Origin of the sequence: Streptomyces nodosus, assembly GCF_008704995.1 — a bacterium.
Lineage (GTDB): Bacteria > Actinomycetota > Actinomycetes > Streptomycetales > Streptomycetaceae > Streptomyces > Streptomyces nodosus.
This window is the reverse complement of the sequence record NZ_CP023747.1, coordinates 7,444,659-7,500,452: the sequence shown is the minus strand read 5'-3', so window position 1 is coordinate 7,500,452 and position 55,794 is coordinate 7,444,659. Positions and strand designations below refer to the sequence as shown.

General features: G+C 70.4%; 57 protein-coding genes and 1 pseudogene (1 of these 58 cut by a window edge). 31 read left to right on the top strand and 27 right to left on the bottom strand.

What is annotated here, in order from left to right:
• Positions 1-240 precede the first annotated feature (240 nt).
• Together CP978_RS33440 and CP978_RS33435 are read left to right on the top strand one after the other, a co-directional pair.
• Positions 241-1,461, top strand: coding sequence for a sensor histidine kinase (locus CP978_RS33440; protein WP_376697998.1), 1,221 nt, complete (start codon positions 241-243; stop codon positions 1,459-1,461).
• Complete coding sequence (locus CP978_RS33435) at positions 1,449-2,108, top strand: response regulator (RefSeq protein WP_043447291.1); 660 nt, start codon at positions 1,449-1,451, stop codon at positions 2,106-2,108. Before CP978_RS33440 ends, CP978_RS33435 begins: the two co-directional genes overlap by 13 nt.
• 371 nt (positions 2,109-2,479) lie before the next feature.
• On the opposite strand, the gene CP978_RS35125 is transcribed toward CP978_RS33435, so the two are convergent.
• Complete coding sequence (locus tag CP978_RS35125) at positions 2,480-3,382, bottom strand: SCO2400 family protein (protein WP_043447288.1); 903 nt, start codon at positions 3,380-3,382, stop codon at positions 2,480-2,482.
• A gap of 315 nt (positions 3,383-3,697) precedes the next feature.
• Here CP978_RS35125 and CP978_RS33420 point away from each other — a divergent pair, with 315 nt between their 5' ends.
• Positions 3,698-4,579, top strand: coding sequence for an alpha/beta fold hydrolase (locus CP978_RS33420; RefSeq protein WP_043447284.1), 882 nt, complete (start codon positions 3,698-3,700; stop codon positions 4,577-4,579).
• 39 nt (positions 4,580-4,618) lie between these two features.
• Here CP978_RS33420 and CP978_RS33415 read toward each other — a convergent pair whose 3' ends face one another.
• The 4 genes from CP978_RS33415 to CP978_RS33400 form a co-directional block, all read right to left on the bottom strand.
• The gene (locus CP978_RS33415; protein WP_043447281.1) at positions 4,619-5,158 is read right to left on the bottom strand and encodes a hypothetical protein; all 540 of its coding nucleotides are present in this window, start codon (positions 5,156-5,158) and stop codon (positions 4,619-4,621) included.
• A gap of 204 nt (positions 5,159-5,362) precedes the next feature.
• The gene (locus CP978_RS33410; protein WP_043447279.1) at positions 5,363-6,376 is read right to left on the bottom strand and encodes a questin oxidase family protein; all 1,014 of its coding nucleotides are present in this window, start codon (positions 6,374-6,376) and stop codon (positions 5,363-5,365) included.
• Positions 6,377-6,482: 106 nt separating this feature from the next.
• Complete coding sequence (locus CP978_RS33405; RefSeq protein ID WP_043447276.1) at positions 6,483-6,932, bottom strand: 2-thiouracil desulfurase family protein; 450 nt, start codon at positions 6,930-6,932, stop codon at positions 6,483-6,485.
• Positions 6,933-6,962: 30 nt separating this feature from the next.
• The gene (locus CP978_RS33400) at positions 6,963-7,946 is read right to left on the bottom strand and encodes an AraC family transcriptional regulator (RefSeq protein WP_043450213.1); all 984 of its coding nucleotides are present in this window, start codon (positions 7,944-7,946) and stop codon (positions 6,963-6,965) included.
• A 136-nt stretch (positions 7,947-8,082) separates the two neighbouring features.
• On the opposite strand from CP978_RS33400, the gene CP978_RS33395 reads away from it, so the two are divergent.
• Positions 8,083-8,880 carry an SDR family oxidoreductase gene (locus CP978_RS33395; protein ID WP_043447274.1) on the top strand — a complete coding sequence of 266 codons (798 nt, stop codon included), beginning with the start codon at positions 8,083-8,085 and terminating at the stop codon, positions 8,878-8,880.
• Positions 8,881-8,934: 54 nt separating this feature from the next.
• Positions 8,935-9,267: a nuclear transport factor 2 family protein gene (locus tag CP978_RS33390; RefSeq protein WP_043447272.1), complete on the top strand. Its 333-nt coding sequence runs from the start codon at positions 8,935-8,937 to the stop codon at positions 9,265-9,267.
• 52 nt (positions 9,268-9,319) lie between these two features.
• Here the strand turns inward: CP978_RS33390 and CP978_RS33385 are convergent, their stop codons facing one another.
• Positions 9,320-10,393, bottom strand: a complete 1,074-nt coding sequence (locus tag CP978_RS33385) for an alkene reductase (protein ID WP_043447269.1) — start codon at positions 10,391-10,393, stop codon at positions 9,320-9,322.
• A 115-nt stretch (positions 10,394-10,508) separates the two neighbouring features.
• Here CP978_RS33385 and CP978_RS33380 point away from each other — a divergent pair, with 115 nt between their 5' ends.
• Positions 10,509-10,898 carry a MerR family transcriptional regulator gene (locus CP978_RS33380; protein WP_043447267.1) on the top strand — a complete coding sequence of 130 codons (390 nt, stop codon included), beginning with the start codon at positions 10,509-10,511 and terminating at the stop codon, positions 10,896-10,898.
• A gap of 3 nt (positions 10,899-10,901) precedes the next feature.
• Here the strand turns inward: CP978_RS33380 and CP978_RS33375 are convergent, their stop codons facing one another.
• Together CP978_RS33375 and CP978_RS33370 are read right to left on the bottom strand one after the other, a co-directional pair.
• Positions 10,902-11,411: a GNAT family N-acetyltransferase gene (locus CP978_RS33375; protein WP_043447262.1), complete on the bottom strand. Its 510-nt coding sequence runs from the start codon at positions 11,409-11,411 to the stop codon at positions 10,902-10,904.
• 87 nt (positions 11,412-11,498) lie between these two features.
• Entirely contained in the window at positions 11,499-12,116 is a 618-nt protein-coding gene (locus tag CP978_RS33370; RefSeq protein WP_052454452.1) for an ArsR/SmtB family transcription factor, read from the bottom strand.
• Between the two features lie 101 nt (positions 12,117-12,217).
• Between CP978_RS33370 and def the strand changes: the two genes are divergently transcribed.
• Positions 12,218-12,877, top strand: a complete 660-nt coding sequence (gene def / locus CP978_RS33365) for a peptide deformylase (RefSeq protein WP_052454451.1) — start codon at positions 12,218-12,220, stop codon at positions 12,875-12,877.
• A 79-nt stretch (positions 12,878-12,956) separates the two neighbouring features.
• Here def and CP978_RS33360 read toward each other — a convergent pair whose 3' ends face one another.
• On the bottom strand, positions 12,957-13,559 hold the full coding sequence (locus tag CP978_RS33360) for a TetR/AcrR family transcriptional regulator (RefSeq protein ID WP_043447261.1): 603 nt from the start codon (positions 13,557-13,559) through the stop codon (positions 12,957-12,959).
• Between the two features lie 97 nt (positions 13,560-13,656).
• Between CP978_RS33360 and CP978_RS33355 the strand changes: the two genes are divergently transcribed.
• The 6 genes from CP978_RS33355 to CP978_RS33330 all read left to right on the top strand — a co-directional run bounded on the left by CP978_RS33355 (position 13,657) and on the right by CP978_RS33330 (position 20,578).
• Positions 13,657-14,547 carry an NAD(P)H-binding protein gene (locus tag CP978_RS33355; RefSeq protein WP_174498706.1) on the top strand — a complete coding sequence of 297 codons (891 nt, stop codon included), beginning with the start codon at positions 13,657-13,659 and terminating at the stop codon, positions 14,545-14,547.
• Between the two features lie 318 nt (positions 14,548-14,865).
• Complete coding sequence (locus tag CP978_RS33350; protein ID WP_043450204.1) at positions 14,866-16,032, top strand: cellulose-binding domain-containing protein; 1,167 nt, start codon at positions 14,866-14,868, stop codon at positions 16,030-16,032.
• 206 nt (positions 16,033-16,238) lie between these two features.
• On the top strand, positions 16,239-16,625 hold the full coding sequence (locus tag CP978_RS33345; RefSeq protein ID WP_144401527.1) for a hypothetical protein: 387 nt from the start codon (positions 16,239-16,241) through the stop codon (positions 16,623-16,625).
• Positions 16,626-16,959: 334 nt separating this feature from the next.
• Positions 16,960-17,712, top strand: a complete 753-nt coding sequence (locus CP978_RS33340) for a DsbA family protein (RefSeq protein ID WP_052454450.1) — start codon at positions 16,960-16,962, stop codon at positions 17,710-17,712.
• On the top strand, positions 17,709-18,629 hold the full coding sequence (locus CP978_RS33335) for a cytochrome c biogenesis CcdA family protein (protein ID WP_052454449.1): 921 nt from the start codon (positions 17,709-17,711) through the stop codon (positions 18,627-18,629). Before CP978_RS33340 ends, CP978_RS33335 begins: the two co-directional genes overlap by 4 nt.
• Positions 18,630-19,297: 668 nt before the next feature.
• Positions 19,298-20,578 (top strand): MFS transporter, encoded by a 1,281-nt coding sequence (locus CP978_RS33330; RefSeq protein ID WP_043447250.1) that lies wholly within the window; start codon positions 19,298-19,300, stop codon positions 20,576-20,578.
• Between the two features lie 106 nt (positions 20,579-20,684).
• On the opposite strand, the gene CP978_RS35330 is transcribed toward CP978_RS33330, so the two are convergent.
• A complete protein-coding gene (locus CP978_RS35330; protein ID WP_052454448.1) occupies positions 20,685-22,295 on the bottom strand; it encodes a hypothetical protein in 1,611 nt (536 codons plus the stop codon).
• Positions 22,296-22,489: 194 nt separating this feature from the next.
• On the opposite strand from CP978_RS35330, the gene CP978_RS33320 reads away from it, so the two are divergent.
• Together CP978_RS33320 and CP978_RS33315 are read left to right on the top strand one after the other, a co-directional pair.
• A complete protein-coding gene (locus CP978_RS33320) occupies positions 22,490-24,661 on the top strand; it encodes a TerD family protein (protein ID WP_150478358.1) in 2,172 nt (723 codons plus the stop codon).
• A gap of 236 nt (positions 24,662-24,897) precedes the next feature.
• Positions 24,898-26,766 carry a hypothetical protein gene (locus CP978_RS33315; RefSeq protein ID WP_150478357.1) on the top strand — a complete coding sequence of 623 codons (1,869 nt, stop codon included), beginning with the start codon at positions 24,898-24,900 and terminating at the stop codon, positions 26,764-26,766.
• 16 nt (positions 26,767-26,782) lie between these two features.
• Here the strand turns inward: CP978_RS33315 and CP978_RS33310 are convergent, their stop codons facing one another.
• The 3 genes from CP978_RS33310 to CP978_RS33300 form a co-directional block, all read right to left on the bottom strand.
• On the bottom strand, positions 26,783-27,976 hold the full coding sequence (locus CP978_RS33310) for an NAD(P)/FAD-dependent oxidoreductase (RefSeq protein ID WP_043447245.1): 1,194 nt from the start codon (positions 27,974-27,976) through the stop codon (positions 26,783-26,785).
• A gap of 92 nt (positions 27,977-28,068) precedes the next feature.
• Complete coding sequence (sigJ, locus tag CP978_RS33305; RefSeq protein ID WP_043447242.1) at positions 28,069-29,013, bottom strand: RNA polymerase sigma factor SigJ; 945 nt, start codon at positions 29,011-29,013, stop codon at positions 28,069-28,071.
• Between the two features lie 116 nt (positions 29,014-29,129).
• Positions 29,130-30,068: a GlxA family transcriptional regulator gene (locus CP978_RS33300; protein WP_043447240.1), complete on the bottom strand. Its 939-nt coding sequence runs from the start codon at positions 30,066-30,068 to the stop codon at positions 29,130-29,132.
• A 234-nt stretch (positions 30,069-30,302) separates the two neighbouring features.
• Between CP978_RS33300 and CP978_RS33295 the strand changes: the two genes are divergently transcribed.
• The 8 genes from CP978_RS33295 (at position 30,303) to CP978_RS33260 (ending at position 36,169) form a co-directional block, all read left to right on the top strand.
• On the top strand, positions 30,303-30,992 hold the full coding sequence (locus tag CP978_RS33295; protein ID WP_043447237.1) for a DJ-1/PfpI family protein: 690 nt from the start codon (positions 30,303-30,305) through the stop codon (positions 30,990-30,992).
• A gap of 59 nt (positions 30,993-31,051) precedes the next feature.
• Positions 31,052-31,372, top strand: a complete 321-nt coding sequence (locus CP978_RS33290; RefSeq protein WP_043450194.1) for a hypothetical protein — start codon at positions 31,052-31,054, stop codon at positions 31,370-31,372.
• Between the two features lie 2 nt (positions 31,373-31,374).
• Positions 31,375-31,842: a membrane protein gene (locus CP978_RS33285; RefSeq protein ID WP_043447234.1), complete on the top strand. Its 468-nt coding sequence runs from the start codon at positions 31,375-31,377 to the stop codon at positions 31,840-31,842.
• A 2-nt stretch (positions 31,843-31,844) separates the two neighbouring features.
• A complete protein-coding gene (locus tag CP978_RS33280) occupies positions 31,845-32,102 on the top strand; it encodes a hypothetical protein (RefSeq protein WP_043447232.1) in 258 nt (85 codons plus the stop codon).
• A gap of 188 nt (positions 32,103-32,290) precedes the next feature.
• Positions 32,291-33,328, top strand: coding sequence for an iron-siderophore ABC transporter substrate-binding protein (locus CP978_RS33275; RefSeq protein WP_052454447.1), 1,038 nt, complete (start codon positions 32,291-32,293; stop codon positions 33,326-33,328).
• Positions 33,325-34,326 carry a FecCD family ABC transporter permease gene (locus tag CP978_RS33270; protein WP_227745581.1) on the top strand — a complete coding sequence of 334 codons (1,002 nt, stop codon included), beginning with the start codon at positions 33,325-33,327 and terminating at the stop codon, positions 34,324-34,326. Before CP978_RS33275 ends, CP978_RS33270 begins: the two co-directional genes overlap by 4 nt.
• Complete coding sequence (locus CP978_RS33265; RefSeq protein ID WP_043447226.1) at positions 34,323-35,357, top strand: FecCD family ABC transporter permease; 1,035 nt, start codon at positions 34,323-34,325, stop codon at positions 35,355-35,357. The genes CP978_RS33270 and CP978_RS33265 overlap by 4 nt, the downstream gene beginning before the upstream one ends.
• Positions 35,354-36,169 carry an ABC transporter ATP-binding protein gene (locus CP978_RS33260; RefSeq protein WP_043447224.1) on the top strand — a complete coding sequence of 272 codons (816 nt, stop codon included), beginning with the start codon at positions 35,354-35,356 and terminating at the stop codon, positions 36,167-36,169. The genes CP978_RS33265 and CP978_RS33260 overlap by 4 nt, the downstream gene beginning before the upstream one ends.
• Positions 36,170-36,176: 7 nt before the next feature.
• On the opposite strand, the gene CP978_RS33255 is transcribed toward CP978_RS33260, so the two are convergent.
• From CP978_RS33255 to CP978_RS33245, 3 genes are all read right to left on the bottom strand, one after another.
• Complete coding sequence (locus CP978_RS33255) at positions 36,177-36,689, bottom strand: GbsR/MarR family transcriptional regulator (RefSeq protein WP_174498705.1); 513 nt, start codon at positions 36,687-36,689, stop codon at positions 36,177-36,179.
• Between the two features lie 118 nt (positions 36,690-36,807).
• Entirely contained in the window at positions 36,808-37,140 is a 333-nt protein-coding gene (locus CP978_RS33250; RefSeq protein ID WP_043447222.1) for a hypothetical protein, read from the bottom strand.
• The gene (locus CP978_RS33245; protein WP_311775059.1) at positions 37,137-37,664 is read right to left on the bottom strand and encodes a DUF6232 family protein; all 528 of its coding nucleotides are present in this window, start codon (positions 37,662-37,664) and stop codon (positions 37,137-37,139) included. The genes CP978_RS33250 and CP978_RS33245 overlap by 4 nt, the downstream gene beginning before the upstream one ends.
• Positions 37,665-38,104: 440 nt before the next feature.
• Between CP978_RS33245 and CP978_RS33235 the strand changes: the two genes are divergently transcribed.
• Positions 38,105-39,055 carry a lactate/malate family dehydrogenase gene (locus CP978_RS33235; RefSeq protein WP_043447220.1) on the top strand — a complete coding sequence of 317 codons (951 nt, stop codon included), beginning with the start codon at positions 38,105-38,107 and terminating at the stop codon, positions 39,053-39,055.
• Positions 39,056-39,123: 68 nt separating this feature from the next.
• On the opposite strand, the gene CP978_RS33230 is transcribed toward CP978_RS33235, so the two are convergent.
• From CP978_RS33230 to CP978_RS33200, 7 genes are all read right to left on the bottom strand, one after another.
• Positions 39,124-40,668, bottom strand: a complete 1,545-nt coding sequence (locus CP978_RS33230; RefSeq protein WP_043447217.1) for a sensor histidine kinase — start codon at positions 40,666-40,668, stop codon at positions 39,124-39,126.
• Entirely contained in the window at positions 40,665-41,417 is a 753-nt protein-coding gene (locus CP978_RS33225) for a response regulator transcription factor (RefSeq protein ID WP_052454446.1), read from the bottom strand. Before CP978_RS33225 ends, CP978_RS33230 begins: the two co-directional genes overlap by 4 nt.
• A gap of 46 nt (positions 41,418-41,463) precedes the next feature.
• Positions 41,464-43,038, bottom strand: a complete 1,575-nt coding sequence (locus tag CP978_RS33220; protein ID WP_150478356.1) for a CotH kinase family protein — start codon at positions 43,036-43,038, stop codon at positions 41,464-41,466.
• Positions 43,038-43,721 carry a DUF4956 domain-containing protein gene (locus tag CP978_RS33215; protein WP_043447214.1) on the bottom strand — a complete coding sequence of 228 codons (684 nt, stop codon included), beginning with the start codon at positions 43,719-43,721 and terminating at the stop codon, positions 43,038-43,040. The genes CP978_RS33220 and CP978_RS33215 overlap by 1 nt, the downstream gene beginning before the upstream one ends.
• Positions 43,718-44,557, bottom strand: a complete 840-nt coding sequence (locus CP978_RS33210) for a polyphosphate polymerase domain-containing protein (RefSeq protein WP_043450180.1) — start codon at positions 44,555-44,557, stop codon at positions 43,718-43,720. Before CP978_RS33210 ends, CP978_RS33215 begins: the two co-directional genes overlap by 4 nt.
• A 450-nt stretch (positions 44,558-45,007) precedes the next feature.
• Complete coding sequence (locus CP978_RS35325) at positions 45,008-45,985, bottom strand: hypothetical protein (protein ID WP_144401525.1); 978 nt, start codon at positions 45,983-45,985, stop codon at positions 45,008-45,010.
• Positions 45,986-46,229: 244 nt separating this feature from the next.
• A complete protein-coding gene (locus CP978_RS33200; protein ID WP_043447211.1) occupies positions 46,230-46,610 on the bottom strand; it encodes a hypothetical protein in 381 nt (126 codons plus the stop codon).
• A 379-nt stretch (positions 46,611-46,989) separates the two neighbouring features.
• Between CP978_RS33200 and CP978_RS33195 the strand changes: the two genes are divergently transcribed.
• From CP978_RS33195 to CP978_RS33180, 3 genes are all read left to right on the top strand, one after another.
• Positions 46,990-47,700 carry a hypothetical protein gene (locus tag CP978_RS33195; protein ID WP_043447209.1) on the top strand — a complete coding sequence of 237 codons (711 nt, stop codon included), beginning with the start codon at positions 46,990-46,992 and terminating at the stop codon, positions 47,698-47,700.
• Positions 47,701-47,771: 71 nt separating this feature from the next.
• A complete protein-coding gene (locus CP978_RS33190; protein WP_043447207.1) occupies positions 47,772-48,680 on the top strand; it encodes an aminoglycoside phosphotransferase family protein in 909 nt (302 codons plus the stop codon).
• Positions 48,681-48,981: 301 nt separating this feature from the next.
• The gene (locus CP978_RS33180) at positions 48,982-49,785 is read left to right on the top strand and encodes a maleylpyruvate isomerase family mycothiol-dependent enzyme (protein ID WP_107070488.1); all 804 of its coding nucleotides are present in this window, start codon (positions 48,982-48,984) and stop codon (positions 49,783-49,785) included.
• Positions 49,786-49,857: 72 nt separating this feature from the next.
• Here CP978_RS33180 and CP978_RS33175 read toward each other — a convergent pair whose 3' ends face one another.
• The gene (locus CP978_RS33175; protein ID WP_227745579.1) at positions 49,858-50,298 is read right to left on the bottom strand and encodes a RidA family protein; all 441 of its coding nucleotides are present in this window, start codon (positions 50,296-50,298) and stop codon (positions 49,858-49,860) included.
• Between CP978_RS33175 and CP978_RS36500 the strand changes: the two are divergent.
• Positions 50,297-50,638: pseudogene (locus CP978_RS36500) on the top strand (LysR substrate-binding domain-containing protein); the annotation flags it as partial. The gene CP978_RS33175 and the pseudogene CP978_RS36500 sit on opposite strands and share 2 nt — an antisense overlap.
• Before the next feature lie 132 nt (positions 50,639-50,770).
• Here CP978_RS36500 and CP978_RS33165 read toward each other — a convergent pair.
• Positions 50,771-51,151: an antibiotic biosynthesis monooxygenase family protein gene (locus CP978_RS33165; protein ID WP_043447203.1), complete on the bottom strand. Its 381-nt coding sequence runs from the start codon at positions 51,149-51,151 to the stop codon at positions 50,771-50,773.
• Between the two features lie 108 nt (positions 51,152-51,259).
• Between CP978_RS33165 and CP978_RS33160 the strand changes: the two genes are divergently transcribed.
• Both CP978_RS33160 and CP978_RS33155 read left to right on the top strand, forming a co-directional pair.
• Positions 51,260-51,946 (top strand): alpha/beta fold hydrolase, encoded by a 687-nt coding sequence (locus CP978_RS33160; protein WP_043447201.1) that lies wholly within the window; start codon positions 51,260-51,262, stop codon positions 51,944-51,946.
• A gap of 306 nt (positions 51,947-52,252) precedes the next feature.
• Positions 52,253-53,446, top strand: a complete 1,194-nt coding sequence (locus tag CP978_RS33155; RefSeq protein ID WP_376697985.1) for a macrolide family glycosyltransferase — start codon at positions 52,253-52,255, stop codon at positions 53,444-53,446.
• 117 nt (positions 53,447-53,563) lie between these two features.
• On the opposite strand, the gene CP978_RS33150 is transcribed toward CP978_RS33155, so the two are convergent.
• Both CP978_RS33150 and CP978_RS33145 read right to left on the bottom strand, forming a co-directional pair.
• Complete coding sequence (locus tag CP978_RS33150) at positions 53,564-54,082, bottom strand: DUF1203 domain-containing protein (protein ID WP_043447197.1); 519 nt, start codon at positions 54,080-54,082, stop codon at positions 53,564-53,566.
• A gap of 42 nt (positions 54,083-54,124) precedes the next feature.
• Positions 54,125-54,511, bottom strand: a complete 387-nt coding sequence (locus CP978_RS33145) for a hypothetical protein (RefSeq protein ID WP_043447194.1) — start codon at positions 54,509-54,511, stop codon at positions 54,125-54,127.
• A gap of 248 nt (positions 54,512-54,759) precedes the next feature.
• Here CP978_RS33145 and CP978_RS33140 point away from each other — a divergent pair, with 248 nt between their 5' ends.
• Positions 54,760-55,794: the 5' portion of an FUSC family protein gene (locus CP978_RS33140; RefSeq protein WP_158508377.1), read on the top strand. The gene runs 150 nt beyond the window's last position; the window shows 1,035 of its 1,185 coding nt (coding positions 1-1,035); it begins with the start codon at positions 54,760-54,762; its stop codon lies off the right edge, out of view.

Below are 55,794 nucleotides of genomic sequence, written 5' to 3'. Positions count from 1 at the left end.
ACACGCTCAATTCGCCGCCCGGCCCGGTCTGTTGTCGTGGACGCTACGGGCCGGGCCCCTCCCGGCCCATCCCGCCAGCGGCCCGGTTTGAGGTACAGCAGGCTGTATCTCCGGTCCTCCCTCCTCCCGGTACGGTGACGAACGGCGGTGCGGCGTAGGGTCGGGTCGTTCGGCGAAGGGAAGCGTGTGGCGATTCAGGAGAACACCGCATCCGACGAGCGGCGCAGCAGCCGCCGGGACATCGTGGTGCGAGCCGTTTCCACCGCGCTGAGCTCCCTCGAACAGCTCCTCGGCGGATTCGGTACGGCGCTGCTCGCCCTGTTCGTGCTGGCCTGGCTGCTCGTCACCGCGGCCACCTGCCTGATCGGCGTGGGGTTCCTCATGGCCCCCGCCGCCCTGCGCACCCTGCACTCCCTGGCCCGGCGCGAGCGCGGCCGCCTCGGACGCCGGGGCCCCGAGATCGTGGCGCCCGATCCGCCACCGGTCACGCTGCGGGAGGCCCTGACCGACACCACGACCCACCGCGAACTGCGCTGGCTGGTCCAGCACGTCACGCTCGGCCTGTTTCTGGGGCTCGCCGGTGTGCTGCTGCCGATCGTGGCGCTCAGGGACATCACCTTCCCGTTGTGGTGGCAGGTCGGACCCGGAAGCCCGACCCTCACGTCGGTGGGGATCGGTACCGCGTACTCCTGGCCGGACACCTTCGCCGCGAGCCTGCTGGGCGTGGGCTGGGTCTCCCTCCTCCTGGGCCTCACGCCCGGCATGGCACGGCTCCAGGCACGGCCGGGACGGCGGTTCCTGGCAGCCGGCCCGGACGCGGACCTCTCCCTGCGCGTCGCCGAGCTCACCGCCACGCGTGCGGCAGCCCTGGACGCGCACGCCACCGAACTGCGCCGGATCGAGCGCTCCCTGCACGACGGCACGCAGAACCGGCTGGTCTCGGTCACCGTCCTGCTCGGCGCGGCACGGCGCATGGTGGCGCGGGACCCGGCCGGCGCGGAGGAACTGCTCGAACGTGCCCAGTCGGCCGCCGAACAGGCGCTGGCGGAGTTGCGTACCGTCGCGCGCGGCATCCTGCCCCCCGTGCTGGCCGACCGCGGGCTGGCCGGCGCGCTCTTCGGGCTCGCCGCGAACTGCGCGGTGCCCTGCCGTACGGACGTCGACGTGCCCGAGCGATGCGCCGCGTCCGTCGAGGCGACGGCCTACTTCGTGGTGGCGGAGGCCCTGACCAACATCGCCAAGCACAGCGGCGCCGCGCAGGCCTCCGTCACCGTCCGCAGCCGTGGCCGGCGGCTGTTCCTGCGCATCGAGGACGACGGCCGGGGCGGCGCGGACGAGAACGGCGGCTCCGGGCTCGCCGGCATCCGCCGCCGTGTCGCGGCCCACGACGGAACACTGGGTGTGGCCAGTCCGCCGGGCGGGCCGACGACCATCGAGGTGGAGCTTCCATGCGGATTGTGATTGCCGAGGACGACCCGCTGCTGCGGGAGGGTCTGGCGCTGCTGCTGCGCGCCGAGGCCCTCGACGTGGTGGCCACCGCGGACACCGCGGACAAGGTGCTGGAGGCGATCGACGAGCACGAGCCCGATGTGGCCATCCTCGATGTACGCATGCCGCCGACGCACACCGACGAGGGCGTCAGGGCCGCGGTGGAGGCCCGGCGCCGCCGGCCCGGCCTGGCCGTCCTCGTCCTGTCCGCGTACGTCGAGCAGACCTTCGCCACGGAACTGCTCACCGGCGGTGTGAGCGGCCTGGGATACCTGCTCAAGGAGCGGGTGGGGCGGGTGGAGCAGTTCCTCGACGCACTGCACAGGGTGGCGTCCGGGGGCACCGCCATCGATCCCGAGGTCGTCGCCCAGCTCTTCACCCGCTCCCGCCAGGACACCCGGCTGGAGCGGCTCAGCCCGCGCGAGCGCGAGGTGCTCGCGCTGATGGCCGAGGGACTGGGCAACAGCGCCATCGCCGGACGGCTCTTCGTCACGGACGGCGCGGTCCACAAGCACATCCGCAGCATCTTCGCCAAGCTCGACCTGTCTCCCGCCGACCAGGTGGACCGGCGCGTCGCAGCCGTCCTGCACTACCTGGAGAACGCGCGCAGCCGCGCCTGAACCAGCAGCGTTCTACCGGCTGTTGGAGAGGTCCGGTACAGCCTGCTGCATCCGGGGCCGGGGTGTGCACGGCAATGATCCCGAGCGCCGTGGCTGGTGAGATCGAGACATCCCACCAGCCACCGTCGAAGGGACACCGCGGTGAGTTCGCAAGCCCCTCTCGGCACCGGCACCCACCAGGCCGGCACCGCCCCGCGGGACCACGACACACCTCCTGACCGGGCCACCCCGGCGAACCGCACCGCGCAGGCGGCCCCACCGACCGGACGGCACCGAGGCGGCCGCGCCGGGCGGCGCTCAAGTGGGGCGGCCCGCTCCCCGAGCTGACCCAGCAGGACACCACGCGGGCCTTCCGGTCCGGTTCGACCTGGTCAGCCGAGGCACAGCACGAGCAGGCAGACCTTCGACGGCGAGGTCGTCGCCGGTGCGGGGGGCGTCTGTGAGGTCCCGTGGTCCGTGCCGCCTGCGGCCGGATCGGAGGCGGACGGCTTGGAGGTGGCCGGGGTGCTGCGGTCGGGAGCCGAGTCCGTTCCGTCGGACGACGGGGGGACGGTCTGCTGCTGCGGCACCGTCACCGCCGTCGGCCCGGTGACCGTCGCCGACCCCGGCGCCGCCGTCGGCGCCGTCGTTGTCGTACGGGCAGGGCTGACGGAGTGCGGATGAGCGCTCGACGGCGTGGAGCGGGGCAGGGGATCGGCGGGACGATGCTGCGGGAGACCGGTCGCGGGCGACCGAGTGGCGGAACCCGACGAGGACCGGGGGGAGTCGGACGGTGTCCATGACTGCTGAGGCTGCTGAGGCTGCTCAGGCACCTCTGCTTCCGTGCCGCCCATGCTCGCGATGTCCGGTGCCGGTGCGGCCTGGGCCCGGTCGGCGGAGTGCCGGTCCAGCGCCGCGAAGGTCATACCGCCGCCGACAAGGGCGACGGCTGTGGCGACCACGGCCCGGCGCTGGCTCTTCTTCCAGCGTGCCCGCTGGCGACGCCGGGCCGCCCGCCCGTCCGGCGCGCCGTTGAAGCCGTCGGACTGCGGGGGCTGCGGGGACTCGTCCGTCCCGCCGTCGAAGGCCGCCTCGTCGGGAAGACGCCCTTCCTGCTCCCGGTCCGGAACAGAAAGGTCCCACGCCACCACCGCGGCCTTCACCGTCGTCGTGGCCGCGGCCGGGACGATGCGGTTGTCGACGGTGACCGGAGCGATGTCGGGGGCGTAGGCGCCGCACCCGGGACACACCAGGGCACCGTTGAGGTGCCGATGACACGAGGAGCAATAGTCCATCTGCGGTCTTCCTGAGTTGACGTGCCGCCGCCCTGGCCGGGCCGCGGACTGGTCACGTTCGCACGTGGAATCGAGCGGCCAGCCACGCTAACGAGGCTTTCGAAAGACTGTGCGCAGGCCGTGTGACACTCCTGCGCGGATTCTCCGGGGGCTTCGCGTGTGCCGCGTACGGCTCCGGACGCCTCCGGCAGCGCCGGACCCCGCCCCGAGGAGAACCGTCCGGCGGGTCATGGGCGGAACCAGCGGGAAAGGCGCAGGTCACGCGCCGGTATCAAACGGGATGCGAGCCACGGTCGGCCATGGCAGGCTCCCGGTATGCCGATCGTCGACGTGTCTCCCGAAGTGTCCCTCGCATACGAGAGCTTCGGCGACCCTGAGGACCCCCCTGTCCTGCTCGTGATGGGTTTCGGCGCGCAGCTGCTCGCCTGGCACGAGGACTTCTGCCGGGCGCTGGCAGACCGCGGCCGTTATGTGATCCGGTACGACAACCGCGACTGCGGGCTGTCCACCACGTTCGACGATCACCCGGTGGACATGGGCGCGTTCATTGCCGCCGTGAGCTCGGGCGACCTTCCCGCCGCCCTCGCGATGGTTCCCTACCGGCTTCTCGACATGGCCGACGACGGACTCGGTCTGCTCACTGCCCTCGGCATCGAACGCGCCCATGTGGTCGGCGCCTCGATGGGCGGAATGATCGCCCAGACGATGGCCCTCTCCTCCCCGGAGCGGGTGCTGACCTTGACCTCGATGATGTCCTCGACCGGCGAGAGCGAATACGGCCGGCCCAGCCCGGAGGCCCAGGCCGTGCTGTTCGGTCCGAGGCCCGGGGACCGCGAGGGGTATGTCGCGGCGGCGGAGAAGGAGCTGGTGTGGGCCTCCAAGCGCTACGGCGACGCCGCGGTGCTGCGCGAGCTGGCCGCCGACAGCTACGACCGCGCCTACCACCCCGCGGGGATCGGCCGGCAGCTCGGCGCGATGATCCTCAGCGGTTCACGCGCGGACGCGCTCCGCGAACTCCGGGTGCCGACACTGGTGATCCACGGCCTGGACGACACGCTGATCGACCCCACCGGCGGGAAGCGCACCGCGGACCTGGTTCCCGGTGCCGAGCTCCTGCTGATCCCCGACATGGGCCACGACCGCCCGCGCGAACTCTGGCCCAAGCTCATCGATGCCCTGGTGGCCCACACCGGTTGAGCAGGTGCGCCCACCAGCGCACCTGCCGGACGGTACCGCTCAGCCGGTGACCTTCACGGTCCACTCACACTCGCTGATGATCTGCAGCTGATGAGTACCCGCCGTGTGCTGCTGTGTGCTGCCCTTGCCGGACTTGTCCAACTCGTTGACGAGCTTGTCCTCCTTGTCGAAGACAATGAAATTGCCCTTACCGCCGACGGCAGCCATGGCCTTGGTGCAGTCGAACGTGTAGGACAGCGTCCACTCGTCCCCCGCCTTGAACGCGCTCGCGTTCTTGGTACCGGAACCCGAGAGGGTGAGCAGCGTGGACGGCTCGGCCTGGTGCGTGGCGGCGGGCTCCGTCTCCGAAGACGCCTCCGCCGACGGCGAAGCCGGTGCCGACGGCGTGCTCGCAGTCGAGTCGGCCTTGTCGCTCTTGTCGCTCTTGTCGTCACCGCCACAGCCGGAGACAGCGGCGGCGATCAGGACCGCAGCGAGCAACCCCCCGAAGCCCCGCCCGAAACGGCCGCCTTCCTTCTTCCCGGCCGACTGCCGGCCCGTCTCCAGGCCATCCTTCAGACAAGGGTTGGACACCCTCATCCCCCCTCTTCATCTGCGACTGCGAAACCTTCTGGCCCCGCATGATCCCCACCGTGGCCGCACATCCCGCTGGACAGGAAAGCCCGGCACAGGCAGGCTACACCGGGCAAGATCATCAACGATGGTGATCCACCGCCGCGGTCGCGGCGCTCGCGGACAGGTGGGCAGCGGGTCCTCTCTTTTTCCCCCAGGCTCTCCCCCCGTTCAGCTCCTCAATGGTTCGCTCAGCTCGATGGAGCGCAGGGCCGCTGCCAGTGCCGGGGGGTCGCCGACGTCGAGGGCCGTGTCCGTCAGCTTGATGACGTGTTCGTCGCCGTGTGCCAGGGCCCGTTCGAAGACCTCTTCCTGGGTGAAGGTACCCGGTGGGGTGTAGGCGACCGGGACGTCGGAGGCGTACATCGCGGTCACCGCCGCGGAAGCGGTCCAGGCAGCCCGCAGACTCGGTGCCCACAGGGCATACGGGAGCGCGGGCAGGACACGGAGTACGGCGTTGGGGGCCGTGGCCGCATGGACCAGCATGGTCGCGTTGCCGTGGCCGTGGGTCGCGTACCGGTGCGTGGCCGCGCGCACCAGTTCGGTGAGGCGGTGTTGCACCTCGTGCGGGTCGGTGGCCGCGGGCGCCCACACCGGCAGGCCCGTGACGCGGCCGAGCCGGGCGGGAAAGCCGCCGTCCTGCGGGGCGACCGGCGTCACCGCGTCCAGGGCGGCGGCCGCGTCGTCGGCGCCGGGCAGCAGGGCCAGGTCCCCGACGGGGTGGTGGCGGGCGGCCCAGTAGCCGAGGCCGTGGGCGAGCTCGGTCAGTCGTGGTTCGGTGCCGTCGTCGGCCAGGAGGGCACGCACGGCATGGCCCACCCGGATCACCGGGTGGGTCGCGGCGCCGTACATGCCGGGCAGGAGCCGGGGCCACCACTCGATGAGCACGTCGTGCCAGGGGCGCTCGGCGATCTCGCGGCCGAAGTAGTCGATCCAGTCCGCGACGCGCTGTGCATCGCCCAGTGCGAAGCGCCAGTTGGCGGCCGTGACCGCTGCTACACCGGCCGGGAACTCCTCGAGCCTGCTCGCATATGTGTCGAGCCAGCGGTGCACCGAACCGGCCTGACCGTGTGCGGCGAGGGCCTCCACGGCCATCGGGGCGTGATTGCTGAGCCACCCCAGCCGCTCCGGCCCTGAACTGTGGACTCGCTGAAGTGCCTCGTCGAGAATTCCCGTCGTATCCATGACGAGGACCGTAGGCGAGCCGCCACAGCCGCGTAACGGGCTGAAGGCGTAGGACCGGGCTTAGGTCCTGACAAGCCGTACGCTCGAGCGCCCGGGCGGAGCGGCTTCACACTCCGGGTGCGGGTCGCACCGCGATCCCGTTGCGCTCGAGCAGTGCCGCCGTCACCCCGTCTCCCGGCACCAGCTCACCGGTGAACGACCCGTCGTACACCGCACCGCGTCCGCAGGAGGGACTGCGCGGCATCAGCAGGGCCTCGGTGCAGCCTCCGTTCCGTGCCGCCGCGAGTGCGCGTCGTGCCCCCGCCACGAACTCCGCCGTCACATCGCACCCGGTGTCATCGACGACCTGCGCCGTGCCGTCCAGCACATCGTGCCCGTCGCCGCCCACCAGCTCAGCGGGCCGCCGCGGTGTCACGAGCCCGCCCGCAACCTCCGGGCAGAAGGAGACGACCTCGCGGCCGGCCACCTCCCGCTCGGTCTCCGACGACGCCTTGTGCCGCCCGTCGAACCGGCACGGCACCCCGCGCAGGCACGCGCTGACCAGGATTGCTTCCACACCGCCAGGCTAGAGCGTCTCGTTCCTGACTCACACCGGACCGCTGGTTCCGACACCGCTCCCCGATCCGGTGGCACTCATGCTGTGGCCTTCGCTCGGACGGGCGTTCCGCCGACGGTAGGCGCCGGGACTGACGCCGAACTCGCGCTTGAAGGCACGGTTGAAGGCGAACTCGGAGCGGTATCCGACTCGTTCGGCCACGCTGTGGAGCGGCGCGTCGCCGCCCCGGAGGACCCGTGCGGCCGTGGTCATCCGCCACCAGGTCAGATACGTCATCGGTGGGCGCCCGACGAGTTCGGTGAAGCGCCGGGAGAACGCGGCCCGGGACAGGCCGGCCCGCCGGCTCAGCCGCTCGACGGTCCAGGGCGTCGCGGGCTCGGCGTGCATGTGCTGGAGCGCGGAACCGACGGCCGGGTCGGCGAGCGCCGCGGCCCAGCCGCCGGAGCTGCGCGGGGCGTGGTTCTCGTACCAGGTCCGCAGGATGTAGAGCAGCATGGCGTCCAGCAGCGCGGGAATCGCCGCGTCGGTGCCGGGTCTGCGCTGATCGAGCTCGTCCCCGAGCAGGTCGACGACGGCGTTGAGCGCGGCACTCCGGCCCACCTTCCGCGGAAGATGGATGACGGCGGGGAGCTCGGCGAGCAACGGGTGGGCGCTGGCCCGGTCCAGCTGGTACGAGCCGCACATCAGCACGGTGAGCTCGTCGGCGATACCGGCGGGTTCGGGCGAGGGCATCCAGGAGTCGCCCATCTCCCGTGCCACATCGACGAGTTCGCTGTCGGTCGAGTCGGCCAGAGCGATCTCCTGGCCGTGCGGAACCAGCACGACATCTCCCGCACCCAGCGGTACCGGATCGCTGCCCTCGGACAGCAGCCAGCAGCGCCCCTGCAGGACGACATGGAAGCCGGTCCCGGGGGCGGCCGGGAACCGCAGCCCCCAAGGCGCCTTCCGTCGGGTCCGCGCCGCATGCGGCCGCCCGGTACGGATGGCGGCGATCGCATCGCTGACCACATCCACGATCCGATCGTACAGAGTCTCTTCCTCGTGAAGACGGACGGACAAATTTCTGGCTCTCTCAGTCATAGGTCGTCCACCACGATCTTCATAGGCTGCAGAGAGGCAAGACCCGGTCCGACCAGCACGGAGGAAACCCATGTCAGCCGACACCGCCGATCGACACGGCACCGATGAACTCAGCGGCCGGCGTGCCCTGGTCACCGGAGGCACCCGCGGAATCGGCAGGGCGATCGTCGACCGGCTCACCCGCGCCGGCGCGACGGTGGCCTACAGCGCCCGCACCGCCCCGCAGTCCGGTCACGCGACCGAGCTGTTCGTCCAGGCCGACATCGGCACCACAGCGGGCGTCGAGACGGTCAGCCAACATGTCCACGACCGGCTCGGCGGCGTCGACATCCTCGTCCACACCGTGGGCGCGGACGGCGATCAGCATGTGCCGCTCCTCCATCAGACCGACGACATCTGGCAGTTGGTGATGGACGTCAACGTCTTCGCCGCCGCCAGACTCGACCGGGCCCTGGTTCCCGGCATGGTCGAGCGCGGCACCGGCAGCGTCGTCCATGTCTCGTCGCTCTCCCGCTCCATGCCGAACCCGAACCGGGTGCCCTACGGAGCCGCCAAGGCGGCGCTGAGCCACTACAGCAAAGGACTGGCCGCCGAGGTGGCGCCCTTGGGGGTGCGGGTCAACAGCGTCACCCCCGGGTTCACGGAGAGCTCCTGGGGCCGCTCGTTCGTCCGGGCGCTCGCCGACCGTGCGGGCACCGGCTACGACGAGGCACGCACACAGCTGATGGCCGACATCGGGATCCCGCTGGGCCGGCCGGTCCGACCGGAGGAGGTCGCCGAGCTGGTCGTCTTCCTGGTGTCCGACCGTGCCTCGGCGATCGTGGGCGCCGAGCATGTCGTCGACGGCGGCAGCAAGCCCACGGTCTGACTCCCGACACGACACATACATATACGCACGCACTCACGCACAGGAGAACCCTCTATGACAACCATCGCGACCGCTCCCCCGGTCATCGGGCGCTACTTCGCGCTCGCCCCCTCACGGGACACCGAGGAGTACTTCGCCCTGTTCGCGGCCGATGCCCTGGTCGAGGACGAAGGCAGGGAGTACCGGGGCATCGACTCCATTCGAGCCTGGCGCACCGCGGTCCCGCTCGTCGCATACACGATCACCGGCATCGAACCGGCCGGCGAAGGGGTGGTCGTGACCTGCACGGTCACGGGGGATTTCCCCGGCAGTCCCTTCGCCGGCCTGAAGTTCCACTTCGAACAGTTCGATGCGAACCAGGTGAAGGTGCTGCGGATCCGGACCTGACCGAACGGACCGCCCCCCGGTGCCACAGGGACGGTGCAGCGGACCGTGGGGATCAGGCCGTGTACTGATAGGCCGGGTAGGTCAGGTAGCCGGCGTCACCGCCCTGGTAGTAGGTGGCCTCGTCGACCGGGGCGAGCGGAAGCCCGGTGCGCAGTCGCTCGACCAGGTCCGGGTTGGCGATGAACGCGCGGCCGAAGCTGATGAGGTCCGCCCCCAGCCCGAGCCAGTGGTCGGCCTCGGTGCGACCCGTCTGCTTGGGGCCCATCGGGGACACCGGGTTCATGATGAGGGTGCCCGGCCACACCCGGCGCAGACCGATCAGCGCCGCTTCGTCGGTGGTGGCTTCGAGGTGGACATAGGCCGGCTCCAGGCGGGCCAGCTCGGTCAGCAGCGCGGTGTAGAGCTCGGGGATGTCGCGCTCCTCCACTCCCCAGAACGTCCCTCCCGGGGAGAGCCGGATACCGGTCCTGGCCGCGCCGACGGCCTCGACGGTCGCGGACACCGCCTCGACCGCGAACCGGATCCGACCGGTCAGCGAGCCTCCGTAGCGGTCCGTGCGAAGGTTGGCGTTCGACGAGAGGAACTGTGAGATCAGGTAGCCGTTGGCGCCGTGCAGTTCGACCCCGTCGAAGCCGGCGTCGACGGCGCGGCGGGCGGCCCGGGCGTAGGACAGGGCGTGCTCGGCCGCTTCGGCGGTGTCCAGGGCGCGCGGGGTCGGTGCGGGCCGGGGGCCGGTCGGGGTGAACACTTCACCGACCGCGGGGACGGCCGAGGGTCCGACCGGCCGCATCCCGGTGGTGTCGGGGTGCGACACCCTTCCGCCGTGCATGAGCTGCGCGAAGATCCGGCCGCCGTTGGTGTGCACGGCATCGGTCACCGGGCGCCACGCGGTGACCTGCTCATCGGTGTGCAGTCCCGGGGTGCCCGGGTTGGACTGCCCGACCAGGCTCGGCTGCACCCCCTCGGTCACGATCAGCCCGGCCGTCGCCCGTTGGGCGTAGTACGTCGCCATGGACGGTGTCGCCAGGCCGCCGGCAGCGGCCCTGACCCGCGTCATCGGGGCCATCACCACCCGGTTGGGCACCGTCAGTTCCCCGAGCCGGTAGTTGTCGAAAAGTGACGTCACATCAGCACCTCATCGCACTTCGCGGTGCCCGGATCTCGGGCCCCGCGGTTACGCTAGAACCTCACATGGATGTCAGGGGCAAGGTCTGTGGTGCAGGTCACAGGCAGGAGGCGATGTGCGTATCGGGGAGCTCGCGTCACGGACCGGCGTCAGCGTCAGGTCCCTGCGCTACTACGAGGAGCAGGGGCTGCTCACCAGCAGGCGCAGCGCCAGCGGGCAGCGGCACTACACCGAGGCGGAGGTGGAACGGGTCGCGTTCATCCAGCAGCTGTACGCGGCGGGCCTGTCCAGCCGCACCATCACTGAGCTCCTGCCCTGCGTCGACAGTCCCAGCGAGGAGAATTCCGACGCCGCGCTGAAGCGGATGGCGCAGGAGCGGGACCGGCTCTCCGAGCACATCACCGAACTCGTCCGCACCAGGGACGCACTGGACGCACTGATGGCCGCGAACCGCGCACACCACGACAGCCTGCACAGGCGCACCTCGACGGTTTCCCAGCCGTGACGCTCAACCGTGAGTCACCGCAGGCGCATCGAACGAGATCCAGACATCAGGCGGCTCGTCGGGCCGACCTGGCACCGGTCTGCGTTCCTCTGTCCATGCGTCGCGGGCGATCTCCGTGGCGACACGACGCCAGAAGCGCACCGCGGCGATGTCGGCATCCTGAAACGCGACTTCCCATGAGCCCGGGTGCCTGGCCACGATCTCCTGTACGGCGCCCAGCCCGATCCCTGCCCGCCGCGCACCGCGCACCACGAAAAAGCTGTTCAGCACACGGGCCGGCGCGGTCAAACTGCGGACGAACGCGAACCCGGCAGGGCTGTCACCACTGATGAGCAGGTACGGCGCCCAGTCGGGCTCGGAGAAGGCCATATGGAGCCGGTCGCTGCGGAAGGTCCCGTCAGCATCGGGCAGCAGCCCCTGGAACTCCGACATGTCATGGCGGAACATCAGCCATAGGCACTCCACCACGGGACGGTCGGCGACACCTGCAAGGCGAACGGACACATCTGGCACGAGACTCCTTGTGCAGAGGCGGTCGACATGACACCGACGCCGCGCTTGCGCAGGCCGGACACGAGGACGGTCGGTTCCTGATCCTGTTCACGAATCGGCCGATTCCTCAACACCGCCTGACGTGGGCCGCGATGGCATCCCTTGTTCGGCGAGGAGCGGGAACAGCCGGGTGACTGCGGCTACGGCCACGGTGTTCGGTGGGCGTACGGCGGGGTGGTCCTCCCGGCTGCGGTAGCCGGCGAACAGGCGACGGACGGAGGTGGCGAGTTCGGCCGCCTCGGACGGGGTGAGGTGGAGCACGGTGCTGAAGGACTCGTCCTGTTGCCACTCCGGCGGAGCCTGGTCCCGGTGAGTCAGCCAGTGCTGGTAGCTCTCGTTCTCCAGCCCGCGGGTGAGGACGGTGAATCCTTCCGGCTCCTCTGCCTCGACGTGCTGGGGGGTATCCCATCGCAGCCGCCACGGTCGGGCCCGGCCGCTTTGGTGAGGTACTTCTTCGATGAGGCCGTACCGCGCGAGTTGGCGCAGATGGAACGAACACAGGCCGGAACTGTGTCCGAGGCGGGCGGCGGCCTCGGTGGAGGTGAGGGTGCCGACTTCGGCCAGCAGGTCGAGCAGGGCAACACGCACCGGGTGTTCGGGCAGGAGTCGGCGGGCCCGGTCCTGCAGAGCCTCCGCGGCTTCGGCTCGATGGCTTCCATCACTCATTTTGCAAAGTTTGCTACTTTGCAAAGCCCTTGGCAAACCAACAAGCCCTTTGCCACCCGGATTCGGTGGCCGAGGCGCCGTAGAGAAGGGGTTGACGGATCATGACTGTCGGGTTCGGTGACACGGTGCGGGATCGCCGGGTGCGCGTGCAGGGCAAGCCCGTCGAGTCCTATCCACGGCTCGCGCCAGAGGTGGAACGCGGCGCGGTCCGCAGGATCACCGTGGTCGGGGAGGAGATCCTGCGCCGTCGCTGCCAGGAGGTAACTGCGTTCGGCACAGTGGAGTTGGCAAAGCTGATCGACGACATGTTCGCGACCAACCAGGTGGCGGAGGGTGCCGGGCTCGCCGCCAACCAGGTGAATGTGGATCTGCAGTTGTTCGTGTGGGACATCACGGACGAGTGGGGTGTGCGTCATGTCGGACATATCGCCAACCCGGTTCTCGAGGAAGTACCCGCCGACGACCGCCGCTTGGTGGAGGAGCCCGAAGGGTGCCTGTCCGTTCCCGGCCCCTACCGCGCGGTGCCCCGCCTCGACCGTGCCGTCGTCCGGGGCCGCGACAAGGACGGCGAGCCTCTGGTGATCGAGGGCAGGGGGTACTTCGCCCGGTGCCTGCAGCACGAAACCGATCACCTGCACGGCCATCTGTATCTGGACCGGCTCGCCCATAAGGAACGGAAGGCCGCTCTCCGGGAGATGCGGAATTCCCAGGACAAGGTGTTCGCCCGGCGGGCCTCGGCGGCGAAGCGGCTCGGGAAGTGAGCGGCGTTCCAGCGCAGGTCCAGTTCCTCCAGGGAGGGCATGTCGACGACCCGGTCCGGTGACTGCGCGAGGCGGTCCGTTATCGCAGTTGGGCGAAGGCATGGTCGGCGTCGGTGACAGCCTCGGGGTGCACATCGTGGGCGGTCCGCCCGTCGGCGATCTTCTGCCAGTTGGTGCGGGCGAGCACCCGCTGGACCGCGAGCACCTGGGCCGCTTTCAGCCGTGCCCGAATGTCCGGGCCCGGGTCGAGGGCTTCTGCCAGCGCCCGCTCGTCCTCGAGCATGTACTGCGTGAGCCGTCCCGTCAGGCTGGGCGTGGTGAACACCAGGCGGTGGAACTCCACCACTGCGGGATGGTCGCAGAGGCCGGTGACGGGCTCGTACCGATCGAGGCCGGCCCGAAAGTGCCGGTGCAGTGCCGCCACGGGCGAGACGCCGGGCCCGCGGTCACACACGACGCGCGCGGCCTCACCGTGATGGTCTGCGAATCGGTGCAGCACCAGGTCCTCTTTGGTGGGGAAGTACCGAAAGAGGGTCGGTTTGGAGACCTCGGCCGCCGCAGCGATGTCGCTGACCGAGACCTGGTCGAACCCATGCGCCAGAAACAGTGAGATCGCCGCGTCGGCGATGGCGTCATGGGTCCGCGCCTTCTTGCGGGCACGCAGCCCCGTCGGCTCGATCACCTGAACAGCATAACATTATTAACCAGGTTGCTTTTTTAACCGAGTAACGATTTGATGCGGAGGCCAATCGGACGGACCGGACACCGTGGAGGTACTCATGACACGAACCCATATGCCGCCGGTGCTCGTCACCGGCGCCACCGGCCGGATCGGGCGCGGAGTCATCGACCAACTCGTCGGCGCGGGCGTACCGGTCCGCGCCCTCACGCGCCGCGCCGAAGCGGCGGCGACACTGCCGGCCGGCGTCGAAGTCGTCACCGGTGACCTCACCGTGCCCGCATCTCTCGACGAGGCATTGCGAGGCACCAGCGCCGTCTTCCTCCTCTGGACCGTGCCGCCGGCGACCGCCGCCGCGGTCGTCGACCGTCTGGCGGCCCATACTCGGCGCGTCGTCTTCCTCTCGTCACCGCACCGGACTCCGCACCCCTTCTTCCAGCAGCCGAATCCCATGGCGGTGCTCCACGCCGAGATCGAGCGACTCATCGCAGCCACGGGACTCGAGTCGACGATCGTCCGGCCGGGAATGTTCGCATCGAACGCGTCGGTCTGGTGGGCCCCTGCCATCCGCGCCGGCGATGTCGTCCGGTGGCCCTACGGCGCCGCCGAGACCGCCCCCGTCGACGACCGTGACATCGCAGCCGTCGCGGCACGGACCCTGTACCAGGACGGGCATGCCGGCCGTGACTACGTCCTCACCGGCCCCGAGTCACTGAGGCAGGCGGCGCAGGTGGACATCATCGGGAACGTCCTGGGACGCCCGATCAGGTTCAAGGAACTGTCGCCGGACGAGTTCCGCAGCGAGACGGAGGGAAAGGCACCGCGCCCGGCCGTCGACATGCTGCTCACCGCATGGGGCGCAACGATGGGAAGGCCCGCATTCATCACCTCGGCGGTGTCCGACATCCTCGGAGTACCACCGAGATCATTCCCCCGGTGGGTCGCGGACCATGCCGGGGCGTTCGAGCGGGATCCCATCACATCGACCTGATGTCGCCCGATTCGCTGTCGTTCCGATCTTGAGGGTTGCCGGTCGGGCAGGAGTCTCGATCGGGTCACTGCGGCAGCTGCCACGCACGAGAGCAGAGCCTCTTGGTGACTCACCGCGTGTCTACGCCAACGAGCCGTCCAGGAGGCCCTGTTGCCGTGGGTCGGGTGCATGCGCCGAGCCAGGGCGCCTTGACCTTCCCAGGCATTGACAGCGTGCGGCCCGAGTCGCTGTCATAAATGGGAGCGCTCCCACCACACTTCCACCGCCCCATCACTCTTCCGCACCTCTCCCTCGGAGGCATACGTGCGCATCCCCCACATGCGATTACTGCGCCGGTCCTGGACGGCGGCTCTCGCGGCTGCCGGGGCTGTCGCCCTGTTGGTGTCCGGGTTCGCCGCGGCACCCAGCAGCGCCGCGGCGACCGGCTGCCGGGTCGACTACACCGTGAACGAGTGGACCGGCGGCTACACCGCCCAGATCAAGGTCACCAACCTCGGCCCGGCGCTCAACGGCTGGCGTCTGACCTGGACCCACGCCGACGGCCAGCGAGTGACATCGGCATGGAACGCCAGCGTCACCCAGACCGGCGCCTCCGTCGTCGCCGTCAACACGGACTGGAACGGCTCGCTGGCCACCAATACTTCCGCCGAGTTCGGCGTCCAGGGCACCTGGAGCTCGACCGACCCGACCCCGGCCGACTTCGCTCTCAACGGTGTGACCTGTGGCGGAACCGGCACCACCCCGCCGACGGATCCCCCCACGCCCACCGACCCGCCTCCCACGACACCGCCCTCCGCCGACTGCGGCAGCGCCGTGGTCTGTTCGGGCTTCGAGGACCAGACCGGCACCACACCGTCCGGCGCCTGGCAGTTCACCGCGCCCGACTGCCAGGGCACCGGAACCGCCACCGTCGACACCTCGGTCGCACACAGCGGCGGCAAGTCGCTGCGGATCGACGGCAAGGCCGGTTACTGCAACCACGCCTTCGTCGCCTCCACGGCGAATCTGTCGTCGGTCGGACCGGTGATGTATGTGCGCCTGTGGGTGCGGCACACCACGGCACTCCCCGCGGCCCATGTCGCCTTCGTCTCCATGCCCGACAGTTCCCAGAGCGGCCGGGCGCTGCGCGTGGGCGGCCAGAACGGCGCCCTGCAGTGGAACCGGGAGACCGACGACGCCACCCTGCCCGCGCAGAGCCCCGCGGGAGTGGCGCAGAGCAGGCCGCTGCCGACCGGAAGCTGGCAGTGCCTGCGCTTCGCGATCGACACCACGGCGCCCAAGCTCGACACCTGGCTCGGTGACACACAGATCCCGGGCCTGCACGCGGACGGTGTCCCCACCCAGGACATCGACCAGCAGTGGCTTGCCCGCACCACCCCGCCCCGGCCCACCGCCCTGCGCCTGGGCTGGGAGAGCTACGGGACGGGCGACGACACCCTCTGGTTCGACGACGTGGCCGTCGGCTCCTCGCCCATCGGCTGCTGACCGACTGCTCACCGGTACGGCCGGCGCGTCGGGCGGGACTCCCTCGCCCGACGCGCCGTCAGCGGTGACCACGTTCGTGATCGCATGCGGGGCATCCGGCCGGCATGCTTCCGTCGGGTGGGCTTCAACGCGCCCGGCCCGGGCTTCGATGCGCCCGGGAACACCTGGTCTACGGTGGTCGGGACCGAGGGAACGGAGGGACGGCGATGCCATGCAAGCGGCACGGTGCCATGGGCGCCGCCCTCGCGCTGCTGGTCCTGCTGTCCGCGCTGTTCTGTACCAGGTCTTCCGCTCCGCCCCTGTTCGAGGCGACGCACTCTCCGACGGCGTCCGAGCCGCGCCTGGCACCGTGTCACACCACGCTGGACGGCTCCGGTCACGGCGAGCCGGTCGGTGCGGCGAAGGCGCCCTGTCTGAAGAAGGTGCAGCCCGAGCGACAGCACCCGCGGTTCGGTGCGCTGCCCGCCCCTGCGGCGCCCGCGGAGGCCGCTGACCAGGCATCGGCGCGGGGATCCGCGTACCGGGATGCCCGGCGCCATGGGCCGGAACCGTCTCCTCCGGACCTGACCGAACTCTCCGTACGACGGGTGTAGACCGGCGCGCCGTGTCCGCGCGTTCCTGTCGCCCTGTACCACCGGAGAGCCGTTGGTGTCCGCCTCCCGCGTCCGGCATATGACGTGAGCCGCCCTGCGCCGGGGCCCCCGATCGTCTTCTGTCCTCTCCCACCCGGTGCCGCCCGTGCGGTGCGGCTGGCCCGATGCCGACCCGCGCCGCCGCGCCGAGGGCCGTGATGCTCGCCCCGGTACCGCCGCCGGCCGAGGCTGTGCCGCGGCGCCCGTCCGCCGAGGCGGCCTGCCGCCTGTGGCCCGTCGTCCGATCACTGTCGTTCTCCCCACCCTCGTTCGCCCACTTCACCTCGGAGGTGCCATGCCTTCCTCCCTTCGTGCCCACCGCCGCCGCCTGCTCTGGATCGCCATGGGCGGCGGTGCGGTGGCCGTCCTCGCCGCGGTGGCCGCCCTCGGCGCCGGTTCCGGTTCCCGGGACTCCGTCTCCCGGGAGCGGCCGACGGCCACCGCACCGCCGCCCGTCAGCGAAGCCACCCCGGACGCGCAGGAGAAGTCGCTGCTCGCTCTGGCCCGCAGGAAGGTCAAGGACCCGTTGGCTCTGGGCCGTGCCGACGCGCCGGTCGTACTCATCGCCTACGAGGACTTCCAGTGCGCCTTCTGCGGCAAGTTCGCGCGGGAGACCGAGCCGGAACTCGTCCGCACCTATGTGGACAAGGGAGTGCTGCGCATCGAGTGGCGTAACTTCCCCGTGTTCGGCGCCGAATCGGAGCAGGCCGCCCGCGCCGCCTGGGCCGCCGGACAGCAGGGACGCTTCTGGCAGTTCCACGATGTGGCATACGCCGAGGAACGCCCGCGCAACCAGGGCAGCTTCTCCTCCGCCCGGCTTCGAGAGATGGCCCGCAAGGCGGGAGTCGCCGATCTCGACCGGTTCGAGACCGACATGAAGTCCGGGGCCGCCGACGCCGCGCTGGGCAAGGACCAGGAGGAGGGGTACGCGCTGGGGGTGTCCAGCACGCCCGCCTTTCTCGTCAACGCCACGCCCGTCCTCGGTGCCCAGCCGCTGAGCACGTTCAGCGCCGCCGTCGACAAGGCCGCCGCGGAGGCCCGGCGATGAGCGGTATCACGGTCGCGACCGCCTTTCTCGGCGGGCTGCTGGCGCTGTTCAGTCCCTGTAGTGCGCTGCTGCTGCCGGCGTTCTTCGCCTACTCCTTCACCAGCCGCACCCGGCTGTCGCTCAGTACCGCCGTCTTCTACGCGGGGCTGTGCACCACACTGGTCCCGCTCGGCGTGGCCGGCTCCTTCGCCAGCCGCCTCTTCTACGGGCACCGCGATCTGCTCGTCACGCTCGGCGGCTGGACGATGATCGGGCTGGGACTGGTGCAGATCCTCGGCCTCGGCTTCGGCTCCCGTCTCCTGCAGCAGGCGGCCGGCAAGCGCAGGACCGGGTCCGCGGTGTCCGTGTTCGCCCTGGGCGCCGTATACGGGTTGGCGGGCTTCTGCGCGGGTCCCGTGCTCGGCGGCATCCTCACCGTGGCGGCGCTCGACGGCAGCCCGGTGCACGGCGGTCTCCTGCTGGCCGTCTACGCGCTCGGTATGGCCGTGCCGATGTTCGTCCTGGCGCTGCTGTGGGACCGTTACGACCTCGGCCGTCGGCGCTGGCTGAGGGGACGCGCCCTGGGTCTGGGGCCGCTGACCGTGCACAGCACCTCATTCGCCGGAGGAAGCCTCTTCATCCTGCTGGGGGTCGTGTTCCTGCTCTTCGACGGCACCTCGGCGTTGCCCTCCTTCCTGGACATCGACACCGAGGCCGCCTGGGAGGGCGCCGCCGCACGGCTCGGTGACGCCGTGTCCGACCGGCTTCTCCTACTGGTGCTGGCCCTGGCCGGCGCCGGCACGGCCCTGGCCGCCACACTCCGGCTCCGCCGACTCCCGAACCCAATGCAGGGAGAGGACACCGATCCCTCCGCCGAGCCCCGTTCACCGTCCGGACCGCCGGGTGAGGCGGCCCATGACCACACCTCTCGGCGGTAGTTGGGGGGACGGCCCGACGGACGACGCCAGCCGCGTCTCTCGCGATGCGGCCGACGGTCGCCAAGTGCGGCCCATGTCCAGTGTCCGGCCGTCGCGTGTTCGCTCTCCGACGGCACCCGAGGCGCGTCGCGCCACTCGTCTCCGAGAAGGGTCTCGCCCTTCACATCCGGGCCCGGACACACCAGCCCCAGGTGCCGGTTCCGCACACCCCCCGCACAGCCTTCACACATTCCCGCCCTCCACCGCACCGCCAACACAGGCCCGCCCACGGTGACATGAGGGCCGCAGGTCAGCGGCCCGGAGCGGGAGGTTACGGTGGGGTCAGCCCGGCACACCGAGCCTCCAGCTTGCATACAAGTCGCGCTTAATGATCTTGTAGGATGAGCCGCCATCCGGGCCTGGAACGCGCTGATCACAGTGCCCCCCTCGGTGGGTCACGCCGTCCGCGGTCCGGGGAGGTGTGCGGGCGGCACCAAGGCAGAGGCAAGCTTGCTCACCCCCACACGGCGAGCCCGCCCCGGTTCATCTCGCAGTGTTTCGAACGGAGTTCACGTGCAGCGTCATGTCGCGCCCATTGCCTGGGCACCTGCAGCGTTCTCCTCCGCGTGAGGGCGGGCAACGCTTTTGCCTTCCATCCGTGACCCGCCCAGTGAAAGGCCCCCCACGTCGTGACCGTCTCTTTACCTGAGGCCCAGCCAGCCGGCAGGCATGCGGCCCCACCTCCGGGCAGCCTGCTCCGGCGCGTCTACGCACCACGCGCCTGCGACGCGCTCGCCTACTCCATGTCGACCTATGCCATGCCGCTCGTCGTGCTGGCCACCACCGGGTCCGCGTCCCTGACGGGCCTGGCCTTCGCCCTGGAATGGATGCCGCGGGTGGCCGCGTTCAGCTTCGCGGGCGCCCTGGTGGACCGCAGCGGGGCAGCGATCGTGTGCTTCCTCGCCTCACTGGCCCGGGCCCTGCTGGTGGCGGGCGCCGGTGTGGCGCTCGTCATGGTGCCGCCGGGCACGACCGAGACCGTCATCGTCATGGCACTGGCGGCCGTGACCGGGGCCCTGACCCAGTTCAGCTTCATCGCCAACGAGGCGGTGGGCGCCATCGCCAGCCGCCAGAGCCAAGGGCAGTCCCACAAGGTGCAGTCGGTGCTGATCGGCATCGATCAGACGGCCACCCTCATAGGCCCCGCGCTGGGCGGTGTCCTGCTGCTCACCGGCCCGACGCGCATGCTCGCCCTCCTGAGCGTGCTGTCCTTCCTGTCCGCCGCACTCGCCCTGCAGACCCCGCCCACTCCCCTGCGCGCCGCACCCCGTGACGGAACACCGTCGGGCGGTGGCATGCGGCAGGGATGGCAGACCCTGCGCTCCCTGCCGTCGCTCCGCCGGCTCGTGACCGGACTGGCCTGTTCCAACCTCGCGCTCGGCCTGCTGCAATCGGCCAGCCCCATCTTCATCGAGGAACACTTCGGCTACTCCCCGGTCGCCGTCGGTGCCCTGTGGTCCATCACCGCTGCGGCCACGCTCATCGCCGTCGCCTGCTGCCGGTTCGCCCTCAACCGGATCGGTCTGTGGGGGGTGGGTGTCATCAGCGCGACCATCGCGTCAGCTGCCTGCCTCGCCGTGCCCGAGGCTCCCTCCTATGCGGGGTACGTGGCCCTCGTGGCCCTGTTCATGGCCGCCGACGGAGGGCTCACCGTCGTCCTGCGCACCTTGCGCTCCCAGCTGATCCCGCCTGCGGCCTTCGGTACGACCCTGTCCCTGACCATCCTGCTTCTGCTGCTGCCCTTTCCCGTCGCGGGCGTGATCCTCGCCCTCACCCCCGTGCCCTTGCTGGCCGATGTCATCCGGATCTGCGCCCTGTTGCAGGCGGTGACCCTGCTGGTGACCTTCGTACGACTGCGCAAGGACCCGGCCCTCCGAACCGGGACATCACCGGCCCAGCACGACGCCTGACCCGGCCGTCCGGCCGCCGAAGCGCCCGTGCGACGACGAACACGGCGGCCCCCACGGGTCCTCGGCGGCACAGTCGCCTGAAGCGCTGCTCGTCACCGGTCCGGACTCAAGCGCCTGACCGGCGTGTGAGTCCGAGGTGGAAGCGCAGCCGGCGGACCAGGTCCGGGCCGAGGGCGTCCTCGGCCTCGCACAGGTGCTGGGCGAGCGCGTCGGCGGTACGGTCCTGCGGCATCGAGTAGGCGGTGGCGGCTTCATGTGTGAGCCAGCTCTTGATGTCGCTGAGGGCGCGGTTACGCATCGGGGGCGACGGGTCGGCGACGAGTTCGAGATCGATGAGCAGTCGGGTCCAGGTGTCCCGTTGGTGCAGCAACCGATAGGCGGCCGTGCGGATGTGCTGAGGGTTGCCCACGGTGAGGAGTTCCCGGAGGCGTGGCAGGTCGAGGCGGGACGCCCAAGGGCGCAGCGCCCTGGTGATCTGCCGGGTGACCGCGCCGGACGGGTCGGTGAGCATGGGGAAGAGGGCGTCCGGGTCGGCTGCGCCCAGGCGGTGCAGTGCGCGCACCGCCTCCGCTCGTCCACGGATCTGCGGGTGATCGAGCCAAGGGGCGATGAGGCCGGCGTCCTCGGCGGTCCCGGTCTCACCGAGGCCGGCGATGGCTCCTGGCCGGGGGCGGGACGTCATGACAAGGCGCCGGTAGTGCTCCAGCGGGTCGGCCCCGGCGCGGCGCAGCACGGCCTGAGCGACCTCCCGCACGGTCGGGTTGCGGTCGGTGAGCGCGGAGACGGCGGGGGTGACGTCGCCCTCTCGGGCCAGTACGTGTACGGCCTCGGCGCGGACCATCGCGGTGCCGCTGGACAGCAGGGGACGGACGAGGTCGACGGTCCCGGCCACGGTCGCGGTCCTCACCGCGGCTTCGGCGCATCGGATCCGGATGAGCAGGTCACTGTCGTGTTCGGCGGCGTGGAGCATCTGCGTCAGGTCGAGCCGTCCTGCGGCGAGCGCGGTCAGGTGTGCGGCGCGACGGGTGCGCCGGTCCGAGGCGGCGAGGGCAGCGGTCAGCAACTCGACCGGGCCTTCACTGAAGGCTGTTTCGACGCGGTCGGCCAGCCAGCGGCCCTGACGCCGTTCCCTCAGGGCCAGGGCGATCGCCGCCGCCGCGACCGGCACACCGGGGGGCTCGGTGAGGCGGGGCTCGAGCGCCGCGCGGGCGCGGTCACGGATCCGCGGCACCCAGTCCGAGGCGCGCAGCGTCAAGGCAGACACGGCCAGCGTGTCGTGGACTTCGGCCAGCTGCGCGACGGCGGCCTCCCGTACCCGGCCGTTGGGGTGGAAGGCGGCGACGGTGAGCCCCAGAGGAGAGCTCTCGCCTCTCGACAGTCGCTGCACCGCGGCCTCCGACCAGCGCGGCGCCCCCCACCAGTAACGGCGGGTCGCCTCGTCGAGTCTGAGCCACACACGGGGGCTTGCCTGCAGCAGAAGCTGTCCGGTTCCAGCGATCAGCTGGGGGTCGCCGTCCCGGTCGACGGCGAGGAGCAGACCGGCGAGTCCATCGACGTCACCGCCGTGTCCGGTCTCGGCCGCGGTCATCGCGTCGCGGAGTTGCTGCGTGGTCGGTCGAGGGGGCAGATGGTCGTCGGGCAGATGCGCCGGGACGCCGAGAACGTCGGCTCGGACACCGAGTCGTCGCAGCAGCTTCCGGCCGAGGTCGCGGGGCACGAGTTGCCTTCCGGTTCAGCGGGCCGACCGCTCGTGCGGCCGAAGTCCGAGGATCTTGCCGACTCATGGAGTGCGCAAGCGATTTCGGAGTGGCGGCGGGGTCCTGCACGCTGTGCGCTCCGCGGTCGGAAGGCGCGGCGTCTTCGGGCGAAACTCGCATGCACCGGTGCGCGCGTCTCTGGGACCATCCAGGCATGCTTCAGAGTCTGGAATCGCTGGTCATCCGGCACACCCGCCGGCTGCCTTCCCCGACGGGACCCGCCGGGGAGGGCGATGTCGCGGCGCGGCAGTTCGACGCCGCGCTGATGTCCGTGGGCTTCAAGCTCTCGGCGGATCTGTTGGAGCGTCTGTCGGGGCTGTGCGAGGGCGCGGTCGTCGACATCGCCGTGCGCACCTTGGCCACGGTCCGTGAGATGGTCGGCGACCATGTCCGGCACAACGTCTACTTCATCGACTTCCCGTCGAACGTGCCCAAGACCTTCGACTTCTGGATGTCGTGCATCGCCGGCGCCCTCGACGACGACGCGTCCCGCGCCGGTACCCTCGACCAGCTCCGTACCGGTGTGGTGGACCTGCTGACGCTGCCGTCGTACGGCAACTACCGGCACACCTACGCCGAGATGCTCGCCCACCACGACGGACTGATCGCCGCGGCGGGCGACCGCATGACGGTGCTGCACCTGGGCGAGGGCCTGATGTCCGAACTGTCGGCCCTGTATCGCGCCCTGGCCGGCAGCAGCACGCCGCTGGGCGAGGACGGCCTCGGCGACCTCAGGGTTCTCGCCAGGATCTGTGTGCACGATCCTCAGCCGGAGGCGATCACCGTCCGGGAGAACCGGGCGATCGTCAACGAGGCCCGGGTGAAGGCCGATGTGCCACCGCTGCTGGACACCGTCACCGATGTACTGCGTCTGGCCTGTGCGCTGTCGGGCGGAGATGTGTCGCTCAGGGCGCCGACGCGGTTCCGGGCGATGTCCCGCCGGGTCCGCCGCGTACTGCTCGGGGGTCTCGACGCCGTCGTGGCCGCGGCCCCGGCCAAGCTGGCCGATGTCCCTCCGTACCGCGAGGTGTGGAAGCGCCTCGGCGAACGCCTCCATCCGCATGAATATCCGCAATGGCCCCACGCCGCCGAGGTGTTCGCGGTCGCACGGGGCGAGAAGCGGGCTCGGTCCTTCGACAGCCGGGTCGAGGCACTGCTCGGCGCCGACGACGTCTTCGGCGCGACACAGTTGCTGAGGACCGCTCCCGGCAAGCTGTTGCGCTCCCTGGACCATCTGCTGCGCACGGCGTCCACCGACGGCGAGCGGGAGGCGGTCGTCGTCGCGGTCGAGGAGGCCGTCACCGAGGTCTCCGGGCGGGTCCTGCTGTCGGTCCGCGAACACTTCCACAACCGGGGTGAGGACCCGGGTGAGCGACGGGTCTTTGTCAACCGTCTCGGCCGTGCGTGGATCGGCTCCGACGACCGTCCGCCCGTTCCGTCCGCCGAGCGCAAGCGGCTCGTCGCCGCGCTCGACGGCGAGATACGCCGCCGACTCCCGGCCGTGGACCGGTTGTTGATCGATCCGGACGTCCTCGATGTCGCGCTCCCGCTCAGCGGCAAGGCGACCGCGTCGGGCCTCGGTGTGCTGCCGCGTGGTTCGGTGTCCCCGGTCGAGGGCGACCTGCTGCGCTTCTTCGTGTACTGGAAGCAGACCCGCCACCGCACCGACTACGATCTGTCGGCCCTGGTGCTGGACGCCGACTACCGGACCGTCTCCTGGTTGTCGTACACATCGCTCGCCGAGGTCGAGGGCGAGCACTCCGGTGACATCACGGACGCGCCCGAGGGTGCCTCGGAGTTCATCAATCTGCGCCTGGGCGCCGTGCGCGGGACGTTCGTCGTGCCGATGGTCAACATCTATGCCGGGGAGGGTTTCGAGGACGTCGCGGAGTCGTTCTTCGGGTTCATGCTGCGCGACGCCGAGCAGCGGGGCCGGCCGTTCGAACCCCACACCGTGCGCATGAAGTCGGAGCTGCGCGGTCCGGGCAGGGTCGCGCTGCCCCTGGTGTTCCTGCGCGGGAGCGACGGCCGGTGGCAGGCCAAGTGGCTGCATCTGTACCTCAGGGGCACTCCGACGGCCAACCGCGTCGAGGAGAACCAGGTGTCGGTGGCGCGACTGGTGCGCGGCGTCGTCGAACGCGAGCAGCTCACGGTGCGCCATCTCACCGAGATGATGGCCGACGGCGCCACCGGCCCGACGCTGTGGGACGGCACGACGGTGCCGGAGGAGCCCGTGACCTTCATCGGCCTGGAACGCCCCGACGGCCTGCATCCGGAGTCCCGCGTCCTCACCCCTGAAAATCTGCGCGACCTGATCCCGGACTGACTGCTACCGTTGGCCGTGGCGAGGCCATGAACGGGGCTTCCTTCTACAGATCACCATTCTGAGATTAGTTCCGTCGCTCTCCTCGCCCTCGACTTCATCCCGAAACGGCCCCCCGGGCGAGCCGCCGCTCGCCCGGGGGGCCGTTTGGTCTCGACTCCGGGAACGCCCTCTCGCAGCCGCGTTGTCAGTGGTGCCCCATACGGTCGGCCCACTTGATCAGTCGAGGAAGGCGGACCATGAAATCTCCGGCCGAGCTGGACCACGTCCCGTGGCATGCCCTGACCCATGCCTACGGCCCGGCCGAGGACGTACCGGAGCTGATCAGGGCGCTCTACGAGGACGACGAGGCGACGGCCGACGAGGCGATCTACGAGCTGTTCGGCAACATCCATCACCAGGGCACGGTCTACCGGGCTTCGGCACCCGCCGTCCCCTTCCTCGCGCACGCAGTCCGGCACGCCCCGGGCAAGCGCGAGGCGCTGCTGATGCTGCTCGCCACCCTTGCCGACCACGACCCGGACGACGTCGACTCGCCCCACTGGCCCGGCAGTCCGGTCGCCGCGATCTGTGCCGAGCTCTGCCGGGTGCTCCCGGAGCTGCTGCCCTGCCTCGGCGACACCGAACGGGGGGTGCGCCGGGCGGCACTCCGGGTGGTCGCGGCCGTGGCCGAGCAACTCCCGGCCGAGCTGCGGTCCTCGGTCGTGGCGCAGCTCGACAGGCTGTACGTCACCGATCCCGTCCCGGCGGTGCGGGCGGACTCCGTGGTCGTGCTCGACCGGTTCGGCCGGGAGACGGCGGCACTCGACAGCCCGCTGCCCGAGGTCAGACTGGCCGGGGCCCTGCTCGTCGCCGAGCGGTCCGGGCTTCCCTACCCGGCTGAGCTGGTGGAGGTCATCGCCGAGGACGGTGCCGAACCCGACCCTGGGGACGACGGCTACCCGTGGTCGGGCGCCACCACCCAGGAAGAGCAGCTCACCCGCCTGCTCACTCGGGATCCGGACGCCGGCCTCGCCGTGGCCGCCCGCTGGATCGCGGCCGGAGACCTCGGCTCGCGCGGTTCCTGGCTGGCCGAAGAGATCGCCGAGACCTGGCGCGACCGGGAGCCCGAGGTCCTGGATCTGCTGCTGTCCGCACTGCCCCATCAGAAGGACGACCGCACCCTCGCCGCCCGCCTCCGTGCCGTCGGCCACTGGCTCGAACACGTGCCCGAGCCGGGCGCCGGCCTCCGGGACGCGCTGCACCGGTACGCAACCGGCGACGAGAAGACCGCCGAGCCGGCGCTCCTCGCCCTGGTGACCTCCCGCGACCCCCGCGCCCTGGAGCTGGTGCTGCGCCGCCCCGACGCACGGCTGCTCGAAGCGGCGGCGCGGCACTTCCCCGAGGCGGCCGGCCGGCTGATACCGGTGATCCGCCGTGAACTGGCGGCGGGCGCCACCGGGAACACCGGGATCGCCCTCGTCCAGGCGCTGGAACGGTTCGGTGCCGACGCCCGCCGGGCCCAGCCCGAACTGGTCGACTGCCTCAGGACCGGCCGTGCGGCCGTCGTCGCCGCCCGCCTGCTCGGGCTGAGCGGCACACCGACGCCGGAGACGACCGAACTGCTGCACAGCGCCGCCCGGAGCAGCGACGACTCGCTGAGTGCCGCGGCGGCCGTGGCCCACTACCGGCTGACCGGTGATGCCGGTGCGGCGCTGCGCACCTTCGAGCGGCTGCTCTCGGCCCGGGGGCAGACCCACGGGTACCTGAGCGGCCTGAAGCCGCTGGGCACCGCCGCGGCTCCACTGCTGCCGCTCTTCGAGCCGCTGCTGGAGGCCCGTCACGAGTGGAGCCGGATGGCGGCGGCCGAGGCCCACCACTGGGTCACCGGCTCCCCGGACCGCGCCGTCCCCGTCCTTGTCGAGCTGGTCGGCCCCACCCCGGTCGGCCTGCGTGCCCTCGAGGCCCTCGCCGCCACCGGCCAGGTCCCGGAGGAGCTTCGCCCCACCCTGCGCGCCTTCTCCTTCTCCCCGCTCCGCCTGCTCGTGGACTCGCCCTTCTCCGGGCCAGGCCATCAGGACGAAGAACTCCGTTCCCTGGCCCGGAAGTTGCTCGCTGCGAAGCAGTGACATGGGGCCCGGCGCTCTAGACGGTCGCGCTCACCCGGGCGCGTTCCCGGACGACGCGGCGTCGACGGGCCGGCATCCCCAGCATGGGGTGGGCGACTCCCCAGGCGGCGCCCTTGCAGATCAGCTCCTTGTAGACGGCGGCGAGCCGTCCGGTCAGGGCGGCACCGACCGCGCGGTCGTCGGCGGTGACGTACTGGATCAGGCCTTCCCTGCGGCCCAGCGAGATGCACTGGTTGAAGTAGCGCAGCGGCACGTTCGGGAGCTTCCCGCCGGTCAGGCGGGCCACGATGGAATCGGCGGCCTGCCACGCGGTGGGGATGCCCGAGGCGCACGACATCCGCAGCGGCTTGTCTCCGGGGCCCCGCACCAGGGCGGCGTCGCCGATGACGTAGACGTCCGGGTGTGAGAGCGAGCGCATGGTGGCGTCGACCACGATCTGGCCGGTGCCGGTGACCTCCAGGGTGGTGGCCTTCGCGATCGGGTGGACCTGGAAGCCGGTGGTCCACACGGTGACCGCGGCCGGGACGACCGTGCCGTCGGCGGTGGCGATGTGGTCGGCCTCGACGGCGGTGACGACGGAGTGCTGGTGCACGGTGATGCCTAGCCCGTCGAAGACCTTCCGCAGATGCCGGCGGCCTCGGGGCGAGAGCCAGTCGCCGAAGCCGCCGCGGGCGACGAGGGCGACGTCGAGGTCCGGTCGGGCCTCGGCGATCTCGGTGGCGGTCTCCAGACCGGTGAGGCCGCCGCCGACGACCACCACGGGCTGTCCGCCGTCCAGGCCGGCCAGGCGCTCGCGCAGCCGGAGCGCTCCGGGGCGGCCGGCGATCTCATGGGCGTGTTCGGCGGTGCCGGGGACGCCCTGGCTGTTCCAGCCGCTGCCCAGGGCGTACACCAGGGTGTCGTAGGCCAGTTCCTCGGTGCCGTTGGTGCCGTTGGTGTCGAGGACGGCGACGGTCTTGCGGTCGGTGTCGACGCCGGTGACCTTCGCCAGCTTCAGTTCGACACCGGTGCCGGCGAACATCGCGCTGAAGGGCCGGAGTTCGAGATTCTGGCCGACCGCCAGCTGGTGCATCCGGACCCGCTCGACGAAATCGGGTTCGGCGTTGACGAGGGTGATGGCGACGTCCTCACGGCGCAGCCGCCCGGCCAGGCGCCCGGCGGTGATGGCCCCGGTGTATCCGGCTCCGAGGACGATGATGCGGTGCTTCATGCTGCTGCTCCTGTCTCGCGCGGGTTCGCCACTTGAACCGGGCGGCCCGCGGTTTCCTGACAGCAGCGCGGTGTGAAGCACCTCACATCGGGTCAGAAGGCGTGGAGCAGCGGTTCCCCGTGAGCGGTGGCCGCCCACCGCTCGGTCGCGCGTCGGAGCTTGTCGGGGTTGACCTGGTGACGGAACACGGCGATGCCCTCGGCGGTGACCTCCAGGCAGGTGATGCCGACGACCCGGCCCTCGACGACGGCCACCAGGGCGGCGTCCCCGTTGACCGTCATGACGTGGATCCCGGGCGATCCGCCCACCAGGGCACGCTTGGCCTTGCCGGGTTTGAACAGGCCCCGCATGAACTTCGCGACCGCCAGGGCGCCCTCGAACACCTTGGCCCGGGCCGGGACCTTCCCGCCGCCGTCGCCGATGGAGGTCACGTCCTGGGTGAGCAGCCGCACCAGCGGCTCGGTCCGGCCACTGGCGGCGGCCTCGAGGAACTCCTCGGCGATCCGCCGGGCGGCGGCCCGGTCGACCTCGGTGCGGACCCGGCCGTCCGCGAGGTGCTTCTTGGCGCGGTGGAAGATCTGCTGGCCGGCGGCCTCGCTGATGTCGAGGATCTCGGCGATCTCTCGGTACGGATGACCGAAGGCCTCCCGCAGCACATACACCGCACGCTCGTTGGGAGTGAGGCGCTCCATGAGGGTGAGGACCGCGTACGAGACCGATTCGCGCTGCTCCGCGGTGTCGGCCGGGCCGAGCATGGGGTCGCCGTCGAACAGCGGCTCGGGGAGCCACTGGCCCACATAGGTCTCGCGTCGCGCTCGGGCCGAGGAGAGCTGGTTGAGGCAGAGATTGGTGAGGACCTTCGTCAGCCAGGCCTCGGGGACCTCGATGCGGTCGACGTCGGCGGCCTGCCAGCGCAGAAAGGTCTCCTGCGCGGCGTCCTCGGCCTCGCTCGAGGAGCCGAGGAGGCGGTAGGCGATGGCTTCCAGGCGGGGCCTGGAAGCCTCGAACCGGGCCACGTCGTTCGCGGTCAGGGGCATGGGCCTGATCCTAGTGCCGCGGCAGGCACCGTGGGGGGGCCGGGACAGGTTCGAGACCGGCTCTCAGGACGGCCCGGGTCTGCGGGGTGCCGGCGGCGGGGCTGCCGTGCGCGGCGTCAGCTGAAGGTGCGGCGGTAGGTGTGGGGGCTGACGCCGGTGGTGCGTTTGAAGCGGTCCCGGAAGGCGGTGGGTGAGCCGAAGCCGACGTCGGCGCCGATCCGTTCGACGGAGTGACGTGTGGTCTCCAGCAGGTGCTGGGCACGGCGGATGCGCGCCCGGTGGAGCCACTGGATGGGAGGCGTGCCGGTCTGTTCGCGGAAGCGGCGGATCAGGGTGCGTTTGCTCGTCCCGGCCTGTGCGGCGATCTCGTCGAGGGTGAGGGTGCGGGAGAGGTTGGCCTGCAGCCAGACGAGCAGGGGTTCCAGTGCCGAGCCCTGGGGGGTGACAGGGTGGTCCTGGATGATGAACTGGGCCTGGCCGCCTTCGCGTTCCAGGGGCATGACGGACAGCCGGGCGGCATCGGCGGCGACGGCCGAGCCGTAGTCGCGGCGGATCATGTGCAGGCAGAGGTCCAGTCCTGCCGCGGCACCGGCCGAGGTGAGGAACTGCCCGTTGTCGACGTACAGGACCTCCGGGTCCACCTCGAGTGCCGGATAGGCGGCGGCCAGCAGACCGGCGGCCAACCAGTGGGTGGTGACCCGCAGACCGTCCAGCAGACCGGTGGCGGCCAGGGGGAAGGTGCCCGAGCAGATGGAGGCGATACGGGTGCCGTTGCCGGCCGCCGTGCGCAGTGCGTCGCGGACATCGTGGGGCAGGGGCGCCGAGGGATCGGCGATGCCGGGCACGATGATCGTGTCCGCGTCCTCCAGCCCGTCCAGTCGCCAGGGGGCACGCAAGGTGAAGGCCCCCGCTCCGACCTCCGGCTCCCCGGCGCACACCCGGACCTGATAGCCGGGGCGACCGTCGGGCAGCAGGGTGCGGGTGAAGACCTCGATGGGGGTGGACAGGTCGAAGGGGATCACCTGGTCCAGCGCGAGTACGGCGACGGTGTGCATGGCAGGAATCTAGTGCCCCGACCGGCGACGTCCGCCTCTTCCTTCCCGTACCCGGCCGTTGAGGATGTGCGCCGTCTTCTTCGCTGCTCAGCGGCCCTTCCGGGCCCTGCGGGCCGCTTGGCGGTTTTCCGTTGGAAGATGTCACTCACGCCGCTGGGACGTGTGGTGATCCGCGCATAGCTTGAGGCCGGGCCGGGAGAGGACCGGCCGCATCCGCACGCGAAGGACACCCCCATGCTCGCCCAGATCGTCCTGTTCGACGGCTTCGATCCCCTCGATGTCATCGCCCCCTACGAGGTGTTGTATGCCGGAGGTGTCGCCTCCGGCGGGGCGGTGAGCGTGGAGCTGGTGTCCGCCGAAGGTCCGCGGGAGGTGGTGAGCGGCACCGGAGGGCTGGCGCTGCGGGCCACCGCCGCCCTCGATCCCGGGCGTGCCGGTCTGGTCCTGGTCCCCGGCGCCTCGGGCCGCGTCGGAGAGCCCGGCGAGGTCCCGGGCCATGACGCGGGGGCCGGGTCGTGTCAGCGGGACGCATCCATCCCGGTGCTGCTGGGCCGCACCCTGACCACCGAGTTGCCCGCGCTGCTGACGGCCGCGACGGAGAACCCCGAGGTGACGGTCTGCGCGGTGTGCGGCGGCTCGCTCGTCCTGGCCATGGCGGGCCTGCTGGAGGGACGCCATGCGACCACCCACCACAGGGGTATGGACCTGCTCGACGCCACCGGAGTGCACGCGGTGAACGCGCGGGTCGTCGATGACGGCGACCTCGTCACCGGTGCCGGGGTCACCTCCGGTCTCGATCTGGGCCTTTATCTGCTGGAGCGCGAGGTGGGCCCCCGGATCGCTCATGCCGTCGAAGAACTGTTCGCCCATGAGCGCCGCGGCACCGTCTGGCGTGCCGAGGGCCCGGAGCCCGCGCGCCCGTGACCCGGCTTCCCTCACCCTGCACCGCCCACGCGCACCACACCATGAGAGAGAACATCAGCATGCCCGCAGAAGGCACCTGGGACCTGACGGTCTCCACCCCTATCGGCAGCATCGAGGCCGTCGCGGAGTTCCACCGCGAGGACGGCGTTCTCGTCGGAACCGCCCACGGGGCGGGAGAGGACGTGCCGCTCAGCGACGTGGTCCTCGACGGCGACCGGCTCACCTGGAGGCAGGCCATCACCAGACCACTGCGGCTGAATCTGGCCTTCGCCGTGACCATCGACGGCGACACGCTCGCGGGAAGCTCCCGGGCGGGACGCCTTCCGGCTTCCAAGGTCACCGGCGAGCGCCGCACCCTCCGGGCAGGCACGGGACACTGACGATGACGAAACTCTTCCTCTCCCTGCACGTCCTGGCCGCCGTGGTGGCCGTCGGCCCGGTCACCGTCGCCGCCAGCATGTTCCCCCCGGCGCTGCGCCGCGCCCACCTCGCCCCCGGCGACCGTGAGGCGCTCGCCACCCTGCGGGTACTGCACCGCATCTGCCGTGTGTACGCGACCATCGGCGTCGCGGTGCCCGTCTTCGGGTTCGCCACCGCGAGCAGCCTCGGCGTCCTGGGCGACGGATGGCTGATCACCTCGATTCTGCTGACCGCCGCAGCCGCCGCCGTACTGGCCCTTCTGCTCCTGCCCACCCAGGGCCGCGAGCTGACCGCCCTTCAGGACGCGGCGCTCGGCCCCGCGTCCCGAGCGGCAGGCCGGCTGGCCATGCTCACCGGCGTCTTCAACCTGCTCTGGGCGACGGTCACCGTACTGATGATCATCCGCCCCGGCTCCACCACCGGGGCCTGACCGTGCACCTTCGCCCGCTGCGCGTCGCCGCGCACCTCGAACTCGTCTCGCTGATCATCATGTTGGCCAACCTGGCCACCGTGCATCTGAAGTCCGTCTCCTCCCTGATGGGACCGGCCCACGGCTGCGCCTACCTCTTCGTCATCGGACTGACCTGGCGCCTCGGACGGGCCACGACCGCCGTCAAGGCCACCGCCCTCGTCCCGGGCATCGGCGGCCTTCTCGCGCTCCGCCTCGTCGAGGAGAGGCCCCCGGCGTGAGAGCCCTCGCGTCGTGAGGCGCCGACGCGGGGCTCGTCCAGGAGCGTCGTGTCGGCACCGGTTTCGTCCGGGGCGTGAACGGAGCACCGGACCTTGCTTTCAAAAAATTTGAAAGCAAGGTCCGGTAAGGCTAGCCTTACCTCTGTTCCTGCCGCCCTGCGGTTCCCGCACCACCCGGATGACGCCATATGAGACTCCCCTCCCTCAGAAAGACCATGGCCGCCTGCTCGGCCGCCGTCCTGCTCGCCCTGGCGGGCTGCGGCTCGGGCGACGACACGGCCGCTTCGCCCAAGGCCCCCGCCGCGGCCGGGACCTTCCCGGTCACCCTCAAGAACGCCTTCGGCACCACGGTGATCGACAAGAAGCCCGAGCGGGTCGCGACGATCGTGTGGAGCAACCACGACGCCGCCCTCGCCCTCGGTGTCGTCCCCGTCGGCATCCCGAAGCAGACCTACGGCGACCAGGACGGCGACGGGGTGCTGTCCTGGACCCAGAAGAAGCTCACCGAGCTCAAGGCCCCCACCCCGACCCTGTTCGACGAGTCCGACGGCCTGGACTTCGAGGCGATAGCCGACACCCGGCCCGATGTGATCCTCGCCGCGTACTCCGGCATGAGCAAGGCCGATTACACGACGCTCAGCGAGATCGCCCCGACCGTCGCCTACCCCGGAACCCCGTTCGGCACCGGCTGGCGGGACACCATCCGGCTCGACGCGAAGGCGCTGGGCCTGGCCGACAAGGGCGACGCGCTGGTCACCGGCCTGGAGAAGACGATCCACGGCGCGGCCGACGCCCACCCCGCTCTCAAGGGCCGTACCGCGATGGTCGGCTACTTCGACCCCAAGGACTTCAGCAAGGTCGGCTATTACACCAGTCATGACGTCCGGAACCAGTTCTCCGTCGACCTGGGCATGAAGATGCCGGCGAGCCTGACCGAACTGTCCGCGAAGACGAAGGAGTTCTACGCGACGCTCAGCGCGGAGAAGGCCGATGTCTTCGACGACGTCGACATCATCGTCACCTATGGCGACGACAAGCTCCTCGGCCGACTCCAGAAGGACCCGCTGCTCGGCAAGATCCCGGCCATCGCCAGGGGAGCGGTCGTGGTGATCCCGCAGAACTCCGAACTGGCCGCCGCGCTCTCCCCGCCCACCGCACTCACCATCCCCGCCACCACCGACGAGTACGCCGGTCTGCTGGCCGACGCCGCACGACACCTCAAGTGATCACACGCACACGTCCCCTGCTGTGGCTGCCGCTGTGTGTCCTGCTGGTCGCGGTCGCGGCCGTGCTCTCCGTCATGCTCGGTGCCCGCACAGTCTCCCCCGGCGACACCTTCGCCGCCCTCGTCCACGGTGAACACGGCTCCCTCGCCCGGGCCGCCGTCCGGCAGCGCGTCCCCCGCACGGGGCTCGCGCTGCTGGTCGGCGCGGCACTCGGCACGGCCGGCGCCGTGATGCAGAGCCTGACCCGCAATCCGCTGGCCGATCCCGGCATCCTCGGCGTCAACGCGGGTGCCGCGCTGGCCGTGGTCTGCGGCATCGCCTACCTCGGCATCAGCGCGCCGGAGCAGTATGTGTGGCTGGCGGTCGCGGGAGCCGGGGCGGCGGCGGTGCTGGTGTACGTCATCGGCTCGCGCGGGCGTGGCGGGGCGACCCCCGTGAAGCTGGCGCTGGTCGGGACGATGGTCACGGCCGCCCTGTCCTCACTGGTGAGTGCGGTGCTGCTGCCTCGTATCGATGTGGTGGACACCTTCCGGTTCTGGCAGATCGGCGGGGTGGGCGGGGCCTCCACGTCCGGCATGCTCCAGGTGCTGCCGCTGCTGGCCGTCGGCTTCGTCCTCAGTCTGGCCTCCGCGCCCGGCCTCAACGCGCTCTCCCTCGGCGACGACTTCGCCACCGGACTCGGCGAACATGTCGCCCGCACCCGGCTGCTGGCCGCCGCCGGGGCCGTGCTGCTGTGCGGAGCGGCGACCGCCGCGGCCGGTCCGATCGGCTTCGTCGGTCTGGTCGTACCGCACCTGGTCCGGCTGCTCATCGGCCCCGACAACCGCTGGGTGCTGCCGTTCTCCGCGCTCGGCGGTGCGGCGCTGGTCACCCTCGCCGATGTCACGGGGCGTCTGCTGGCCCGGCCCGGGGACATGGAGGTGGGCATCGTGACGGCGGTGATCGGGGCTCCGGTGTTCATCGCGGTGGCACGACGGCAGAAGGTGCGGGAACTGTGAGTACGTCGTCCATCGCATCGATCCGCCACGGCCGCCGACGCCGTGTCCGCCGCCGGCGTACCGCCGTCGCCGGGCTCGCGGCCCTGCTGATCGCCCTGTTCCTCACCGGCCTCTGCGTCGGCCATACCCTCTACTCGCCCGATGACGTGCTGCGCGTCGTCCTCGGCGAGCGGGTGCCCGGCGCCTCCTTCACGGTGGGGCGGCTGCGGCTGCCCCGGGCCCTCACCGGAGCGCTGGCCGGGTTCGCCTTCGGACTGGCCGGGGCGACCTTCCAGACGCTGCTGCGGAACCTGCTCGCCAGCCCGGACGTCATCGGCATCACCTCGGGGGCGAGTGCCGCGGCGGTGTTCTCGATCGTCGTCCTGGGGCTGAGCGGCACCTCGGTCTTCCTGATCGCCGTGCCCGCCGGTGTCGCGGTGGCCCTCGCCATCTATCTGCTCACCTACCGGCAGGGGGTGCTCGGGGCCCGGCTGGTCCTGGTCGGCATCGGCGTCGGCGCGCTCCTCAACAGCGTGGTCTCCTATCTGCTGCTGCGCGCCCCGGCCTGGGACGTGCAGGAGGCGATGCGCTGGCTGACCGGCAGCCTCGGCTCCGCGTTCTGGGACGGGGTGGGTCCGCTGGCCGCCGGGGTGCTTCCGCTGTCGGCCGTACTGCTGGCCCTCGACCGCCCGCTCGGCGCGCTCCGGCTCGGCGACGACAGCGCCCGGGCCCTGGGCACCAGGGTCGAGGCGAGCCGTCTGGCGCTGGTCCTCTGCGCGGTCGGCCTGATCGCGCTCGCGACCGCCGCCACCGGCCCGATCGCGTTCGTGGCATTCCTGTCCGCGCCCATCGCAGACCGGCTGACCGGCGGCAACGGTTCCCCGTTGCTGCCCGCCGCCCTCACCGGCGCGGCTCTCGTGCTGGCCGCCGATCTGATCGGCCAGTTCGCCTTCGACACCCGCTTCCCCGTCGGTGTCGTCACCGGAGCCCTCGGCGCACCGTGTCTGCTGTGGTTCCTTGTCCGGTCCCGTCGTACCCGAGGAGCCCTGTGACCGCCGCCCGTACCCTCACCGTCGAAGGCGCCCGCTTCGGTTACGGCGGGCGGACCGTCATCGACGGGCTCAGCCTGAGCGTCCCGCCGGGGCGGGTGACCGTGATCGTCGGCGCGAACGCCTGCGGCAAATCCACCCTGCTGCGGGGCATGGCCCGGCTGCTCGCACCCGAACGCGGGGCCGTGCTGCTCGACGGCAAGGACATCCACCGCACTCCCACCCGGCGGGTCGCCCGCGCCCTCGGGCTGCTCCCCCAGTCCCCGGTGGCTCCCGAGGGCATCGCGGTGGCCGACCTGGTCGCCCGCGGCCGTACTCCGCACCACACACTGCTCAGCCGCTGGACGTCCACGGACGACGCGGCGGTGGCACGGGCGATGGAGGCCACCGGGGTCCTGGAGCTGGCCGACCGGTCCGTGGACGAGCTCTCCGGCGGGCAGCGCCAGCGGGTGTGGATCGCGACGGCCCTCGCCCAGGAGACCGAACTCCTCCTGCTCGACGAGCCGACCACCTATCTCGACGTCACCCACCAGGTGGAGGTCCTGGACCTGCTCACCGACCTCAACCGCGACCGGGGCACCACCGTCGTGATGGTGCTGCACGACCTGAACCTGGCCGCCCGCTACGCCGACCACCTCGTCGCCGTCAAGAACGGCACCCTGTACGCCACGGGGAGCGCGGCCGAGGTGGTGACCCCGCGGACCGTCGCGGACGTGTTCGGCCTCCGGGCCGAGGTCATCGAGGACCCGGTGTCGGGCGCCCCTCTCGTCCTTCCCCTCGGACGCCATCACACGGGGCGGGCGAGCGCCGGCTGATGCGGCCCTAGTGTTCCCCGGCGTCCCGCTCCGCCTTGTAACGCCGCCATGCATCGGGGAGTTGCTGGACCTCCAGCAGCCAGCCCAGGTAGTCGCGCATGTTGCGGATGCGTTCATGGGCGGGACCGCCGGGGGTGGTCCGTGCGAGGGCCCGCGCCGCGAGCGCCCGCTGACCGCGCAGATACTGCTGCTCCTTGTCCAGGAAGCCGGCCCAGACGTCCTCGTCCATGACGTAGTAGTGGGCGCGGTCGTCGGGCCGCCGCACCAGCCGGACGAATCCCGCCGCGATCAGGCTGCGGGTGTACGTCGACACGGAACCGCGGCTGGCGCCGACCGCCTTGGCCAGTTCCTCCGCCGACACCCCCTCAGTGGCCTCGCTGGCCATGAGGTATCCGGCGATGCGTCCCTCGATGCGGGAGGAGCCCATGCTCTGCCAGTAGTCGGCGAAGCTCTCGATGAACCAGTCGGGGAACTCGTCCACGGTCCTCTCGGCCTCCGGCCCGCCGTCCTGCGGTTCCACTCCTGTGCCTCCCCGATGCGTGATCTTCAAGGAAGCCTAGGAAACACCGCCGCGCCAGGGCAAACGTCCGGGGGACTGCACCGGCGCTCCGGGCACGACCGGCCGGGGGTGCGGTGAGTCAGCTCCCGAGAGCCGCTCGTACCCCCTGCACCGCCTCGATGACGGGAACGCCGACGGCGCCCACCATCGAGGCGATACCGGCGATACTCGCGAGCGCCCGGTGTACCGCGCCGTTCGAGGAACCCGGGTCCGTACCGATCGTCCCCACCGCGTCGTCGAGGACCTCCCTGTCCTGCTCGGAGACCTGCTCACGCAGCAGCCGCACGGCCGCGAGCAGTGTCTCCACGGATGACCCGGACTCCCCGGCGGCCTGGTTCTTGACGATGCCGATGTTGTCCCGGCCGCCGTGCATGTTCACGTTGTCGCCGAAGTGGTAGGTGTCGCCGCTCATGTCGTGATCCCCACGTTGCCGCTGCCGCCGTACATATTGACGTTGTCCCCGAAGTAGTAGTGGTTCGGAGAGACCGTGATGCTCTCCACCTTCACCTGGAACTCGGCTTCGGGGTGGTCGATCGCATGGGCGATCTGACCGACGAGATGATTCAGATGCGCCGGGTCCCTGCTGGTGACCACCGCCGTGGACGGCCCGGATGTCTCGACGGCCAGAACGTAGTGCGCCGGGGCGTTCAGCACCGACGCCATCTCCACCAGGGAGTAGACCAGCATGGCCCCGGCTCCGAGCCAGACGAACAGGATCAGACCGCCGGCCGTGCTCGTGCTCGCGAGGGCCGTGACGCTGCTCAGGATGGTGAGCGCGATCGCCGTCGCCATGATGATCGCGCCGTTCTTCAGGAAGCGCAGCACGGCTTCCTTGCGTTTGGGATGAAGGGTCAACGTATGCACCCGCGCGATGTTGTGCAGCGGGTATGCGGCACTGCCGATCCACAGCAGGCGTCTGCTGACCCGTAGATCCACGCCACCCAGGAGTGGCGGGGCCGGCGGAGGCGACACCGGCGGAGGGGGCGGCGGGGTGCTCGGGGGCTGCCCGGGCGGTATCGGTGGCTGCTCAGGTGGATCCGCGCTCTGCATCAATTCCCCCAGAGATTGATTCCGATCATGATCTACCTCGGTGAGCGACGACCTTAGCCGGACGGCATGACTTCGCGCCACGTCGATCAGCACGGTGAAGTGCGAGCCCACCGCGGGGAGTTGATGATGAGCGGTCGAGACGGAAGGCAACGGCCGGTGAACGGGCCCTCGAACTCACCGGCACTGGCAACCGCCCGTTCGGCACGGGCGGCGCCTGCGGTGGCAGGGGGTGAGGCACCGTCCTAGGCTGGGGGTCCGGGCCGGTGAAGTCGTGGTGCCCGTGCCGACGGAGCCGCCCTGTCCCCGTGGATCGTGGAGGCACAGTCGTGAAGGTCGCCGTCATAGGGGTGGGCGCGGTCGGGTCCGCCACGGCGCTGTCCCTGGTCGAACGCGGTGGAAGCTGCCGTGAGATCGTGCTGGTCGACCGCGACTCGGCCCGCGCGGACGGTGTCGCAGCGGACCTCCGCTACGCCGCGCCGCTGTCCCCCGTGGTGGATGTGCGCTCCGGGGGCTACCAGGACCTGGCCGACGCCCGGATCGTAGTGATCACCGCGGGTGCCAACGAGAAGGCGGGCGGCGCCACCGACCGCTCCGATCCTCGGGGTCGCCTGCGGCTGCTGGAGACCAACGCCAAGGTCTACGCCGATGTCGTCCCCCAGGTGGCGGCGGCCGCGCCGCAAGCCGTGCTGCTGGTGGTCACCGATCCCCCGGACCCGCTGGCCGACCTCACCCTCCGGCTCGCCGGACACCAACGGGTGTTCTCCACGGGCACCCTGATCGACAGTCTGCGGTTCCGCGTCCAGCTGGCCGACCGGCTTCGGGTCCGGCCGCGCGATGTGCAGGCCCTGGTGGTCGGCGAGCACGGGACGTCGGAGGTGTTGCTGTGGTCCTCGGCGACGGTCGGCGGCATCCCCGTGGACGAGCTGCTCGGTGGGCGCGGCGATTCGCTGGACCAGGTGCGCGAGGCGGTCGAGAAGGACATCCGCTACGCCAACATCACCATCATCGAGGGCACCGGCGCCAGCCAGTACGGCATCGGCGCGGTGAGTGCCCGGCTGGTCGAGGCGGTGCTGCGGGACGAACACGCGGTGCTGCCCGTCGCCGCCCACTCCGCCACGTACGGGGTCACGCTCTCCCTCTCCAGCGTGCTGGGCGCGGGTGGCGTCCAGCAGATGCATGAGCCGGCCATGAATGCCGAGGAACGCGACGCGCTCACTCGAAGCGTCGCAGTCCTCCGTGAAGCCACCGAGCGGGCCATGGCCGTCGTCGCGGCCTGAGCGCTGTTCCCGTTCGGGCGGCGGCCGACCGCTCCCCCGGCGCCGGGGGTTCATCGTGCGGAGCTGGTTCAGGGTGCGGAGCTGGGGAGAAGGAGGCGGAACGTACAGCCTTCGCCGGGGCGGGTGTCCAGTTCCAGGCGTCCCTGGTGCATTTCGGCGATGGCCGCGGCTATGGCGAGGCCGAGTCCGGACCCCGGCCGGCACCGCGGCCCGGACGGTGCGGCGCGATAGAAGCGATCGAAGACCCGCGCCGCGTCGTCGAGGGCGACACCGGGGCCGCCATCGGCGACCTCGAGGATGCAGACGGGCGTACCGGGTGCGGGGGCAGGGCCGGTGCTGAAGCGGTCGGGACGGTCCGTGCCACAGCCGTGTTCGCCGGTGTGAGCGGCGCCGACCCTGACATGGACGGGGGCGTCGTCGGGGGTGTGGGTGCAGGCGTTGGAGAGCAGATTGCCGAGTACCTGGGCGAGCTGATGGGGATCACCGGACGTTTCCACGATGTCGAGTTCCCGCTGGTGACCGCCGGCTCGGTTGATGAGCGGTTCGAGGGTGATGCCGCGCCGTGGGTGGCGGACGGCGGTGGTGGCGATGGCCTCGGCGGCCAGCGAGAGCAGGTCGACGGGCTCCCGGTGCGGAAGGGGCGTGTCGCCGAGCGTGGCGAGGAGAAAGAGGTCGTCGACCAGACGGCTCATGCGCTCCGCATTGTGGTTGATCAAGGAGTGGGCTTCATGCCGCCGCTGCTCGCTCATACCGGGTTCTTCGAGGAGGAGTTCGGCGAATCCCTGGATCGCGGTGAGGGGCGTGCGCAGTTCATGTCCGGCGTCCGCCATGAAGCGGCGCAGCCGCTGTTCGGAGGTCTCGGTACGGTGCAGCGCGGTGCGCAGTCGGTCGAGCATCGTGTTCAGTGCCAGGCTGAGGCGGCCGACCTCGGTGTCCGGATCGGCGACGGGGACGTTGAGTTCCAGGGCCCCCTCGGTGATGCGCTGGGCGGTCCGCTCGACTCGGGTGAGCGGACGCAGGCCGAGACGGACGGCGACATTGCCCAGGACGACGACGCCGGCGGCGACGGCGATGCCGAGAACGACGCTGAACCAGAGCAGTTTGGTGGTGGCACCGTCGACGGTGTCCAGGGGAAGGGCGACGACGGTGTGGATGCCGTCGGACTCGGCATGGTCGATCACCCGCCAGCCGGATCCGGACGAGTTCTCGGCAGCGACCGTGCTGGGCCGTCCCGGGACCAGGTGCAGATCGGCCGCGCTGTCCGGGAGTTGTGGGCCGGGGCCGTCGCCGTTTCCCAGCGAGGACGGCAGCAGACGTCCGTCCTGACCGTAGAAGAAGACGCGGTAGTCCGAAGGCAGGACGTTGTTCGGAGCGGGACCTGGGGGCCGTAACACTCCGTTGTTGTCGGCGAGATCGCGGTAGACCTCGGCCGGGGGGCGGAAGTGGGAGAGCCGGTCGTCGACCTGGTCGGTGAGCCAGGTACGCAGGACGGTCAGCCCGGCGATCTGGCACAGGACCACCGCGCAGGTCGCCAACAGGCCGGCGATCAGCACCAGGCGGCCGCGCAGGGAACGCGGGCGCGGCAGCCGGTGCGGCTGGTTCGACCGGCTCATCGTGCGGCCGTGTTCGGCTCGTCGCGAGGGAGCCGCAGGCAGTAGCCGACCCCGCGCACGGTGTGGATCAGTGCCGGCGGATCTCGGTCGATCTTGCCGCGCAGATTCTTGACATAGGTGTCGACGATCCGGGTGTCGCCGGAGAAGTCGTACTGCCACACCTGCTGGAGGATCTCCGTCTTGTCCAGGACGCGTTCGGGACGGGACAGCAGACAGGCCAGAAGCCGGAACTCGGTCGGCGACAGCTTCAGGAGCCGGCCGGTGCGCCGTACCTCATGGGTGCGCTCGTCCAGGGTGAGGTCGGCGTAGCGCAGCGGCGGGCGGACTCCGGAGGTGGAGGCGGGGGCGCTGCTGCGGCGCAGGATGGCGCGGATACGCAGCAGTACCTCCTGGATGTGGAAGGGCTTGGTGACATAGTCGTCGCCGCCGGAACTCAGGCCGATGATGCGGTCCTCGACACCGGTGCGGGCGGTGAGGAACAGCACCGGGGTGTAGGTGCCCTGGGCTCGCAGATCGCGGGTGAGCTGGAAGCCGTCGGTGTCGGGCAGCATGACGTCCAGCACGATCAGGTCGGGCCGGCGGCTGCCGGCCTCGGTCATGGCTTCCTGCCCGTCGGCCGCGCTCGCCACGGTGTAGCCGGCCGCGGTGAGCGCGGAGGTGAGCAGGGTGCGGATGCTGGGGTCGTCCTCCACGACCAGGACGGTGTGCCCGGCTACGGGTGTCCGTGCAGGGGTGTACTGGTCGATCACGTTCTGGCACCTCGGGGTACGGGCAGACATGGCGGCGGTGGGGGGCTCAGCCGATCACCTGCTGGTCCTCGGCAAGTGCCACGGCGCGGTCGGTGACGGTGGTCTTGAGCTGGGTGACGGCGGTGTCCAGTTCCTTGGAACCGGCGCCCGCGGAACGGGCCTGGTCCGCGATGGACTGCAGCTCCTCGACCGCCGTACCCGACCGGTAGAACTTCTGGTACAGCGCCCGGTAGGCCTTCAGATAGACGTCTTCGAAGGCGTCGGACTCCAGGAACCTGGTCTTCAGGACATGCCCCATGAGGCCACCCGGGCCGTCCTTGCCGTTCATGCCGCCGGGCATCCCGCTCGGCAGGCCCTCAGGCATTCCGCTCGGCATACCGCCGAGGGTGGCGTCGGGCTTTCCCTCCGGGGCGCGGGACGGCGCTTGCTGAGGCAGATTCGAGATGGAGTCCTTGGGCCCCGCCGTGGCGTCCCCGCTGAAGGTCAGGTTGTAGTCCCAGCCCAGCACGGAGAACTTCTGGGTGTCCAGGTCGTACCACAGCAGGTAGTTCTTGCCGGGGCCGGCCATGTCGTCGAAGTTCAGCAGCAGGTTCTGCGTCGCGAGATAGGCGGCCAGCGAGTCGACGTCCATATACAGATGGAGGTCGCGGGCGAACTCCTCGTCCGACGCCCGGTCGGCCCACTTGATGAGCTTCATCACCGGTTCGAGGTCCTGGCTGCCCTTCTTGTTGAGCTGCTTGAAGGAACTCTCGTAGTCCGTCGGATCGTCGCCGCGATAGGTGAAGCTGCCGCCCGCCTTGGCCTTGTACAGCACCCCATGGCCGTCGGCGACGTCCTCGGCGTAGTCGGTGTCGGGACTCTCGACCATGAGCCGTGTGGCGGTGGGCCGATTGTTCACCCTCAGCTCGGTGAAGGCGTACCGCTCGGCCTTCTGCCCGCTCTTTCCGATCAGCGACAGCGACAGCGCCTCGTTCAGCGGCACCTGGCCGTTGCTGCCGGGGCGCAGCGAGATCTCCCGCTCACCCTGGTACGCGCGGCCCTCCACAAACTCGTCGACCTTGACGAGCCAGGGCAGTTCCTCCGGCTTCTTCTCGGACAGGTCGTACTGCGTCATCCCGCCCATGCCCCCGAAACCGCCCATGCCGCCGGGGGCACCGGCCTGAGCTCCCTGCGGGGCATCGGGCAGGTTCCGGCCGCCGCCGGGCATGCCCTTGTCTCCGCGCAGGGACATCAGGGTGGAGTTGCCCTTGAGACGGATCCCGACGTCATTGAGGTAGACCCCGTCGATGACGAGATCGGCCTCGATGTAGTCCTTGGTGCCGTCGTCTCGGAACTCTTTCATCATCTTGTCGAAGTCGGTCTGCTGGTAGGTGAGTTGGATCGAGTGCGACACCGAGGTGTCGTACAGGTCCACCGGTCCGCCGACGTTCTCGGTGATGCCGTCCGCCTCGACCCGCGAGGACGAGGTGACATACGGGGAGATACGCGCATCGCCCAGGAAGTAGACCATCGCGGCGAGCCCGAGGCCCAGCGTCGCGACCGGCTTCCAGTGGTGGCGCAGCCGGAGGGGAAGCCGGTCCCGCAACCGTCGCCCGCGCCGCGTGGTGGTGTCGCCCTCCATCACAGATCCGTGGTGTCGTAGCCGGTCAGGACGGTGACCCGCTGTCCGGACGTACGCTCCTGAAGCGCGCTGACCAGGTCGCCGGGCTCGGCACCCTTCTTGAGCCGCACCGTGTAGAAGATCTCGCTCAGTGCGCCGCCGCGGATCGTCTCGGTGCTCACCAGCTCGAACTCGCTGGTGTACTTGATCAGCACATCACGGATCTGCGGCGTGTAGTCGTCACCGGCCGGGACCTGGACCTTGACGACCTGTCGCTGCACGTTCAGGGCGAACCAGTTGAACTTGAACATCACGATGATGACGGCGCAGATCACCACGGCACCGACCGCGGCCAGCGTGTAGAAACGGGCGCCGCAGGCCATGCCGATCGCCATGGCGAGGAAGATGAAGCCGACGTCCCTGGTCTCCTTGACCGCATTCCTGAAGCGGACCACGGACAACGCGCCGACCAGTGAGAACGCGCGCGCCAGGTTGGAACCGACGACCAGCATGATCAACGCGACGATCATGCCGACGACGACCAGGGTCTGGACGTAGGACTGGCTGTAGGAGACATTGCGGTGCGTGTACCGGTACGCATAACCGATCAGCGTGGACAGGATGAACGACAGCGCCATCGCCGCCACGACATCGGCCACACTGAACGTGCCGCTCAGTTCCTGGAGTTTGAGATCGAAGTTCACTGTGCTCCTGCTTTCAACGGCGCGTCCTGCGCCGGCCGCTGCTGGGGCGGCTGTTCTTCGGTGGGGGTGGCCGACGGATGGTCCGCCTCGTCGATGTGGAAGAGCGAGCGGGGCGCCAGGCCGAATGCCTCGACGGACTGCACATACTTCGAGATCCGTACGAGGTGGAGATTGCGGCGTGCGGCCAGGTCGGTGATCCAGTGGGGGGTGCGGTCGTTGACCTTGATCTCCATGACCGACAGATGCGGCGGGACGGTGAACCGGTTCTCCGGCCGCGCGATGCCGAAGTGGAAGTCCCGGTCCCGTCCGCGGATCCGGCGGTCGAAGGTGACCCGCAGACCGGTGTCCGCGTCCCGGCCCACCAGGGCCTCACGCTGATAGCCGGTGATCACGGTGGGCCGCAGGTTCAACCTCACGACGAGTTCGAGGACCTCCTGGATGAAGGCGCTCTCCCTCGCCGAGTGCCGCACCGTCTCGCGGCCGTCGCACAGCTGACGTGCAGTGCCGTAGGGAAGGGTGATGCGGCGCTTCTGGGTGACCCGGTTGACCCGCTGCTTGATCTCCACGCACACCGGCGACTCATCGGTGACGCCGTCGAGGTCGCCGTAGTGGCGGATGCGCAGCTTGCGGCGGAACTTCAGACCCTCGATCTTCTCCCAGTAGAACCGCAGCTGAGGAGTGTCGTAGTAAAGGCTCCACACGCCGTAGCCGCCGACCGGACTGTACGGGTCCTGGTCCATCCGCTCGGCCAACTCGTCCCGGATCTCCGCCGCCTGGTCCACCGGGACCAGATACTTCAGCTCGAACCGGTTGAACGCATGCAGCCGGCTGGCCACATGCAGCGGTTCCTCACCGCCCTGTCCCCCGCCCTGCTCCGGCCGGGTGTGATCGGCCCGGCTTCCGCGCGCGGCGGCTGCCCTCGACAGGAACACCATGCGTCTCCTTGCTCATACGTTGCGGACCGGCGGCCAGGTAGAGGCAACCAACGCCAGATGATGAGCGGATGAGAATCTCGGGTTGATTCCAGGAGTCCCTGAGAGAACGTCGAAGTGAACGCGGCGAGTTCAGGCTGCGCTCACGCGGGCTTCTCGAGCCGGGGCATGCCCTATACTGGATCTTGAGCTGGTCACCAGAACTCCTGGTGCCGGGTCGCGCGTTGGTAGTCCAAGGAAAGACGTCCCGCTTCCTGCGGGAAGATGCAGGTGCAAGGCCTGCCCGGCGCTCGGACATGAACCCCGCCCTGTACACACAGGGCGGGGTTCATTCATTACGAGACAGGACCGGAATCACTGCCCCGGCGGCCGTGACGTTCCGTCGTCCCCGTCATGGTCCGTCCGTCCCTGACCTTCCGCGTCCTCGACCCCGTCGTCCAGAACGATGGTGATGGGGCGCCCGGAGGGGACGACACCGCTGAGCCGCTCGGCGATGCGGCAGTAGACGGCGACCGCCAGGGTCCAGTCGGCCTGGAGGGGGTCGGCCTCGCTGCGGGTCTGCCACAACTGGATCAGCACCGCGATCAGCGAGCGCCCCGACAGGGCCACCCGGACACGGCCGTTCCCGAGGTCCTTCATGTCCGGCGGCAGACGGAAGTGGTCGTGCCCGACGGCACGCCCGAGAACGAACTCCCAGGTGTCACGGTGCAGTACCAGCTCGACGGAGGCGGCCCCGGCCGCCTTCAACAACAGCACACCGTGCGCCACCGGGCCGCACTGCTCGGGCTCCTGCGGGCTACAGGCGTCCGTCGCCGCTCGGGCAGACGGGGGGTGCTGCCCTACGGACACCCGACCTGTCGACGTCGTGGCGGTGGATCCACCGTCTCCCCGGTAGGCACACTCAATGGCACGCTTGAGCTCTGCGCCACCGGCAGCGGACTCCTCCGACCCCCTGCCCGGTGCCGCGCCCTCGGTCCGTGCGCTCTCGTCAGTCATGGTCCCCTCCCCTTGATCCGTTTCCTCGTCTGCGGACAGCTCTGCCTCGGATTCCGGTACCGGGCCCTCGTCCGGTTCGGCATCATGGTCAGTCACGTCCTCCGCCGACCCGGCGGAGGACGCCTGCAGCAGCGCCTGAGCAAGCTCCAGCCGCAGGGCGCTCATCTCGTCCTTGGCGCCATTCAGATCGGACAGCATCCGCTCCTGCCGACGGCGGAGCTCGCGGTTCTCCCCGCATAGTCCTGCCACGCCTTGCTGTACGGTCTCCAGAGTCTCGGCCCGTGCCTGCGCCGTCTCCTCTCGGTGTTTTGACTGGGCCAACTCCAGCTTGTTCAAAGCCTCCTGAAGCTCGCCCAGCTTCTTACTCCGCTCAGGCGCCTCACGCCCGCCGGGCCACCACTTCACGTATCCCCCTCACTACCGACAGTCAATGACGGTCATACCTCCCCACCTCGCGGTCACGTCACGCGATCACTTCCGGTCGTTCACTGATGCGTTGCCAATGCGGCTCACGGGGCAGCGGGAAACAGCGAGGCACCCATGGGCCGCTCATGTTCCAGACCGGACGAAGCAGGAGTCGTCAGGCAGTCGGCAGGGCCGCCCGGGGCCTGCCCGCAGTCCCGGCGATCGTCCAGCACAGCGGATGTGCGAACGCGACGACGAACACGCCGAAAAGGGTGACGGGCGACAGCCGGACAAGGTTCGCGGGGTCATCCTGCAGCCAGTGCCGGTTGCCCCACCAGTTCGCGAAGACGTCCGCCACCATCACGGCGCTCGCCAGCCAGATCCCTTCCCGCCGCACGAGCACCACCAGCACGACGACCAGCGGATCGAGAATCACCAGGCCCACGAAGAACACCTGGAGCGGAACCTGCGGAAACGCCGCATAGGCATGGATGCCGTCACGGGCCAGGTCAAGAACGTGGGCGCAGGCTCCCTCGAGGAACCCGATGACATACACCGCGAGAACCCACCTCGCCCAGACCGGCTGTCCGCCCCACCGTTCCCGCAGTTCACTCCTCATCGGGCACACCCGGAAGCGTCAGCAAGGTCAAGGTCCCCGGCCGCTCGGCCGGATCGACGACATGCCGGTCACAGGTCTTCACGGGCGCCATGCTCCCCTCCCCAGCCAGCGTCTCGTCCGATGCATGGTGTCACACACCTGCGCAGACGTTCTGCGGGAACGTGCCTGTTCCGCGACGCAGGTGGCCTGGCTGGTCAGGCATGTTGAATCAGGCTTTTCGACATGGCGTGGTCCTTGCAGCGCCGCGGTGAGTCCATGCTGCGGTCGGCGGAAAGCCGTTCGACGCGCGTGCACGGAACAGCCAGGATGCGCAGGCATGACGGCATCGAAGATGTTCTTGGTCCGGGCCGCCGCCCGCAGCAACGCCGAGTGGTGTGCGGTGGTGAGCCGGTCGCACGGTGTGGCAGGCGAGTTCGGGCACCAGGCCTGGACCGCCCCGGTCCGAACACCGCCGTACTATCCCGACGCGGTGACGCTGGCCCCGGACACCGACCCGGCCGCACTGACGGCCCGGATCGACACGGCCGCGCCCGGCGCCACCGTCAAGGACAGCTTCGCCGATCTCGATCTGACGGAAGCCGGTTTCCATGTGCTGTTCGAGGCGCAGTGGATCCACCGTCCGGCGAGTGCGCCGGCCACCGCATCGGATCTCACCTGGGACGTGGTCGACGATTCGGAGACACTGCGCGCCTGGGCGCTCGCCTGGGACGGCGGAGACGGCGACGCGGATCTCTTCCGGCCGGAACTTCTGGACGACCCGGCCACCTTCGTTCTCGCCGGACGGTCCGTCGACGGCGGGGTGGTCGCCGGTGCGGTGGCGAGCCGTAGTGACCATGTAGTCGCCCTCTCCAATGTCTTCGCACGGGACGGCGGCCCTGACACGGCCTGGCCGGTGGTGCTGGACGCGGTGCACCGACTCTTCCCCGCCGTGCCGGTGGTCGGTTACGAGCACGGTGAGGACCTGGCGACCGCGCTCAGCCATGGCTTCGAGGCGATCGGTCCACTGCGGGTGTGGCTGCACGGCTAATTGGTGCCGCAGAAGGGCCGGCCGGTAAAGCCTTTGACGTCCGTCTGCGTCCGGCGGTCGGATACCGTGCCATGAGCACAGGGCTGATGCACCCCGGTATGCACCCCATCGACGACGACCTGGTACGGCGGCTGATCGCCGCGCAGTTTCCCCAGTGGGCGGGGTTGGCGGTGGAGCGGTTTCCGTCCGGCGGCACGGTCAATGCCATGTACCGGCTGGGCGACGACATGGTCGTTCGGCTGCCGTTGGTGGAGGGCGGGGCCGCGGACGTATCCATGGAGCAGGAGTGGCTTCCCCGCCTCGCCTCCAGGCTGCCCGTCCCCGTCCCCGAAGTGCTCGGGGCCGGGGTTCCCGCCGAGGGGTATCCATGGCCGTGGTCGGTGTACCGGTGGTTGGCGGGAGAGAACCCCGAGGCGGGGGCGCTGAGCGAGCCGGTGCTGCTGGCCGAGGAACTGGCCGGGTTCGTGGCAGCGATGCGGAGCATCACCCTGCCGGGAGCACCGGATGCCTACCGCGGCGGTCCGGTGGCCTCGCTCGACGCGTCGACCCGGGCGGCGATCGAGGAACTGCGCGGGATCCCGGAGGAGGGCGTCGACTGCGACGCCGTGACGGTCGTATGGGAGGACGCGCTGCGAGCCGCCGCCTGGGAAGGGCCGCCGGTGTGGCTGCATGCCGATCTGATGCCGGGCAATCTGCTGGTGGACGGTGGCAGGCTGACCTCCGTGATCGACTTCGGGTGCCTGGGGGTTGGCGATCCGGCGTGCGATCTGTTCCCGGCATGGAATCTACTGCCGGCCGGAGCGAGGGAGGTCTTCCGCGAATCACTGGGCGTGGACGACGCGACCTGGCGCCGCGGCCGCGGGAGAACGTTCTCACAGGCGCTGATCGCTCTGCCGTACTACCGACGGACGAACCAAGTGATGGCACGCAACGCCCGGCATGTGATCCGGACGGTACTGCACGAAGCCGAAGTCTCCTAGGCCGGAGACGTGTTGGTCACCGTCGCTCATGGATGACCGCGGCCGTCGCAGTGCCCCGGCAGCGGACCGCCCGGGTTCACCACATCCGCACCGCGTCCCGCAGTGTCCGGGCGACCTGCGCCATCAGAGCCTCGACGCCGGGCTGCACGGCTGCGGGCACACGGGAATCGGCGACGCCTGCGACGGCGCTCGTCAGGCCCGAGCCCGGCCTTGGGGACCCGCGGTACAGCGGGGACGGGGACGCCATGGCGGCTGCGAAAATCGCTGTCCGATTGTAGGAACGCAGTGATAGAGCTTCAGGGTGACAATGACACTCGAGTTCCCCGTTCTGCTGCGGCTGATCGACGAACGGTCGACTGCCTTCCGCGCTGCGGTCGCCTCCGCGCCCAGCCTCGACGTACAGGTGCCGACCTGCCCCGAGTGGACGCTGTTCGATCTGGCGCAGCACATCGGCGAGGGGCGCCGCGCCTGGGCCGCCACCGTCGCCGCAGGGCCTGCTCCGGCCAAGTCCGCAGCGGAGGGCGCCCCGGCTGCGCCTCGGGAACGCGAGGCCCTGCTGGCCTGGTTGGCGGAGTCCACGGAGCAACTGCTGGACGCATTGCGGAAGGCCGGCCCGGATCGCGGTTGCTGGACGTGGTGGGAGACGTCGCAGTCGCCGCAGACCTCCGGTGCCGTAGCTCGGCACCAGCTCCAGCAGATGGCGGTGCACACGTACGACGCCCAGATCACCGTAGGTGCCCCGCAGCCGCTGCCGGACGAGGTGGCGCTCGACGGTGTCGACGAGTTCCTGTCCACCTGCGTCGCAACGACAAGTGCCTGGCCGCACAAGCCCGCTACCGTCGACTTCCACGCCTCCGAGGGCCGCTCCTGGCGCCTCTCGCTCTCGGCCGACGGCGCACGGACCGCCCGCCTCCCGGGGCCCGGCACCACGCCGGCCACCGCTGCCGGCCAGGACCCGGACGCGGCCGCCGCTTCTGCCTCCGCTCGGGGCACGGCCAGCGAGCTGGTCCTCATCCTGCACGACCGTATCCCGATCAACTCCCTGAAGCTCGACGGCGACCGACGTCTCTTCGAGCAGCTCAGCGCCTGGGACCCGGATGAGTAGGACGTGACGACGCGCCACCTCGTACGCCCTGGGCCATGCCTCCCGCCTGGGCACGGGCGATGGTGTGGGCTGTCACACGGCAGTCGGCCGGCGGGCGTACGCCTCGATCTCGATCTTCATACGGGGGTCGGAGAGGCCGCAGACCAGCATGGTCGCGGCCGGTCGGATCCCACCGAAGGCGCGGCGCAGGGCCGGCCAGCACGGCTCGAAATCCTCGCGGTCGGGGAACATGTACCGCACCCTCACCACATCGGCGAGAGTGCAGCCCGCCTCGGTCAGCGCCACCTCGATGTTACGCAGACACTGCTCGGCCTGTTCCACCACGTCGTCGGAGATCGTCATGGCGGCGTAGTCGAAACCCGTCGTCCCGGCGACATGCACCCAGTCGCCGTCCACCACGGCCCGGGCGTAGCCGATCTGCTCCTCGAACGTCGAGCCGCTGAGGATCGCGCGCCGTTCCCCCGGCCGCTGCCCCATCCGGTCCGCCGGGTTCTGCGTCAGTCGCTCTGTCATGCGCCGAACGCTAGGTGACCTGCATCGATACGTCCATTACCCGCCCAGGACCGGTCAGATATGCATCGGCGTACGGAACACGTCCCGAACTCCCCCTCCAGCAACTGCACGCCTTCGTCGTCCTCGTCGAGGCCGGCCGCCCGACGAGCCCGGGTTGACCTTCGGGACCGTCCTGACCGAGCCCTTCGTAGCCGTGCTGCCGTCCGGGCACCCGTTCGCGGCACAACGGGTGGTCCGCGTCGGACAGTTGGCGGACTCACCGTTCGTCCTCCTGCCCCGCGAGGCCGGACCGGGGCTGTACGACCGGATCACCGGCCTGTGCGCCGAGGCGAGCTTCACACCCCGGATCGCCGCTGGTCGCCCGCCTCCGGGCTGCCGTCCGTCTGCCTGGAGGCGCCGACGGCCGTTCCCAGGGCCACCCCACCCGTCCGGCTCCGCCCGTGACCCCCGGCGGCCCTGCGCGGGCGCGCGGTCAGTCTGCCGTCGAGCTCTGCGGGACCTCCGCTCGCGTGAACCCGTGACTCCGCTCCACCTTCGCCACATGCAGCGTGTAGCTCTGGTACCACTGCACTCGCCCGCGCTGTTGCGCCGCGCGGTGCTCGACATTGCTCCGCCACTCCGTGAGGGCATCGGCGTCACGGAAGTACCCGACAGTGATGCCCAGACCCCCAGGAGTCTGCGCATGGTCCATCCCCAAGAACCCAGGGATCTCCTTCACCAGGTCTTCCATGCGCGCGTTGGTCTCGCCGAAGCCGCTCTGGTCCTGGGTGCGCACCGCAGTGAAGACAGCCACATAGTAAGGGGGTTCATACGCCTCGACGGGCATGACAGGTGCTTCGGAGTGATCGCTCATGGCGCCACCGTAAGGCAAGATGAGCCCAACGATCGAGCGTCCTGCCTAACGGGATACCTACGGGATCAGGCTCGTCTCCGGCAGGGCACGCTCACCTATCCTCCGGGCATGGTTACTCAACATTCGCTCGCTGTCGGCGGGATTCGGCTGGCCTATCGGCTCTGGGGTCCGCCGGATGCTCCACCGCTCGTCCTGTTGCACGCGCTGGGCGAGAGTGCCACCGACTGGGAGGTGGTGGTGCCCGCCCTCGCCCGGAGTCGACGAGTGTACGCCCTCGACCTCCGCGGTCACGGCCGAAGCGACTGGCCCGGGGAGTATTCGCTCGAACTCATGCAGACCGATGTGCTCCGGTTCCTGAACGCGCTGGGCCTTGGCCCGGTGGATCTGATCGGACACTCCATGGGCGGGATCGTGGCCTATCTGCTCGCGGAGAACTGTCCGCAGCGGGTGAGCCGGCTCGTCCTGGAGGATGTGTCGACTCCCCGTCCCCGGGAGAGGACCACCCCGACCCGGCCGGACGGCACCCTGACCTTCGACTGGGAGATGGTGCTGGCCGTCAGACGGCAGATCGATGTGCCTGACCCCGGCTGGCTGGAGCGGCTCGGCCGGATCACCGCCAAGACCCTGGTGCTCGCCGGCGGCCCCCGGAGCCATGTTCCGCAGGACGGCGTGGCCGAACTCGCCCGCCGTATCCCCGGCGGGCGGCTGGTCACCGTCCCGGTCGGGCACCTGATCCACCAGGCGGCGCCGGAGGCGTTCACCGAGGCGGTTTCGGCCTTCCTGGAGGAGCAGTAGGGCAGGTTTCACAGGTCCTGCCTGTCCTGGGCGCGGTCTTGAGCCGTGACATCTCGACAGATCCCTCCCGTCAACCGTCAACAATCAGGAGGCCGCGCCGGTTATTGCGGTGCGCGGAAATCGGAGGGCGGTTAGAGTCGCGGGCATGCACCTCTATCAGATCTACGGCTGACACGGTCGGGGCAGCGCCCCGGCTCCGCTCCCGCATGTCCATGTGTGCCCCCTACGACCACGTCGTTCTCGGGGAGGCCGATGCATGGGCCTGCCGTGTCCTTTTCGCCGTAGACCTGAATCGAGTGAGCTTCCATGCCTTCCATGCCTTCCGTGTCCCGTCGCCGTGCCCATGTCGCGATGGTCGGCATCCCCGCCGTCAGCCATGTCCTGCCGAGCCTTGAGATCATCCGTGAGCTGGTGGCCCGTGGCCACCGGGTGACCTACGCCAACGACCCGGCGGTCGCCGAACTGATCGAGGCCACCGGCGCCGAACTCGTCCCCTGCACCTCCGTACTGCCGGTCGGCGACAACAACTGGCCCGACGACCCCATCGCAGCGATGGATCTCTTCCTCGACGACGCCGTCCAGGCGCTCCCCCAACTGCACGCCGCCTACGACCACGACCCGGCGGACCTGTATCTGTACGACATCGGCGCCTATGCCGCGCGCGCCCTCGCCGAAGCCCAGGGCAGGCCCGTCCTGCAACTGTCGCCGACCTTCGTGGCCTGGGAGGGCTACGACCAGGACATCGCGCCGCAGCTGTGGCAACTGCCGGGCGCCGACGCCCACCGGGCGAAGTTCGCGCGGTGGCTCGCCGACTGCGGGGCGTCCACCACCGATGTGGACACCTTCTCCGGCCGTCCCGCGCGGGCCCTGGCGCTGATCACCCGGGCGATGCAGCCGCACGCCGACCATGTCGACACCGACACGGTGACCTTCGTCGGACCCTGCTTCGACACAACGGCGGGCGCGGACGGCTGGACCCGCCCGGCAGGCGCCGAGAACGTGCTGCTGATCTCCCTGGGTTCGGCGTTCACCCGTCAGCCGGAGTTCTACCGCCGGTGTCTGGCGGCCTACGGCGACCTGCCCGGCTGGCACGTCGTCCTGCAGATCGGCAAGTACACCGACCCGCGGGAACTCGGCGACATCCCGCCCCATGTCGAGGTGCACTCCTGGGTCGCGCAGCGGGCGGTCCTGGCGCAGGCGGACGCCTTCGTCACCCACGCCGGAATGGGCGGCTGCGGCGAAGGGCTGCTGTCGGGCGTCCCGATGATCGCGGTGCCGCAGGCCGCCGAACAGTTCATCAACGCCGACCGGCTGGTGGAACTGGGCGTGGCCCGCCGTATCGACACCCCGGACGCCACCGCCGAGGCCCTGCGGGCGGCCCTGCTCGACCTGGTCACCGACCCGGAGGTCGCCCGTCGCTCGGCACGGCTGCGCGCCGAGGCGCAGGCCGAGGGCGGCACCGCGCGCGCCGCCGACCTCGTCGAGAGCATGCTGCCCTGACCGAGGAGGCGACCGGTCCGCCGAGGGCTCTCGGCGGACCGGCGGGGTCCCCGAGCACGGTGGACGACGGTGCCGTCCTGTGCCGGTCCGGCGGATCGAGCAGCGCGGTGACCCGGTCTACGGGCGCCGTACCTCGAAGTGGAAGCAGCCGTACTCCACGGCCCGCACATGCACCAGCGCCACCTCCGGTTCGCTGAACGCTTCCATGAAGGCCCGGTCGAAACCGGTGCCGGCGTCCTCGGGGATCTCGAGGAGTCCGCCCCCGACGATGTGTCCCTCGGCGTCATAGCGGCGGACGGTGCGCAGCGCCCCGGGCCTCGCGAAGGGGTAGCCCCCGGTGTCCCGCGGCCCCTCGCATTCCCCGGCATGGATGAACACCGGCCCCGCCTCGTCGTACGCCCCGGGGTCCGCGCCGGTCGCCGCCGCCCACCGCCGCAGGGGCGCGTACGAGACGAGGGCGACCCGCTCACCGGGTTCGACGGCCCGCAGACAGCACCGCAGCGGACTGCCCACGCAGTCGAGGGGGATGCCGTCCTCGCAGGCGACATACGGCCGCAGAGGCCGGCCGGCGTCATCGGCGCGGCGTAGTTCCTCGAGGGCTGCGGGAGGGATGGGCAGGGGTGTGTATACGGTCATGGGCCCAGCGTCGTCGGCCCGCCCCCGTCGTGCTGGCAGGAATCAGACACCAAGCCCGGCGCCCGCCCCGAACAGCACCAGCTGGTCCCTGATCCAGGGGTCGGCCAGGACCAACTGGTCGGCGATCCAAGGGTCGATACGGGCGCTGACCGAGTGCTCGCCGGTGTGGAGGCGGACGTGGACGACGATTCCCTCTCCGCCATGGTCCCGGCTGTCGGAACGGTGGGCGGAACGGACACCGCTCCCGCCGAGGGACTCGTCATGGGCGGTGGGGGCCTGCGCGTCCTGGACCACGACGGTCCGGGAGGGAACGTGCTCATGCACCTGCCCGGTGGCCGCGGACGCGGTGCCGCCGGCCACGAAGAAAACACTTCCGGCGAGTGCGGTGGAAACGCCCGCGGCCGCCATGTGACGCATGAACTTCTTCATGATCTTTCCTCCTTGCACCGTCCATCGGTCTCGGCCGTGAACGATGTAATCCACTGGTCTTCATCGCCGTTCAAGCTACGCACCACCGACCTAGTTGAACAATAAACTACCACCGTGAAACACATCACTCGGGCATATCGGAATAGATGAACACGTCAGCGACTCGCGAGCAAAAGGAGCAGGCGGGGCGCGGCACCGTGGCGGACCTCACTCGACCAAGCCGGACAAAAGGTGCCATCATCCAACTCGTGCAAGTTTCAACTACACCGTCGGGGCTCTTCCGGACGGTCACCCGAAGAACCGCCCGGCGGCCGACGGCCCGGCTCCGCGCCGAGTGGGCCGCACACCTGGCGCATGGCGCCAAGACCGTGGCCGCGGCCCTGCTGGCCTGGGGCGTCGCGGCCCCCTGGTCTCCCGCGGGCCACCCCTATCTGGCGGTCGCCACCGCTTTCCTGATGGTCAACGCCTCCACGGTCTACCGCTCCGTCACACAAGCGGCACGCAATGTCAGCGCCAAGGTGGCCGGTCTTGTCCTCGCCCTGTTGACCGTCCGGCTGCTGGGCGCCACGGCGGGCGCGGTCGCCGTCATCGCGCTCGTGGCCGTCCTGGCGGGCCCCCGCCGCGGTACCGACGACCGGCTCCAGATCGCGTCCACCGCGGTCGTCGCACTGGCCGCCACCGCGGCCGACCCCATGAACGGCCTGGTGTCCCCGGTACTGCAGACGCTGGTCGGCGCCGTGGTGGGCATCCTCGTCAACGCCCTCGTCCTGCCGCCCCTCTACCTCGACGCATCGGATTCCGCGGTGCACGAGGTCGCGCACGCCATGGCGCACCTGCTGGACGACATGGGCACCGGCCTCGGCCGGCACCGGCTCGCTTCCGGAGCGCACGCCTGGCTGCACCGGGCACGCAGACTGGAACAGCGCCTGACCCGTGCCGAGGAACAGCTGAGGAACGCCGACGAAAGCCTGCGCTGGAACACGCGGTGCCTCATCCACGGCCGGCGCAAGGAGACGGCCCACAGTGAGACTTTCAACGCCTTGCGGGGAGTCTCGCTCCAGGTCCGCGGAATCGCCCGGACCCTGGCCGACAACGCCCGCGACCAGCACGCCGGACACCGTCTGGGGCAGGAATTCCTCGCCCGCTACGCCGAAACCCTGCACCTGGCCGGGGAAGCGGTCCGGGAGTTCACCGTGCTGCCCACCGGGCCGGGTCCCTCCGGCACCGCGACGCCCGAGCAACTGCGTGAGGCGATCGACCGGGCGCTGGCCTGGCACACGACC

Bases quoted from the DNA above. Each gene is read 5' to 3' on its own strand.
- CP978_RS33350 (WP_043450204.1), top strand. From the start codon at position 14,866: ATGCGATTACTGCGCCGGTCCTGGACGGCGGCTCTCGCGGCTGCCGGG.
- CP978_RS33290 (WP_043450194.1), top strand. From the start codon at position 31,052: ATGCCCGCAGAAGGCACCTGGGACCTGACGGTCTCCACCCCTATCGGC.
- CP978_RS33415 (WP_043447281.1), bottom strand. From the start codon at position 5,158: ATGAGGGTGTCCAACCCTTGTCTGAAGGATGGCCTGGAGACGGGCCGG.
- def (WP_052454451.1), top strand. From the start codon at position 12,218: ATGACTGTCGGGTTCGGTGACACGGTGCGGGATCGCCGGGTGCGCGTG.
- CP978_RS33150 (WP_043447197.1), bottom strand. From the start codon at position 54,082: ATGACCGTATACACACCCCTGCCCATCCCTCCCGCAGCCCTCGAGGAA.
- CP978_RS33175 (WP_227745579.1), bottom strand. From the start codon at position 50,298: ATGACAGAGCGACTGACGCAGAACCCGGCGGACCGGATGGGGCAGCGG.
- CP978_RS33285 (WP_043447234.1), top strand. From the start codon at position 31,375: ATGACGAAACTCTTCCTCTCCCTGCACGTCCTGGCCGCCGTGGTGGCC.
- CP978_RS33390 (WP_043447272.1), top strand. From the start codon at position 8,935: ATGACAACCATCGCGACCGCTCCCCCGGTCATCGGGCGCTACTTCGCG.
- CP978_RS33320 (WP_150478358.1), top strand. From the start codon at position 22,490: ATGCTTCAGAGTCTGGAATCGCTGGTCATCCGGCACACCCGCCGGCTG.
- CP978_RS35125 (WP_043447288.1), bottom strand. From the start codon at position 3,382: ATGGACTATTGCTCCTCGTGTCATCGGCACCTCAACGGTGCCCTGGTG.
- CP978_RS33250 (WP_043447222.1), bottom strand. From the start codon at position 37,140: ATGAGCGGCGACACCTACCACTTCGGCGACAACGTGAACATGCACGGC.
- CP978_RS33395 (WP_043447274.1), top strand. From the start codon at position 8,083: ATGTCAGCCGACACCGCCGATCGACACGGCACCGATGAACTCAGCGGC.
- CP978_RS33195 (WP_043447209.1), top strand. From the start codon at position 46,990: ATGACGGCATCGAAGATGTTCTTGGTCCGGGCCGCCGCCCGCAGCAAC.
- CP978_RS33160 (WP_043447201.1), top strand. From the start codon at position 51,260: ATGGTTACTCAACATTCGCTCGCTGTCGGCGGGATTCGGCTGGCCTAT.
- CP978_RS33190 (WP_043447207.1), top strand. From the start codon at position 47,772: ATGAGCACAGGGCTGATGCACCCCGGTATGCACCCCATCGACGACGAC.
- CP978_RS33220 (WP_150478356.1), bottom strand. From the start codon at position 43,038: ATGGAGGGCGACACCACCACGCGGCGCGGGCGACGGTTGCGGGACCGG.
- CP978_RS33165 (WP_043447203.1), bottom strand. From the start codon at position 51,151: ATGAGCGATCACTCCGAAGCACCTGTCATGCCCGTCGAGGCGTATGAA.
- CP978_RS33355 (WP_174498706.1), top strand. From the start codon at position 13,657: ATGACACGAACCCATATGCCGCCGGTGCTCGTCACCGGCGCCACCGGC.
- CP978_RS33410 (WP_043447279.1), bottom strand. From the start codon at position 6,376: ATGGATACGACGGGAATTCTCGACGAGGCACTTCAGCGAGTCCACAGT.
- CP978_RS33420 (WP_043447284.1), top strand. From the start codon at position 3,698: ATGCCGATCGTCGACGTGTCTCCCGAAGTGTCCCTCGCATACGAGAGC.
- CP978_RS33315 (WP_150478357.1), top strand. From the start codon at position 24,898: ATGAAATCTCCGGCCGAGCTGGACCACGTCCCGTGGCATGCCCTGACC.
- CP978_RS33435 (WP_043447291.1), top strand. From the start codon at position 1,449: ATGCGGATTGTGATTGCCGAGGACGACCCGCTGCTGCGGGAGGGTCTG.
- CP978_RS33145 (WP_043447194.1), bottom strand. From the start codon at position 54,511: ATGAAGAAGTTCATGCGTCACATGGCGGCCGCGGGCGTTTCCACCGCA.
- CP978_RS33295 (WP_043447237.1), top strand. From the start codon at position 30,303: ATGCTCGCCCAGATCGTCCTGTTCGACGGCTTCGATCCCCTCGATGTC.
- CP978_RS33370 (WP_052454452.1), bottom strand. From the start codon at position 12,116: ATGAGTGATGGAAGCCATCGAGCCGAAGCCGCGGAGGCTCTGCAGGAC.
- CP978_RS33300 (WP_043447240.1), bottom strand. From the start codon at position 30,068: ATGCACACCGTCGCCGTACTCGCGCTGGACCAGGTGATCCCCTTCGAC.
- CP978_RS33335 (WP_052454449.1), top strand. From the start codon at position 17,709: ATGAGCGGTATCACGGTCGCGACCGCCTTTCTCGGCGGGCTGCTGGCG.
- CP978_RS33275 (WP_052454447.1), top strand. From the start codon at position 32,291: ATGAGACTCCCCTCCCTCAGAAAGACCATGGCCGCCTGCTCGGCCGCC.
- CP978_RS33340 (WP_052454450.1), top strand. From the start codon at position 16,960: ATGCCTTCCTCCCTTCGTGCCCACCGCCGCCGCCTGCTCTGGATCGCC.
- CP978_RS33155 (WP_376697985.1), top strand. From the start codon at position 52,253: ATGCCTTCCATGCCTTCCGTGTCCCGTCGCCGTGCCCATGTCGCGATG.
- CP978_RS33310 (WP_043447245.1), bottom strand. From the start codon at position 27,976: ATGAAGCACCGCATCATCGTCCTCGGAGCCGGATACACCGGGGCCATC.
- sigJ (WP_043447242.1), bottom strand. From the start codon at position 29,013: ATGCCCCTGACCGCGAACGACGTGGCCCGGTTCGAGGCTTCCAGGCCC.
- CP978_RS33230 (WP_043447217.1), bottom strand. From the start codon at position 40,668: ATGAGCCGGTCGAACCAGCCGCACCGGCTGCCGCGCCCGCGTTCCCTG.
- CP978_RS33345 (WP_144401527.1), top strand. From the start codon at position 16,239: ATGCCATGCAAGCGGCACGGTGCCATGGGCGCCGCCCTCGCGCTGCTG.